We start from the raw sequence: 57,671 nt of genomic DNA, 5'->3' as shown, positions 1-57,671 counted from the left end.
GGTACCGGCCCGAGGGGGCGCTGCGGCGGACCCTGCGCATGATCGAGGCCGCGCACCGCCTCGCGGCCGGGAACGCCGACGCGGTCCGGCTCTGCTACGACGGCGCCGAGGTGGACGCCGCCCTGGACGACGGGAGGATCGCGCTCGTACTCGCCCTGGAGAGCGCGCCGGGCATCGGCGAGGACGTCGAACTCCTGGAGACCCTCTACCGGCTCGGAGTGCGGATCGCGTCCCTCGCGCACTTCGGACGTACGGCGCTCGCCGACGGCAGCGGCGAGGACGCGGCCGGGAGCCGGCTCACCCGCGCGGGCGTCGCCGCGGTCGCCGAGATGGAGCGCGTCGGCATGATGTTCGACATCAGCCATCTCGGGGCCGCCGGTGTCGGGCATGTGCTGGAGCTGGCGACCCGGCCGGTCATCGCCACCCACTCCTCGGCGCGTGCGCTGCGCGACCACCACCGCAATCTCACCGACGAGCAGGTGAAGGCGACCGCCGCGAACGGCGGCGTGGTGTGCGTGAACTTCTTCGCGCCGTTCCTGCACGAGAGCGACCACACCGTCGACCGGCTGGTCGACCATATCGAGCACCTCGCGAACGTCGCCGGTGTCGGTCATGTCGGGCTCGGCCCGGACTTCGTGCAGGAGGTGATGGCCGACACCACCCCGCCCTGCTGCGCGGACGCCCCTATCGAGGGCGTGCCCACGGACCGGTATCTGCCCGGTCTCGAAGGGCCCGCCGGGCTTCCGCTGGTGACCGAGGCGCTGCTGCGGCGCGGCTGGGCCGACGACGACATCGCCCGCGTGCTCGGCGGCAACGTGCTCCGGCTCTTCCGCGACCGCCTCGGCCGCCCGGCGGTCTGACCACCCCTTTGACCACCATCCCTTTGACGGCCACCCCCAGGAGGTACCGCCCGTGACTCCACGCCTGCGCATCGACGACCTGTACGGCCTCGCGATCCCCGAGCAGCCGTCCGTCTCGCCGGACGGCGCCGAGATCGTGTACGTACTGCGCACCGCCGACCGCGACGCCGACCGGGACGTGACGGCGCTGTGGCAGGTGGCCGCCGGCGACGGCGAGCCGCGCCGGCTGACCCGCGGCCCGGCGGACAGCGCGCCCGTCTGGTCGCCCGACGGGACCCGGATCGCCTTCCTGCGCTCCCAGGACGGCGCGCCCGCGCAGGTGTGGCTGCTGCCCGCGGCCGGCGGCGAGGCCGAGCAGGTCACGGCGATGCCGCTCGGCGCGGGCGCACCGGTGTGGAGTCCGGACGGCGGCGCGCTCGCGTTCACCGCGCCGGTGGACCTGGACGCGGCCGGGGGCGAGAGCGACGCGGACCGCGCGCTGCGCGCCAGGCGGCCGGTCGTCACGCGGCGGCTGACCTACAAGGCGGACGGCCCCGGGCTGCTGCGCACGATACGCACCCATCTGCACACGGTCCGCCTGGCCGATCGCGAGGTCCGGCAGATCACGTACGGCGGCTGGCACGCGGGCGCGCCCGCCTGGTCGCCCGACAGCGCCCGGCTGGCCTTCCCGGCGGCCCGCGGGGCCGACTCCGATCTGTCGTCGAGCAGCGCCGCGTACGTCGTCGAGGTGGGGCCGCACCGCGCCGAGCCGGTCCTGGCCGGCTCGGACACCGGCCAGGCGGGGGCCGTGGGCTGGACGGCGGACGGTGCGGCGCTGCTGGTCGTCGGGTCGGCGAGTACGGCGGTCGGGAACGCCCGGCTGCTGCGGGTGCCGGTGGCCGGCGGCGGCAGCGCCGGGCCCGCCGACCTCACCGGCTGCCTGGACCGCAATGTGATGCCCGGCGGGCCGGGCTACCCCGGGGCGCTCCCCCAGCTCGCGGACGACGGCCGCCAGGTGCTCTTCTGCCTGCGGGACCGCGGCTTCACCAACCTCTACGTCACCGGTTTCGACGGCGGCACGCCGCGTCGGGTGGTCGGCGGGGGCACGCTCCAGGTGACCGGCGCGTCCGTCTCGGGCGGCACCGTCGCGATCGTCCTGTCCACCGCCGACTCCTACGGTGAGATCGCCACCGTCGACGTCGCCTCCGGCGCGACCCGGGTACGTACCGCGCACGGCGCGTCCGACGTGGCCCTGTTCACGCGTGAGGAGCGGAAGTTCACCGTGTCGGACGGCACGGTGGTGCACGGCTGGCTGCTGCGCGACCCGGCGCGGACCGGGCCCGCGCCGCTGCTCCTGGACGTGCACGGCGGCCCGCACAACGGGTGGCACGGGGCGGCCGACTCCGCCCACCTCTACCACCAGGTGCTCGCCGAGCGCGGCTGGACGGTGCTGATGCTCAACCCGCGCGGCAGCGACGGCTACGGCGAGAAGTTCCTCACCGCGGTGGTCGGCGGGTGGGGGGTCTCCGACGCCGCGGACCTCACCGAGCCCATCGACCAGCTCGTCGCCGAGGGCGCCGCCGACCCGCGGCGGCTCGCCGTCACCGGCTACAGCTACGGCGGGTTCATGACCTGCTATCTGACCAGTCGCGACGACCGGTTCGCGGCGGCCGTCGGGGGCGGCGTGGTGACCGATCTGACCAGCATGGCCGGAACGACGGACGCCGCGCACCTGCTGGGCCCGGCCGAGTTGGGCGGAGCGCCGTGGGACGCGCGCGAGGAGTACGCGCGGCAGTCGCCCATGAGCCGGGTCGGGGACGTGCGGACGCCGACCCTGATCGTGCAGGGCGGCGAGGACCAGCGCTGCCCCGTCGGCCAGGCCGAGCAGTGGTTCCACGCGCTGCGCGCCCAAGGCGTGCCCACGGAGCTGGTGCTGTATCCGGGCGGTACGCACATGTTCCCGCTGGACGGGCCGCCCTCCCACCGGGTGGATTTCAATCAGCGCGTCGTGGACTGGGTGGAGCGGTACGCCGGGGAGCCGGGGCGGCCGCGCAAGGCGCCCCTCGACGCGGCCCACTGGCAGCGGCGGCTCGTCGAACTCGCCGGAGCGCACCGGGTGCCGGGCGCGGCCCTGGGCATCCTGCGGCTCGGTGCCAACGACGGCGCCTCGGGCGGTACCGCGAGCGCCGCTCCGGCCGATGAGGTGCTCCGGGCCCACCATGGCGTCCTGTCCACCGCCACCGGCGTCGGCGTCACCGACGACTCGGTCTTCCAGATCGGGTCCATCACCAAGGTCTGGACGACGACGGTCGTCATGCAGCTCGTCGACGAGGGCAGGCTGGACCTGGACGCGCCGCTCGTGGACGTACTGCCCGAGCTGCGGCTGGCGGACCCGGTCGCCGCCAAGCAGGTGACGATGCGTCACCTGCTCACCCACACCAGCGGCATCGACGGCGACGTCTTCACCGACACCGGGCGCGGCGACGACTGCCTGGAGCGCTACACCGAACTGCTGGAGGAGGCGGCGCAGAACCATCCCCTCGGCGGGACGTTCTCGTACTGCAACTCGGGCTTCAGCCTGGCCGGCCGGGTCATCGAGAAGCTGACCGGCCTCACCTGGGACCGCGCGCTGCGCGAGCGGCTGTTCACGCCGCTGGGCCTGACGGGCGCGGTGACGCTCCCGGAGGAGGCGCTGCTGCTGCGGGCCGCGGTCGGGCATGTCGCCGAGGGCGGCGCGGACCCCGCGCCCGCCGCGGTGTGGGGGCTGCCCCGCTCGGCCGGGCCCGCGGGGCTGATCACCGCCGCGACCGCCGACGTGCTGGCCTTCGCGCGGCTGCACCTGACGGGGGGCCTGGGCCCGGACGGCGAGCGGGTGCTGAGCGCGGAGAGCGCCGCGGCGATGGCCGCGCATCAGGCCGATCTGCCGGACCGGGACACGCTGGGCGACTCCTGGGGGCTGGGCTGGATACGGTTCGACTGGGACGGGCAGCGGCTGTACGGGCACGACGGCAACACCATCGGCCAGTCGGCGTTCCTGCGCGTACTGCCCGACCAGGGCCTCGCCGTGACCCTGCTGACCAACGGCGGCAACGCGCGCGACCTGTACCAGGAGCTGTTCCGGGAGATCTTCGCCGAGGTCGCGGGCGTGGCCGTGCCCACCCCGCTCGCCCCCGCCGACCGGCCGCCCGCCGTGGACGCCGCCCGGCAGGCCGGTGTGTACGAGCGGGCCGGTGCGCGCGCCGATATCGCCTTTACCAACGGCAAGTTGACGCTGAGTCATACGGTGACGGGGCCGCTCGCCGCGTACGAAACCTCGCCCGCCCGGGAGGCCGAACTCATCCCGGTCGGCGACGGGAAGTTCGTCTTCCTGATGCCCGGCACGCGGACCTGGGTGCCGGTCACCTTCTACACGCTGGAGACCGGCGAGCAGTACGTCCACTACAGCGCCCGCGCCACTCCGAAGGTCGGCTGACATGGCTGTTCACGACTCCCGCACGGACGTCTCCGACGCACGGCCGGCCGTGACCGTGCGCGGCTTCGAAGAGGCGCTGCCGCGCATGCTCGCCGACATCGAGGCGCTGGTGCGCTGCGAGTCGCCGTCCGCCGACCTGGCGGCCGTGGCGCGCAGCGCCGACCTGGTGGCGGAGATGGGGGCCGCGCACTTGGCGGCCGCCCCCGAGCGCATCGTCCTCGACGGGCGCACCCATCTGCGCTGGCGGCTCGGCGACGGGCCGCGCCGCGTCCTGGTCCTCGGCCACCACGACACGGTGTGGCCCATCGGATCGCTGGCCACCCATCCGTTCGGGATCGAGGACGGGCTGCTGCGCGGTCCCGGCTGCTTCGATATGAAGGCCGGTGTGGTGATGGCCTTCCACGCCGTCGCCGCCCTCGGCGCGGCTTCCGGCGGTGCGACTTCCGACGGCGGGGCTTCAGGCGGCACGGCTTCAGGCGGCGGGACTTCCGACGGTCCGACTTCCGGCGGCGGGGCGGACGGCGTCACCGTGCTGATCACCGGCGACGAGGAGCTGGGCTCGCCCTCGTCCCGCGCGCTCGTCGAGGAGGAGGCCCGGGGCTGCGACGCGGCGCTGGTCCTGGAGGCCTCGGCGGACGGCGGGGCGCTCAAGACGGAGCGCAAGGGCGTATCGCTGTACGAGGTGGCGGTGCGGGGCCGGGCGGCGCACGCCGGGCTCGAACCGCACCGCGGGGTGAACGCGAGCATCGAGGCCGCCCACCAGATCCTCGCCGTCGCCGGGCTCGGCGACGGCGCGACCGGCACCACGGTCACGCCGACGCTGCTCACCGCGGGCACCACGTCGAACACCGTCGCCGCCGAGGGGCTGTTCGCGGTCGACGTCCGGGTGCGCGACGCCGACGAACAGGACCGTGTGGACCGCGAGATGCGGGCGCTGCGGCCGGTACTCGACGGCGCGGGCGTCGAGGTGTCGGGCGGGCCCAACCGTCCGCCGCTGCCCGGGGCCGCGTCGCGGGAACTGTTCGCCCGCGTCGCCCGGCTCGCCGGTGAACTCGGGGTCGGGCCGCTCGTCCCGGTCGCCGTCGGCGGCGCGTCGGACGGCAACTTCACCGCGGGCGTCGGCACGCCCACCCTCGACGGCCTCGGGGCGGTCGGCGGCGGTGCGCACGCCGACCACGAACACGTCGAGGTGGCCGAGCTGCCCCGGCGTACCGCCCTGCTCACGGCGCTGCTGCGGGACATCCTGGCGCGCCCTCACGGCAAAGAAGATGACACCTGTGATTGATCTGTCCAGCGATCCGAGCCGCGCCGCCGGTACGGGCGGCGGGTCCGACGAGGCCGTCGCCGCGGCGCGGGCCGCGGCCCGCGCGGCCCGCGTTTCCATCCGCACCCTGTCCAGCCTGGCCGAACTGGAGTCCGTACAGCGGCTCTACGAGCGGATCTGGCGGCCCGACGGCAAGATCCCGCCGATCACGGCCGAGATGCTGCGCGCGCTGTCGAAGGCGGGCAGCTATGTGGCCGGCGCCTTCGACGGGGACGAACTCGTCGGGGCCTGCGCCGGGTTCTTCGCGCCGCCCGCCGAGCGGGCCCTGCACAGCCATATCGCGGGAGTGGCGGGCGAGATGCGCGGGCGCAACGTCGGGTACGCGCTGAAACTGCACCAGCGGGCCTGGGCGCTGCGGTGCGACGTCGCCGAGATCTCCTGGACGTTCGATCCGCTCGTGCGTCGCAACGCCTATTTCAACCTCGGCAAACTGGCCGCCGGGGCCACCGAGTACCTGCCCGACTTCTACGGGTCGATGAACGACGGCATCAACGGTTCCGACGACTCCGACCGGCTCCTCGTCACCTGGCGTCTGGAGGCGCCGGAGACCGTCGCGGCCTGCGCGGGCCGGCCGCCCGCGGTCAGCACGGCGGGCGCCGCCGCCGGCCTCTCGGCCTCCCCGTCGGGCCGTCCCGTCCCCGGCGCTCTCGACGGCCCGACCGTGCTGGTCGCCGTGCCCGAGGACATCGAGACACTGCGCGCCGCCGACCCGGCGTGCGCCGCCTCCTGGCGGTCGGCCCTGCGCGAGGTCCTGGGCGGGCTGCTCGCGGACGGGGCGCGGGTCACCGGCTTCGACCGGGCCGGCGGGTACATCGTCGAAACCATCGAAACCGCTGAAACCGTCGAAACCTTCGAAAACACAGACAACGCTGAAAAAACCGAAACCGCCGAAAACGCCGAGAACACAGAAAACACAGAATCCATCGAGGACGCCGAAACGGAGAGGACGTCATGAAACTGACCGGAGTCGAGATCCGCCGCGTACGGATGCCCCTGGTGGCGCCGTTCCGGACGTCGTTCGGCACCCAGACGGTCCGGGAGGCACTGCTGCTGCGCGCGGTGACGGCCGGGGCGGAGGGCTGGGGCGAGTGCGTCGCGATGAGCGATCCGCTGTACTCCTCCGAGTACGTCGACGGCTGCGCTGACGTGCTCGGCCGCTTCCTCGTGCCAGCGCTCGCGGACCGCCGCGAGGAGCTGGACGCGATCGGCGTCGCGCCCGCGCTCAGCCCCTTCAAGGGCCATCAGATGGCCAAGGCGGCCTTGGAGATGGCGGTGCTGGACGCGGAGCTGCGCGAGCGCGGCGTGCCGCTCTCGCGGGAGCTGGGGGCGGTGCGGGAGCGGGTGCCGTGCGGGGTGTCGGTCGGCATCATGGACTCGGTGCCCGAGCTGCTGGACGCCGTCGCCGGATACCTCGACGCCGGTTACGTACGCATCAAGCTGAAGATCGAGCCGGGCTGGGACATCGCGCCGGTACGGGCCGTGCGGGAGCGCTTCGGCGACGACGTGCTGCTCCAGGTCGACGCCAACACCGCCTACACGCGGGCGGACGCCCGCCTCCTGGCCGGGCTCGACCCGTTCGACCTGCTGCTCATCGAGCAGCCGCTGCCCGAGGACGATCTGCTGGGCCACGCGGAGCTGGCCCGCCGGGTGCGTACGCCGATCTGCCTGGACGAGTCCATCACCTCGGCCCGCGCGGCCGCCGACGCGATCGCGCTCGGCGCCACCAGCATCGTCAACATCAAGCCGGGCCGGGTCGGCGGCTATCTCGAAGCCCGCCGGATCCACGACGTGTGCGCGGCCCACGGGGTGCCGGTCTGGTGCGGGGGCATGCTGGAGACGGGGCTCGGCCGGGCGGCGAACGTCGCGCTGGCGGCGCTGCCGGGCTTCACCGTGCCGGGTGACACCTCCGCCTCCGACCGCTACTACCGCACCGATGTCACCGAGCCGTTCACCTTGGACGAGGGACATCTGCGGGTGCCGACGGGGCCCGGCATCGGCGTGGAACCGCTGGCGGACGCCCTGGAAGAGGTGACCGTCTCCACCCAGTGGATCGCGGTGTGAACCCGACGCCCGGAAGGCGGCCGGGGCCGGGCTCGGGGGCGGGGCTGTCGCGGGCGGCGGGCACCGCATAGGATCACGACCTATACGGCGTACAAGAGGCCGGTCTCCGCCCCTGAGGGAGGAAGCGTGCTCATCCCGGTGACCCCCCGTCCGCGAGCCGGCCTCCGGCGCGTCCTGGAGGATCTCGGCCCCACCCTCCTCGACCTCGTCCTCGGCGACATCGACGCCACCGCCTCCGGTTCCGGCGCCGGCTCAAGCCCCGGCTCCAGCTCAAGCCCCGGCTCCGGCTCCGGCTCCGGTGACATCGGCGGGGTCGTCATCCACGATCCGCACGACGCGCCCGTGCCGCCGCCCCGGGCGCTCGTGCTCGGCGTCGCCGTGTACGAGTCCGCCCAGATCGTCCGGCTGCTCGACACCCTGGGCGAACAGGGCGCCGCCGGGCTCGTCGTCCGCGCGCCGGTCGCCGCCGACGCGGAGGTCGCCGCGGCGGTCCGGCGGTCCGGCGTCGCCCTCCTCGGCCTGGCCCGCGGCGCCTCCTGGGCGCAGCTCGCCGCGATGCTGCGCTCGCTCATCGTCGAGGGCGACGTCGGGGACGCGGGCCCGCAGACCCTGGGCGGGGTGCCGTCCGGGGATCTGTTCGCGCTGGCCAACGCGATCGGGGCGCTCCTCGACGCGCCCGTCACCATCGAGGACCGCAGCTGGCGGGTGCTGGCCTTCTCCGGGCGGCAGGGCGAGGCCGACCCCTCCCGCGTCGAGACCATCCTCGGCCGTCAGGTGCCGGAGCGCTACACCCGGCTCCTGGAGGAACGCGGGGTCTTCCAGGCCATGAACCGCAGCGACCGGCCCGTGTACGTGGCGCCCATCGCGGAGGGCGACGGCGGAGAGTTCAGCCTGCCGCGGGCAGCGCTGACCGTACGCGCCGGCGACGAGATCCTCGGCTCCATCTGGGCTGCCGTGCACGGACCGCTCAGCGCCGAACGCGAACAGGCCCTGTGCGACGCGGCCAAGCTGGTCGCCCTGCACCTGCTGCGGCTGCGCGCCGGCGCCGACGTGGAGCGCAGGCTCCGCTCCGACCTCGTGGCCACGGCCCTGGAGGGCGGGCCGGGCGCCGCCGAGGCCGTCGCCCGGCTGGGGCTGGCCGAGCAGCCGGGCGCGGTGCTCGCCCTCGCGGCCGCGGGCCGCCCCGACGGCGACCAGTCCGCCGCCCGGCACGCCCGCTACGTCGCCGAACGCCAGCGCCTGACCGACGCGTTCGCGATGCACCTGACCGCGGTGCACCCCCGCTCGGCCGCCGCGCTCGTCGGCGACGTCGTCTACGGCATCGTCCCGGTCCTCGCCGGCCGCGCGGACGCCGAGGCCCGGGCGGTCCGCGTCGCGGACGAGTTCCTGGAACGCGTCGGCGAGCGCCAGGAACTGCGCGTGGGAGTCGGCCCGTACGCCCGAAGCAGCACCGAACTCCCCGCCTCCCGCGCCGGGGCCGACCGGGCGCTGCGAGTGCTGCGCGCGGGCTCGGGGGCCCGCTCTGTGGCCCGCATCGCCGACGTGTTCGTCGAGTCGCTCCTGCTCGAACTCACCGACGTGATCGCCGAACGCGGCGACCCCCCGTCCGGCCCGGTGGCCCGCCTCATGGCGTACGACGCGGCACACCACACCTGCCTGGTCCCGACGCTACGGGCATGGCTCGACGCCTTCGGCGACGTGGTCACGGCGTCCGCCGCCGTCCACGTGCACCCCAACACCTTCCGCTACCGCCTGCGCCGGCTCGCCGAGGTGGGCGGCCTCGACCTCACGGACGCCGACGCGCGCTTCGCCGCCATGCTCCAACTGCGGCTGTGGCCGCATGCGCGGCGTCAGTAGAAGTCGCACGGTGCTCGCGAGCGACACGGGCCGCCGACGCCGCCCGGTCTCCATATAGGGTGACAACCCTTCTATTTTTACGGCCAGTTGAACACAATCTGCCTTCGATATGCACATAGGACACCAACGGCGCACAGGACCTTAAGCGACTTGACCCCCGGGTCCTCAGCTGCATGTAGCCCGCATCAAGTTTTGGCCAGCATGCGCGTACATACGGCGGCACCGGCCCCCTGACCCGCGTTCCCTGTTCGAGATGACCATCCGCCCACGTCCAGCGGGCCCGCGCGGCCGCGACGCGGGCGCGGATCGATCGGTCCACGGCTCGGCGCCAACTTTCACCCTTCGACCCCGGAAAGTTAGTTGGACCATACAGAAAACGGCTACAGGCCGCGCGGCCGCAACTTTCGAAGCTGGCTGAAACGTGGGCTGTGTCAACTCCTGTGATACCTGAGAATGAATGGGCGAATACATTTCGTCACGGTGCCACTTCGCCAAGGGGACTCTTTCCAGCCCCCGTGGCCGCGCACCGCTGAATGGGGGATACGTCGTGCGCGACGGAACTGGATTACCATCGGCATTCAGTCACGGGCAAAGCGCCAAAAGCGGACATCGACAGGTGGACCCGGCCCGCAGAACGGCCGCATTCTTCGATGTCGACGAGACGCTCATCACGGCAAAAAGCATGTTTGAATTCCTGCGCTACTGGCTGGCCCGGAACGGGGACGACGGCGCCCTGTTCCAGCGGAAGGCCGACGCGCTACGAGCGATGGCCGGACGGGGGCCCCGCGAAGAGGGCAACCGCGCCTACTACTCGAACTTCGCGGGCGTCCCGGCCGCCGGACTCATGGAAGCCGGCCGGGACTGGTACGCGGCCTACCGAAGCGGGCCGGAGGCGTTCGTCGCGGCGACCGTCCGCGCGCTCGCCCGCCACCAGGCCGCCGGGGACCGTATCGCCCTGGTCTCCGGAGGGTTCGCGGCGTGTCTGAGACCCCTCGCCGATGACTTCGCGGTGGACCTGGTGCTGTGCTCGGATCCGGTGATCGGCGCCGAGGGCGTGCTCACCGGCGAGATCGGAACAGCGATGATCGGCAAGGCCAAGGCCGTCGCCGTAGCCCGGGCGATCGCCGAGTTCGACCTCTCGACAGCCGACTGCTGGGCGTACGGGGACCACTCCAGCGACCTCGGCATGCTGTCCTCGGTGGGGAACCCGGTAGTCATCGGCGACGACCCGGTTCTGCGCGCATACGTCCGCGACCACGGCGGGAGCGCCCTTCCGGCGACCGCCGGCGATCGGGACGGGCTCAGATTGTCAAACGCCTGAGCAGGCCCCCTTCGTAAACGGCGGGGAGGAAAGGCGTTCTGCACGCGAGCCTCACACGACGGCTTATCGGCGGCAGACGGTCTCCCCACCGCTGAACCTCTGACTCCCTGACGGAGACAGGCGAGGTTCCGTGCAGCACCGGCGCCGCGGGAGCGCCCGCACGCCCTTTCCCGAAATTCAATGGCGCACGCCATGCAATGACGCATGAGCGGTGACGTCCACCCAGCCATGTGCAGAATGGAATTCTGGCATGCCAGAAAGCAACACGACCACCTTGTTCATCGTCGGCGACCGTTTCGACGCGTTCGCCGACCAGACATCGGCCGTTACCGTCTCCGAGTTCATCGACCGGCTGCGTACCGGCGTCTACCGGGGCACGGCCGACAGCGGCGCTCTGGTCCTCGCCGAAGGGCAGGGCGTCACCGCGTACGACTGGGACCGCGTCCAGGAGGAGCTGACACGCTGCGGCTCGCCCGAACGCACCGTGATCGAACGGAGCCCACGAGGGCGGCCCGGCAATCACACCGAGACGCACAAGCACCGCGAGAGCAACGTGCTCCTCGCGGGCCTGACCCGGCACTCCGAGAAGGCGTTCCGGGCCTCCCTGCGGCTCCACAACGATCAAGAGATGCAGCTCGATCACCAGGCGAGCCATGTGCAGGGCATGGTCGTGCTGGAAGCCGCGCGGCAGATGTACGTCGCGGTGTGCGAGCGCTACTACACGTGCCGCTGGCCGGAGCACCGCTACAGCCATGTGTTCGACAGGCTGGAGACCAGCTTCCGCAACTTCCTGTTCCCGTTGGAGGCGACGATCGACTGCGAGGTCCTGCAGGCGGACCTGAGCGATCCCGAGTTGCTGGTGTTCGACATCGAGGTCAAGTTCGGCCAGGCCGCCCTGCACGCCGCCACCGTGCGCATGATCGGTACGGCACTGCCCAGCGCGGTGATGGCGCACAAGGAGCGCCGGGGGGCCGCACGCGCCGTGCGACACGCGCTCAAGCGCGTCCCCGCACCGCTTGAGTTCGCGGTCGCCGAGTGAGCCGACGGCCACGACCGTCAACCCATTGCCATGGAAGGGAACGAGTGCGATGACTTCCCCACTGCTTCTGGTGACAGAGGTACCCGTCGAGCGGGACTCCTCCCCGGAGGCGATCGCCGTCTGGCGGGACCGCGTCTCCGCCGCCGACCGCGGCAGCGTGCTCTACGAGAGCACCGAGGCGCCGGCCGTCCTGGAACTGACCCCGTTGGCCGGGCTCGCCGAACTCGCCGCCCTGTCCGGCCGCTGGCACGACCTGCGCAAGGCGCTGGCACCCCTGTCCACGGGGGATGTCCGCCGCCAGGTACTGGAGTTCGTGGGAGCGCCCAAACCCGTCGCCGGTGAGCTGCCGGACACCCCGTACATCCAACTGCGCCACGTCGAAGTCAAGCCTCCGGTGCACGAGGAGTACCTGTCCTGGCGGGAAGGGACCATTTTCGCCGAGGTCCTCAAGTCCGAGCGGATCGAGGCGTTCCTCGCGTACCACTCCTTGCTGAGCACGGAGCCCGGAGTCATGTTCGTCGCCGGGTTCTCCTGCCCGCCGCGGGAATACCTGCCGACGTTCGCCTCGGAGCGCTACGCGGAGATCGCCCGGCAAGCGCACCCCCGGTTCGTCACCGACGAGGGGCTCTATACCCGCGTCTACCGTCGGGTGTCCGGTGGGGAGGGCTCACGATGACGCGTTCCCGGTCGTACGAGCTGAGCATGACGACCCAGGGCCCGCTGTACCCGCCGAGCGAAGTCATGAACAGCGACGGCCACTTCGTGGTGATCGGCGGCATCAACCGGGCCCTCCCCGGAGGCGAGGTGAAGATGGAGTGGGGCAGCGCGCTCGTCGCCGCCGACAGCGTGCTCCCGCCCTTCGGGGAGAACGCGCCGTACCGGATCGTCAGGGAGCTGCCCGCCGAGCTCTCCCCGGCCGACGAGAAGATGGTCCTGTGCACCTTGCCGCTGCCCCTGCCGTGCTCGAACTACACGGCTGTCATGGCTCCCGACCAGCAGCCCGATCCGTTCGCCGTGGTACGTCCGAGCTATCCGTTCCACCAGGTCCCCATCCCGGACCTGCAACCGGAGGACGGGCCCAAGGTGACCGAGCCGGTGACACTGGGGCAGTGGATCAAGGCGCGCGGAAGCCTGACCGTCACGCTGGCCGAGCAGGACACCGCGGCGGACTTCCGCGGCACGTTCCACGGGCTCATCCCGAACAGCCTCTACACCGTCATGGCCATCCGGCGCCGTGACCTCGACCCGGCCGGCCCCTCGCACCCCAGCCCGTTCGGCGTCCCCAACGTCTTCGTGGCCGACGAGGAAGGCAACGGCAGCTACTACGCCAGACTCCCCCACCCCTTCCCCGCGCCCGGCTCCGCGGCCGAAGGAAACCGCGTCGTCAACTTCGTCGTGCTCTGGATGAGCTACCAGATGAACTACGGCGGCGCCGTGGGGCACCACGGCCTGGGCTCGGACATCCACGCTCAACTACGCCTCGCCGGGCCAGGTTTCGGCGAATTCGTCACGCACGCCTGAACGCCGGAACCGCGACTGCCCCGTACGGGTCGCACCGCCTGGCTCCCGGCGCACGGGGCGCGGGGGCACGTCGCCGAAGCTCTACGAACCCGCCGCCCCGGGCGCGGAGCCACCGGTCCCGCGCGGCTGCCCGGGGCTCCGGCGACATGCCACCGCGATCCGCGGCGACGACGCTCACCGCACCGACGCGGAGACGGCGACACGGCCGTCAGCGGGCGGCGCGGCCATCGCGTCGCGCCGGACTTCCCCCTCGGACCTCGCCATGACCGGGGGAAGAGACGGCTCCGCACCGCTTCGCCATCCCAACCCACCGATCGGAGTTCCACCATGTCGCACGGCTTACTGCCGCCAACGAAAAGCACGCTGGATACGGTCCCGGCTCCCCGGCCGTTGAATGCCGCGGCCGGACTCAAACGCCCTGTCGGAATTCGCTCGACCGGCCTCTACGTGCCGCCACGCGTGGTGACCAATGAGGAATTGACCCAGCTGCTCGACACGTCCGACGCCTGGATCACCTCCCGTACCGGGATCAAGGAACGGCGTTTTCTCGAAGAGGGCCTGGCCACGTCGGACATGAGCATCGAGGCGGCCCGGCAGGCGCTGTCCCGCGGCGGCGTCGACCCCACCGAGCTGGACGCCATCATCCTGACGACATTTACCCCGGACCAGCCGCTGCCGTCCACCGCCCTGATGGTCAAACACGCGCTGGGCGCGCACCGGGCGATCCCCCTCGACCTCACCCAGGCGGCCTGCTCCGGCGGGATATACGCCCTGCTCGTCGCCGCCCATCTGCTCCAGAACGACTCCTACTCCAACGTCCTGGTCATCGGCGCCGACGCCGGATCGCGCGCCACGGACCCGCAGGACCGCGGCACCCGCGTCTTCCTCGGCGATGCCGCCGGGGCCGTGCTGCTCGGCCCCGGGGCGCCCGGCTTCGGGCTGCTGTCCTGGGACACCGGCGACGAGCTCTCGTACGACGTGGAGATACCCGCGGGCGGTTCGCGCCTGCCCACCAGCGAGGCGACCGCCGACGGCCGCGGCCAGTACCTGAAGATGCTGGGCAAGGCCGTGTGGAACATGGCCACCGGGCACTTGCCGAACAGCATCAGGCAGACGGCGCTGCGCGCGGGCGTCGAACTCGACGAGGTGCGGTACTTCCTGCTGCACCAGGCGAACCTCAACATCATCAACGAGGCGATGCACAGCCTCGGCGTGCCCGCCGAACGCGCGCCCACGACCGTCGGACGGTTCGGGAACACGGCCGCGGCCAGCATGTTCACGGTGCTGCACGAAACCATGGCGAAGGGGGCGCGGCACGGCGACCACCTGATCATGTCCGGGATCGGCGCCGGCTTCCTGTGGGGTTCGGCCTGCTTCCGGCACGACGGGCGGGGCTGAGCGTGCTCGCCGTGTCGGCCGTACGGACCGACGCCGGCGACCCGCTCGGCTGCCTGGAGGTCGGCGAGCGGAGCGAGCCCGCGGCCGGTGACGGCTGGACGACCGTGGCGGTCCGCGCCTCCGCGCTGAACCGGCACGACCTGTGGACGCTGCGCGGCGTCGGCCCGCCGTTCCAGCGGATTCCGATCATTCTGGGCTCGGACGCGGCCGGAGTGGATGAGGACGGCAACGCCGTCATCGTCCACTCGGTCATCGGGGACCGTGCGGACCGCCGCGGGTACGAGGACCGCGACCCGCGCTGGTCGGTGCTGGGCGAGCGCCACGACGGAACGTTCGCGGAACGGGTGGCCGTGCCCCGCCGCAACCTCGTGCCCAAGCCCCCGGGCATGTCCTTCGAGGACGCCGCCTGTCTTCCCGGGGCCTGGCTGACGGCCTACCGCATGCTCTTCGACCGGGCGTCGCTGGAACCGGGCGACACCGTTCTGGTGCAGGGAGCGGGCGGCGGGGTCTCAACTGCCCTGATCGTCCTGGGGTCGGCCGCCGGGTACCGCGTCTGGGTGACCAGCCGCAGCGAGGTGCGCCGCAAGCAGGCCGAGGGCCTCGGCGCCGAGGCCGCCTTTCCGCCCGGAGCGTGGCTGCCCGACCGGGTCGACGCGGTGATGGAGACGGTGGGCGAGGCCACCTGGGAGCACTCGTTGCGCAGCGTTCGCGACGGCGGGCGCATCGTGGTCAGCGGCGCGACGACCGGTGCGCTGCCGCCCGCGGGGCTGACCCACATCTTCTTCCGCCAATTGACCATCGCCGGCTGCACGCTCGGCACCCAGGACCAGTTGGCGCGGCTCTCCCGTTTCTGCGCGCGGAACCGGCTGGCGCCCGTCATCGACCGTGTGCTGCCGCTCCATCGGGCCCGCGAGGGCTTCCGGGCCATGTCCGACGGCTCGGTCTTCGGAAAGGTCGTCTTCGCGTCGTGAGCCGCCTGGTCGACAGAACCCGCTGAAGGGAGGCCGATTCGCCGGCCGCGCGGAATTCGCGGCACCGTCGCCCGCGTATTCATCGGATACCCGTTTCTCTTCGGGAACGGATTATTCGGCATGCGATAAAGGCCATTCGATGCGCGGCCGACGGGTCTTGACGGTCAATTATTCACCGGTATAGCTTTCACCTCCGGAAGCCATGCCGATCATCGAATTCACATTCAAGGAGCGTGACTTTTCATGGCAGTTCCCTCTCTTACCAAGGAAGCCGTCGAGGGGTTCGTCGTCGATGTGCTGGAGAAGCTCGGCATCGACCGTGAACAGGTGACCCTTGAGGCGTCGTTCGACGACCTGGGGGTGGACTCGCTCCATGTCACAGAGCTGGGACAGGCGGTCAACCGGGAATTCGACATCGAGGTGCACGCCGCGGACCTGGAGGAGACCCAGAACCTCAAGGAGGCCCTGAGTGCCATCTACGCGAAGGCCGGCCTCTGAGGACACGGCGCCCGTGACCGTCACCCTCGCCGGAGCCGGAGCGGCGCTGCCCGAGCGGGTACTGGGCAACAACGACTTCCTCCACCTCGACACCTCCGACGAGTGGATCGTCCAGCGCACCGGCATCCGGGAGCGCCGTCGGCTGGCCGAAGACGCGAGCCTCGCGGAGCTGGCCGCACGCGCCTGCGGCCGGGCGCTGTCGGACGCGGGCATCGCCCCGGGCGATATCCGGCAGGTGGTCGTGGCGACCTCGACAGCGGACCGTATCAGTCCGGGCATGGCCGTCGAGATCGCGACCCGGCTCGGCATCGACCAGCCGGCCGCCTTCGACGTCAGCGCGGGCTGCTCCGGCTTCATGTACGCCCTGGACCACGCGATCGCGGTGATCGAATCCGGGCGGGCCGACCACGTCCTGGTCTGCGGCGCCGAGGCGCTGTCCCGCGTCACCGATCACACCGACCGCAATACCGCGGTACTGCTGGGCGACGGAGCGGGCGCGGTCGTCGTCTCGAAGGCGGACGGCGGCCTGCGCCCGGCCTTCGCGCTCGGCTCCGACGGCACGCGGATCGACCTCCTCTACGTCGGGCAGGACCGGCTCCTGCGCATGCGCGGGCGGGAGATCTTCGAGAGCGCCGTGGACCTGATGGCCGGGCACACGGAGCTGGTCCTCGGACAGTGCGGACTGCGCCCGGAAGACCTCGACCTCTTCGTCGCCCACCAGGCCAACGCTCGTATCGTGCACGCCGTCAGACGCCGGCTCGGCGTCTCCGCCGACCGGGTCTTCCTCAACGTCGACAAGGTCGCCAACACCTCCTCGGCCTCCATCCCGCTGGCCCTCGCGCACGCGAACGAACAACGGCTGCTCGACCCCGGCGCCGTGCTGGGACTCGCGGCGTTCGGGGCGGGGCTCTCCTGGGGCGCCGGGATCATCACCTGGAAGAGCCCGGCCGCCGGGCGCTGAGCGGCCCGTCCCGGCGCCGCCCCGGCGGCGCGCTGTTCAGGAAGGACTCCCCCACCCATGACCGCCTCCGATCGCACCCCCGGACTCCGGGGCCTTCCCGCCGTGCGGGACGGCTGCCCCTTCGACCCGCCCTCCGCATACGGTCGGTTGCGGGAGGAGCGGCCGGTCAGCCGGGTGACGCTGTGGGACGGCTCCCGGCCCTGGCTGCTCACCCGGCACGAGGATGCCCGCACCGTCCTCGGCGACCTGCGTTTCAGCGCCGACAGCAGCAGGCCCGGCTTCCCGTTCCACAGCCCCAGCCGCGAGGCCCTGACGTCCACCGGCCGGTCGCTCACCCGCATGGACGACCCCGAGCACGCCCGGCTGCGACGGTGTCTCACCAAGGAGTTCACCCTCAAGAGGATCGAATCCTTACGGCCGGAGATCCAGCGGATCGCGGACGGCTGCGTCGACACCATGGCGCGGCACAGCCCTCCCGGCGACCTCGTGGCAGAGTTCGCGCTGCCGTTCCCGTCCATGGTGATCTGCCTGCTGCTCGGCGTGCCCTACGACGATCACGCGTTCTTCCAGGAGCTCAGCCGCGTCCTGCTCGACCAGCGGTCGAGCGCCGAGGACGTACGGCGTTCGCGCGACGAACTGACCGACTACCTCGGAGGGTTGACCGCCTCGAAAGCGCGAAGCCCCGACGAGGCCATCATCAGCGGGCTGGTGGCCGCCGGCGAACTGGACCACGAGCAGATCGTCACCCTCGCCCGGCTGATGGTGGTCGCCGGCCATGAGACCTCCGCGAACATGATCGCGTTGGGCACGCTCGCCCTGCTGCGCAACCCCGCGCAGCTCGCCGCGGTACGCGCTGACAGCTCGCTGGTGAGGGGCGCGGTGGAGGAACTGCTGCGCTACCTGACGGTGGTGCAGTACGGAATCCCCCGGCTGGCGCTACAGGACGTGATGGTCGGCGGTCAGCTCATCCGGGCGGGCGAAGGCGTCCTGGTGTCGTTGTCGGCGGCCAATCGGGACGCCTCCGTCTTCGACCGGAGCGATGAGCTGGACGTGCGGCGAAACGCACGGCCGCACCTGGCGTTCAGCTTCGGCGTCCACCAGTGCCTGGGGCATTCGCTGGCCCGGGTCGAACTTCAGGTGGCGTGGGAGACGCTCAACCGCCGGCTGCCCGAACTGCGGCTCGCCACACGGTTCGAGAGCCTCCGCTATTTCCAGGACGCGATCGTGTACGGCATCGCCGAGCTACCTGTCAGTTGGGGCGAGAGGTGAACATCTCGGGCAGTGTCGCGCTCATCACCGGTGGGACCTCCGGTCTCGGCCTGGCCACCGCACAGAGATTCCTCAAGGCCGGCGCCCGCGTCGTCATCGTCAGCCCGACGCGGGCCAAGGGCCGGGCCGCCGCCGAACGGCTGGGCGGCGGAGCCGTCTTCGCCGCCGCCGACGTCAGCTGTGAAGACGACGTCGGCGCCGCGCTGGACGTCGCACAGGAACTCGGGACCCTGCGCACAGTGGTGAACTGCGCCGGAATCAGCAACGCCATCAAGACCGCGGGCAGCCGCGGGGCGTTCCCACTGGCCGACTTCACCGACGTCATCCGGCTCTTCGCGCAGCGCGTCGGCCAGCTCGACGAGATGGACGGCGAACGCGGTGTCGTGGTCAACACCGCCTCCATCGCCGCCTTCGACGGCATGACGGGCCAGGCCGCCTATGCCGCGTCCAAGGGTGGCATCGTCGGCCTGACGCTGCCCGTCGCCCGCGATCTCGCCGCCCTGAAGATCCGCGTGGTCACCATCGCCCCGGGGCTGTTCCGAACCCCGCTGCTCGCTGCCGTCCCGGCGGCGGCCCGCGCCGAGCTCGGTTCGCGGACTCCGCACCCCGCCCGGCTCGGCGACCCGAGCGAGTACGCGGAACTGGCGCTGCACATCGTGGCGAATCCCATGCTGAACGGCGAAACCATCCGTCTCGACGGAGCCGTCCGCATGGCTCCGAGCTGACACGCCACCACGACGACCTGAGAGAGGAACGGTTCCCATATGACCGAGAAAGACGGAATGCTGTCCGGCAAGGTGAGTCTGATCACCGGCTCCAGCAGCGGCATCGGCGCGGCCGCGGCGCGCGTGTTCGCGCGAGAGGGCTCCGCCGTCGTACTGACCGCGCGACGCGAGGACCGGCTGGCGGCTCTGGTCAAGGAGCTGCGGCAGGAGGGAGCGGACGCGGAGTACGTGGTGGCGGACGTGGTGCGGGCCGAGGACATGCGGCGCGTCGTGGAGTTCGCCGTGGAGCGCTTCGGGCGCCTCGACGCGGCGTTCAACAACGCCGGCTACGGGGTCGGCCGTACCCCGCTGCACCTGATGGACGACCAGCTGTACGACCACATCATGGAGACCAACGTCCGGGGCCTCTTCAACTGCCTGCGGCCCCAGATCTCGACCATGCTCCGGAGCGGGAGCGGCGGCGCGATCGTCAACACCAGCAGCGTCGGCGGGATGGTGGCGACGCCGGTCTCCGCACCGTACGTCGCCTCCAAGCACGCGGTCATCGGACTGACCAAGGCCGCCGCCGCGGAGTACGGCGGCCAGGGGATCAGGGTCAACGCCATCGCACCCGGCACCACCCGCAGCGAGTTGGTCGAGGAGTGGTACGCGCAGAACCCCGGGATCGAGGAACTGGTGCACCAGACGACCCCCCAGCCGCGTACGGCGGAGCCCGAGGAGGTCGCCGAGGCGGCCGCTTGGCTGTGCAGCGACCGCAGTTCGTACGTCACCGGCGCGACCGTGCCGGTCGACGGCGGCTTCACCGCGCTGTAGCAAGCCGCGCGCCGTCGTCACACCTGTCGCCGGAAATCCGTCAGAGACTCGTCAGAAACCCTTCAGAAAAAGGAGAACGCCGTGGTTGGTCGCCTCGAAGGAAACGTGGCCGTCGTCACCGGTGCGGGGTCGGGCATCGGCAGAGCGGTCGCCGAGCGGTTCGCCGCGGAGGGGGCGACGGTGGCCGTCTGGGACCTGGTCGAGAAGGACGCCGCCGGCACGGTCGACATGCTGGCGGAACGCGGCGCGAAGTCCGCGGCGTTCGCGGTCGATGTCGCCGACGGGGCATCGGTGGGCGAGGCCGCCGAGCGGACCCTGGCCGAGTTCGGGCGGGTGGACGTCCTCGTCAACAACGCGGGCGTCTTCGACTATTACGCGCCCGTGCTCGACACGACCGAAGAGCAGTGGGACCGCGTCCTGAACATCAACCTCAAGGGGATGTTCCTCGTCACCAAAGCGCTGCTGCCCGCGCTCCTCGACGGCGGCGGCACTGTCGTCAACACCTCGTCGATCTCCGGAGTGGTGGCCGGCGGCGGCGGGATCGCCTACACGTCGTCCAAGCACGGCGTGATCGGGTTCACGAGGCAACTGGCCTCCGACTACGGCGAGCGGGGAGTGCGGGCCAACGCGATTCTGCCCGGAGCCGTGGAGACGCCGATGACGAGGCCGATCCTTGACCAGGGAGACGCGGCCATCCTCGAAACGGTCCGGAGCGTGCCCGCCCAACGGCATGCGCAGCCGGCGGAGATCGCGAACCTGGTGCTGTTCCTCGCCGGCCGCGAATCGTCGTTCGTGCACGGCGCCTGCTACGTCATCGACGGGGGCTGGACCGCCCGTTGACCGTCCTCCGACCGCGATACCGGCCGCCCAGGGAGGGCGCGGTCACCGCCGCACACCACTCCCAATAGACAGGTAACCTGAAGAGATGTACTGTTCAGGTTACCTGTCTAATTGACGAAGCGGTGATGACGGACCAATGGATCTGGCAGCGTTGGCCATGGACCTGGACTTCGCGATACGGCGACTGCGCGGCCGTATCCGGACGGAGTCCGGCGTGGACGCCGAAGGGTTGTCGCGCACCCAACTGACGGCGCTGTACCGGGTGGTGCACGAAGGGCCGATCACCACGAGCGGGCTGGCGGCCATGGAGTACATGCGCCCCCAGTCGATGGCGCAGACGGTGACGGGACTGGAGGAAGCCGGCCTGGTACGGCGCAGCTCCGACCCGGCCGACGGGCGCAGAGTGCTGCTCTCCGGTACCGAGCGCGGCATCGAGCTGGTCACCGAACTGCTGGGCCTGCACGCCCGTTGGCTCAGCGCGGCGATCGCCGAAGAGCTGGCGCCCGAGGAACAGGAGGAGCTGGCGTCGGCCGTGCGGCTCATCGGCCGGCTCGTCGACAGCAAGGTCGGCCCGGTCAGGAGCGCCCGCCACGAGGGCGCCCACGGGGGCGACCGATGAGCAGCGAGTTAACCCACGACACAGCGGCGGCGGTGGGCAGCCTGGTACGGACACCGGGTTGGCGGCTGGTCGCCCCGCTGCTGGTGGGTTCCGCCCTGAACCCGATCAACAGCTCCATCCTGGCTACGGCGCTGGTGCCCATCGCCCGGTCGTTCGGCGTGAACATCGCGGCGACCGCCGTATTGGTGTCGTCGCTGTACCTCGCCAGCGCGATCGCCCAGCCCACGATGGGCAGGCTCGCCGAGCGGTTCGGCCCGCGACGGGTCTTCCTCGCCGGTCTCAGCCTGGTCGCGGCCGCCGGCGTCCTGGGGACCCTGGCCCCGAACCTGCCGACGCTGACCGTGGCCCGGGTGCTGCTCGGCATCGGCACGGCCGGCGGTTACCCCACGGCGATGATGATCGTGCGGCGGTTCGCCGAACGTCATCCGGAGGTGAAGGTCGGTGGCACGCTCGGCGCGCTGTCGGCCGCCGGGCTGGTGACCGCCGCCGTGGGGCTGCCGATCGGCGGCGCGCTGGTGGCGGTGGCCGACTGGCGGGCGACGTTCCTCGTCAACGTGCCGCTGGCGCTGATCGGCATCGTGGCGACCCTCTGCTGGGTCCCCGCCGACACCGGCTCCAGCGCCCGGGCCTCGGCGCCCCTGCTCCGCGAGCTGGACCCCCCGGGCATGGTGCTGTTCGCCTCCACGGTCACCTGCGTGCTGCTGTTCTGCGGCAACCTGACCCGTCCGAACTGGCTGCTGCTCATCGCGACCCTCGCGCTCGCGACCGTGCTCGTACTCTGGGAACGCAGGGCCCGGCTCCCCTTCATCGATGTGCGGATGCTCGCCCGGAACCGACCGCTGAGCATGACCTATCTGCGGGTCGGGGCCACCCTGCTGGTGCCCTACTGCATTCTCTACGGACTGTCCCAGTGGCTGGCGGAGAGCCGAGGGATGTCGGCCATCACGGTCAGCCTCCTGCTGCTGCCCATGTCGTTCCTGGCCTCGGTGGTCACCATCCCCTTCTCGCGGCGGCAGCTCGTGCGCGGCCCGCTGATCGCCGCGGCGGCCGCGGCGCTGATCGGGTCGCTGGCGATGGTGTGGTTCAGCCACGACACCCCCGTGGCCGTGATCGCGGCGGTGACGCTGGTGTTCGGCGTGACCACCGGCCTGGGCTCCGTGGGCAACCAGACCGTGCTGTACGCGCAGTCCCCCGCCGAACAGGTCGGTGTCGCCTCGGGGTTGCTGCGCACCTCCACCAACCTCGGCGCCATCATGTCCGCCAGCCTGGTGAGTCTGGCGCTCGGCAACACCGCCGGCGACTCCGGGCTGCACGTCCTGGGGCTGTCCCTGGCCGTGCTCGCCACGCTGCTGTTGCTGGCGACCGTCCTCGGCAGACTGCCGGCGCACACCCGCTGACCGGGTGCGGGTCACCGCTGGTGGGCCGCACCCGCCCCGCCCGGCGAGCCGCCGGCGCCAGGCCGGTGCCCGATGCACGGGCGCCATTTGCACACCCGTAAGAATGATCGAAAGGAAATACCACGATGACTGACGCCATCATCTTTGATCCGCGCCGCACGGCCCTGCTGTTCATGGACCTCCAGGCGGGCATTCTCGGTCTCCTCTCCGACCCCGCCGAGCTCGTGCAGCGGGCCAAGCAAGTCCGGCAGTCGGCCGCGGCCGCGGGCATCCAGGTCGTATACGTGCAGGTCGCCTTCACCGAAGAGGACTACAAGGGCATCTCGAAGAACAACAAGACCTTCGCCCCCGCGGCCGAAGGCCACCTCTTCGCGGTGGGCTCCCCAGAGACCGTCATCGCTCCCGAGGTCCAGCCCGGGCCGAAGGACAAGGTCTTCACCAAGACCCGTACCGGCGCGTTCAGCACGACGAAGCTCCACGACCACCTGGGCGAGCACGGAATCGACACCGTGGTACTGGCTGGGGTCAGTACCACCGGTGTGATGCTGTCCACCGTCCGCGAAGCGGCCGACCACGACTACCGGGTGGTCGTGCTCTCGGACGTCTGCGCCGACCCCGACCCGGCCGCCCACCGCACGCTGCTCGACGCGGTCTTCCCCTCGCAGGTCGACCTCATCGACAGCAAGTCCTTCGCCGACAGCCTCGTCGCGGGCCACGCGGACGGAGCCTGACCGGCCCAGTGACCGGCCCGCACCCCCGGCCGCGGTAGCGGAACCCGGGCCTCGGCACCGCACGAGGACCGGGCTCCGCTCTCCGCCGCCGCCGAAGGACGCGGCTCGGACCAGTGACGCCGGCCGGTAGCCGCACGCCCCGGCCGACGCCCGCTCGTCGGCTCCGTCGTGCCGCGCCCCTCCCCGCGGCTGTCGCTCTCGCCACCGCCGGCCCGGCAACGGGCCGTGCGGAGGCCGCGCGGAGCACGCGCGGCACGGCCGGCCGGGCAGTGGGCACCCAACTATCGTGGAGGCGCCGGATGGCGATCCGGATCAGGATCGGTGACTACGAACGGGTGACCGACGACGCGCTGGGGCGGCACTCGGTCGGCTACTTCCCCCGGATGACCGAGAGCGAGGCGTGGGAAGCCGGCCGGGGAGTGTGGCGGCTGGACCTGCGGATGGTCAGACGCGAACGGTTCGCCCTCGTCGTGGGCGAGGGCCGGGTGCGGGCGATCGCCGAGATCACCGACGTGACCGCACACGGCACCGACCGCGGCGGGAAGAAGGCGCTGTGGGGGACGCTCCTGACAGCCGGTCACCCGCTCTACGACCAGTACGTCGGCCAGATCGACCCGCTGAACAACGATTCGCGCAACAGCATCGCCTACGGGGACCTGCCGGAGGAAGTACGGCTGCGGGCCCGGCACTGCGCGTGCGGCTGCGGACGGCTCACGCGGCAGAACTTCGTCCCCGGCCACGCGCTGCGTGCCGTCCAAGCACGGATAAGCAAGCACTTCGGCGGCTCGGTGCTCTCCTTCATCGCCTGGCTGGATCATGAGCTCCCGATCGAGGAGCAGCGAGCCGACGCCTTGACCCCTGATCCGGCCAGAACCCGGTAGCGGTCGCCCCCGAACCGGCCCGACATCAGCTTGAACCGGTCCGACACCGCCCCGGACCGGTCCGACATCTGCCCGAACCAGCCCGATTCCGGCCAGCCCGATTCCGGCCAGGACGGTTCCGCGCCAGGGCGCTGGAGCGCCATGGGAACACCGCCGGGGCCACGGCCTCAGGCTGACCAGCGCGCTCGGCCTGGCCCAGGCCACCGGAGCACCGCCGTCCCTCGCCGAAGCGCCCGGCGGCGGGGCCGTCGCCCCGCATCCGTCTCCCGGCGGCGGCACCGTCGCCGTACTCCGCCTCCCGGCGGCCGGCTGACACGCCCCGGAACGCCGCGCCGACAGCAGCCGCGCCCGCGAAGTCGATGAGGCGACGAACCGATGAGCCGACGAAGCTGCGAAGCTGCGAAGCGAAGAGAAGAAGCGAACAGCGGTCGTCGAGGCCGCCCCCGACCCGCCGGACAGCCCCCGGCCCCGCACCGGACTTGTGCCGGGCGATGGATCGCGGCCCCGCGGCTCGTACGGGCGGACGAATCGCCGCGCGGAGCTGCCCACTAACCTCGCTGACAGGTACTCACCCCTCCACCGATCGGGTACCAGCCCCTCCGAGAACAAAGGACTCGCATGTCACAGGCACCGTCGGAATCGCCGTCATCGTCCGGCGCGGGCGCGGACCCGCGGCTCGACGCCCTCCGCACCTGGTTGAACGGGCGTCTGCCGACCCTGCTCGACGAGCACCGGGTACCGGGCGCCGCCGTCGCCGTGAGCGTCGGCGACGCGGTGATCGACGTCGCCGCGGGCGTCCTCAGCAAGCGCACCGGGGTCGAGGCCACGCCCGACTCCGTGTTCCAGATCGGCTCGATCACCAAGGTCTGGACGACGACGCTCGCCATGCAGCTCGTCGACGAGGGGAAGCTGGCCCTCGACGCGCCCGTGCGCGACTACCTGCCCGACTTCGCGCTCGCCGACGGCGCGGCCGCCGCCGCCATCACCGTCCGGCAGCTGATGTGCCACGTCAGCGGGTTCGAGGGCGACATCTTCACCGACACCGGCGTGGGCGACGACTGCCTGGAGAAGTTCGTCGCCACGCTCGGCGACGCGCCGCAGTTGTTCGCGCCGGGCGAGCGGTTCTCGTACAACAACGCCGGCTACTGCGTGCTCGGCCGGATCGTCGAGGTGCTGCGCGAGAAGAGCTACGACGCCTGCCTGCGCGACCACCTCTTCGCCCCGCTCGGACTCGCCCACGCGGCCACCAGTCCGTACGAGGCGATACTGCACCGGGCCGCGGTCGGCCACATCCAGGCCGCCCCGGACGCCGGGTTCGAGCCGGCGCCGGCGTGGGCGCTCCCCCGCTCGAACGCCCCCGCGGGCGCCATGCTCGCCATGCGTCCCCGCGATCTGCTGGCCTTCGCCCGGATGCACCTGGCCGACGGCCTGGGCCCGGACGGGACCCGCGTGCTCGGCGCGGAGAGCGCGCGGGCCATGCGCGAACACCAGACGGACGTCCCGTACCTGGGGCTCATGGGCGACGAGTGGGGCCTGGGCTGGGAGATATTCGACTGGCCCGGCGGCACCGTCGTCGGACACGACGGCGGCACCCTGGGCCAGTCCGCGTTCCTGCGCGCCGTGCCGGGCCAGGACGTCGTCGTGGCGGTGCTGACCAACGGCGGCGAGCCGCTCGGCGTGTACGAGGAGATCGTCGGGCACGTCCTGCGCGAACTCGCGGCCGTGGAGCCGCCCCCGCTGCCGGTGCCGGCCCCCGACGCGCCGCGGATCGACGCCGCGCGGTACGTCGGCACGTACTCCTCAAGCGCCGCCGACACGGTGGTCAGCCAGGACGCCGAGGGCCGGATATGGGCGGAGCGCACCCCGAAGGGGATCTTCGCCCAGTTCGGCCCGCCGGAGCGGATCGAGCTCGCGGCGGCGCGCGAGGACGCCCTGATCGCCGTCGAGCGCCGGCACGGCATGTACCAGATCCACTCCTTCGTCGGCGACGACGGCGACGGGCACGCGCTGTTCCTGCACACCGGGCGCGCCGACCGCAGGGTCGCGCCATAAGACGCACCCGGAAGGCGCACCCGGCGGCAACGGCGTCGACGGTGCGGCCGACGTGAGCGGGCAGCTCGCGGCGGTCTTCTTCGACGAGGCAGGCGCGCGAGGGTTCGCGCGCCTGTGAAGTACGCGGCCGACGGCCCGGGGCGGCGTGCGCCGCCCGCATCCCACCACCCCAGGGAGACACGGATGAGAACCGCGCGGACCGCGGCGGCGGTCGTCATCGCCGCCGCCCTGGGCCTCACCGGCTGCGGCGGGCCGTCGGCCGCGGGCAGCCGGCCGCAGCCGGGCGACACGCCGGCCGAGGGCCGGACCTTCACCATGGCGATGCCGGCCGATCCCGGCACGCTCGATCCGGCGCTGACCGTCCTGTCGGCCGCTCTCCAGGTCGGCCGTTTCCTCTACGACCCGCTGATCCAGGTGACCGCGGACGGCCGCGTCCGCGCGGGCCTCGCCGAGAAGTGGCAGGGGGACGCCACCACGGCCCGTTTCACGCTGCGGCCGGGCCTGACCTGCGCCGACGGCACGCCGCTGACCGCGCGGGACGTGGCCGCGAACATCGCGTTCGTGGCCGACCCGAAGAACAGGTCGCCGCTGACCGGCCTGTACGTGACCCCGGGCGCCACGGCGACGGCCGACGCCGCGAACCGGGAGGTCACCGTCGTCAGCAAGGTCCCCGACGCCTTCCTCCTGCACAACGTCGGCATGGTGCCGATCGTCTGCGGCAAGGGGCTGAAGAACCGCGCGTCGCTCGCCGAGGGCCGCAACGGCACCGGCATGTTCACCCTCACCGAGGCGGTGCCGGGCGACCACTACACCCTCACCCGCCGCAAGGACTACACCTGGGGCCCGGGCGACTGGAAGGCGCGGCAGAAGGGGCTGCCGGACAAGGTGCGTCTACGGATCGTCCCCAACGAGACGACCGCGGCGAACCTGCTGCTGTCCGGCGAGCTGAACGCCGCGAACCTCATCGGCCCCGACCAGCAGCGCCTCTTCGGCCGCGGCCAGTACCACGCCGACTCGACCACCGCGCTCGGCGAGATGTGGTTCAACCAGGCACCAGGACGGCTGGGGCGGGACGAGACGACGCGGCGGGCCCTCGCCCAGGCCGTCGATCTCCCGGTCATCGGCAAGGTGCTGTCCAGCGGCACCGGCAAGCCCTCGGGCGGGTTCTTCAGCATCGAGCCGAAGGCGTGCCCGGACGCCGCGACGGCCGGCGGCCTGCCGCCCCACGACGTGGCCGCCGCCAAGTCCCTGCTGGACGAGGCCGGCTGGAAGGAGGGCTCCGGCGGCGTACGGACCAAGAACGGCAAGCGCCTCGCGCTCACCTTCCTGTACCCCAGCCAGATCGGGCAGCCGGCCGCCTCCGCGGCGGAACTGATCCAGAAGGCGTGGCAGGCCGTCGGCGCCCAGGTGACGCTGCGCGGCGTCGACAACATGGGCATCAACCAGATCGTCGCCGGCAACGCGTCCTGGGACATCGCCGTCATGCCCCTGGGCCTGGGAATCCCGCCGCAGCTGCGGCCATTCGTCTCCGGCCCGACCCCGCCGAACGGCACGAACTTCGCGCGCATCGACAACAAGGCATACGTGTCCCTGGCCGCCGACGCCTCGCGCATGGCGGGGGCCAAGGGGTGTCCGACGTGGAACCGCGCCGCGTCGGCGCTGATCGAGTCGGTGGACGTGCTGCCGTTCGTCGACGCCGTCCAGCCGACGTTCGGCTCGGGGGCGCGGTTCGAGAAGAGCTACGGGAGCATCACGCCGTCGTCGATCCGGATGTACGAGGACTGATCCGCGCGCCGGACGACGCGAGAGCCCGGCCGCCCACGCGAGGCTTCCGCACGGAGCTTCGGCAAGCTCCCGCACGAACCTCAGGAACGGAGCTCCGGCGCGGAGCTCTTCCGTCGAGCCGACGCGGATCTCCGGGCCGGGTGCGTACGGTGAACCCGATGCGATCACCACGACGAGGGAGGTCCGGCCGATGGCGGCGGCGGAGTCGGCACAGTCGGCCTTGTGGCGCAGGGCGGCCGTGGTCGCGGCCCTGATGCTGGCCGCGTTCACCTTCAACACCACCGAGAACCTCCCGATCGGCGTGCTTCCGCTGATCTCGGACGACCTCAAGGTGTCGCTGGCGGCCGTCGGCGGGCTCGTCACCGGTTACGGCGTGACCGTGGCCGTGGTCTCCCTGCCCATAGCGCACGTCACCCGCGCCATGCCCCGCCGCCATGTGCTCACCGTCCTGCTGGGCGCGCTGGCGGTGGCGAACCTCGCCTCGGCGGCGGGCTCCTCCTACTGGCTGCTGCTCGCCGCCCGGGTGGTGACCGCGCTCGCCCAAGCGCTGTTCTGGGCGGTGATGGGGCCCGTGGCCGTCGGGCTGTTCCCCCAGCGGGTGCGCGGCCGGGTGATCGGGGTGCTGTCGGTCGCCGGGTCGCTGGCGCTCGTCCTGGGCATCCCGGCCGGCACCTGGCTGGGCCAGCAGCGCGGCTGGCAGCTCCCACTGGTCGTACTGGCCGGGCTGGGCGCCGTGTCGCTGGCGGTGATCGCGGCGCTGCTGCCCACCTCGCGGCCCGAGGAGGGGCACGCGGCCTACGGGTCCGAGCCCGACGTCCGGCGGTACCGGGCCGTCCTGGCGACCACGGCCCTGTCGGTGACCGGTGCTTTCGCCGGCTACACGTACATCGTGAAGTTCCTGGGCGACGTCAGCGGCTTCTCGGACACGTCGGTGAGCAAGCTGCTGATGGTCTCCGGGGTGGCGGGCGTCCTCGGGGTCACCGCTGCCGGTCCGCTGCTCGACCGCTTTCCCCGGGCCACGCTCGCCGTCCCGGTCGCCGCCCAGGCGCTGGGCATGTTCGGGCTGTACGCGCTGGGCGGGTCGAAGGCGGCGGTGGTGGCGATGCTGGCGCTGCTCGGGGCGTCCCTGGGGCCGGCCTTCATGGCCGCGCAGGCGCGGGTGCTCCAGTCGGCTCCGGGCCGTACGGAGATAGCGCTGGCCGCCAACTCCGGCGCGTACAACGCGGGGGTGGCGCTCGGCGCGCTGCTGGGCGGCGTACTGCTGCCCCTGGTGGGGGTGCGCGGCACGTTCCTGGTGGGCGCGGTGTTCAGCGCGGCGGCGCTGTCGGTGCTGGGGTGGGAGCGGCTGACCGCGTCCGCGCCGGGTGACCGCGCGCGGCCCGCCGGGGCGGAGCGCCGCAGGGCGGATGCCCCCGCCCAAAGCCCCTTGCCGGAATGAGCCCGGAATGGGCAAGAGGTGAGCCGCAAGGGGTGAGCTGTCGGACCGGGTGACGGGCGAGCTGCCGAAATGGGTGAGGGCGAGCGCGCGATGGTCTCCGCATGAGCAGCTGATCGGACAACACACGTACGAGTGGTTTGCCGTTCGGAACGGTGCGGCGATTCCGCGAGGGCTTCTACGGTCGCACACGGCCGTTCGCGTTGGGCTGCCGAGTGCCGGACCGGGGAGGACTTCCGCATGTTCGTGAGCGAAGCCGAGGTACCGGACTCACTCCGCCCAACGCACGGGTGAACGCCGGGAATTCGGCACCGCCCGTTCCCGTCGCCGCACCCATTCCGTCACTCAATGGAGGCCCGCGCACCGTGCAGCCCTTCGAACTTCCCGACTTCTACATGCCGTACCAGGCCCGGCTCAATCCCAGCCTGCCCCGCGCCCAGGCGCACGCCGCGCCGTGGGCCCGGAGCATGGGGATGCTGGAGGGCTCGGGGGTGTGGGACGAGGCGGAGCTGGACGCCCACGGATACCCGCTGATGTGCGCCTACACCCACCCGGACGCCGCTCCCGAGACGCTGGACACCGTCACGGACTGGTACGTGTGGGTGTTCTTCTTCGACGACCACTTCCTGGAGACGTTCAAGCGGACCGGCGACATCGCCCGCGCCAAGGCGTATCTGGACAGGCTGCCGCTGTTCATGCCCCGGGACGGCTCCCCGATGCCGGAGCCGACCAATCCGGTCGAGGCCGGGCTCGCCGATCTGTGGGAGCGGACCGCTCCGCAGATGTCCCCGCAGTGGAGGGAACGATTCTTCGAGTCGACGTTCAACCTCCTCCAGGAATCGATGTGGGAGCTGCACAACATCAACGCGGGCCGGGTGGCCAACCCCGTCGAGTACATCGAGATGCGCCGCAAGGTCGGCGGGGCGCCCTGGTCGGCGGATCTCGTGGAGTTCGCGAACGGCGCCGAGGTGCCCGACGCGGTGGCCCGCAGCCGGCCGCTGCGGGTGCTGAAGGACGCCTTCTCGGACGGGGTGCACCTGCGCAACGACCTCTTCTCGTACCAGCGCGAGGTCACCGAGGAGGGCGAGCTGAGCAACGGCGTGCTCGTAGTGGAACGATTCTTCGGGTATGACCCGCAGCGGGCCGCCGACACGGTCAACGACCTGCTGACCTCCCGGCTGCACCAGTTCGAGCACACGGCCCTCACCGAACTGCCGCCGCTCTTCGAGGAACACGGCCTGGACCCGGACGCCCGCGCGCGGGTGCTGGCGTACGCGCAGGGCCTCACGGACTGGCAGAGCGGCGGCCACGAATGGCACCTGCGCTCCAGCCGGTACATGAACGGCGGCAAGAGCGCCTCCGCCGATACCGCCCCCTGGTCGCCGCCGGGGCCTTCCGGGATCGGCGTCACCCGCGTCGGGGCCGCCGCCGCCCGCGTGTTCAGGGCGCCGTCCCAGGGCGCGAGCACCCGCGCGCGGTCCTTCCGCCTCCCCGCGTACGAGCAGGTCGGCCCGAGCGCCCCTCCGGACCTCCGCATGCCGTACGCGCTGCGGCTCAACCCGCACCTGGAGCTGGCGCGCCGGGACCTGATCGAGTGGGCCCGGCGGACCGGCATCACCGTGCCGGCCCCCGGCGTGCCCGGTGACGGCCGGTGGACCCAGGAGGTGCTGGAGGCCGCCGACTTGGCCCTGTGTTCGGCGGGGCTCGACCCCGGAGCCTGCGCCGAGGACCTGATCACCAGCGCCAGGTGGCTGACCTGGGGCACGTACGCCGACGACTACACCCCGGCCTTCAACGCGGCCCACGACGCGGCGGGGCTGAGGCGGTACATGGAGCAGGCGCGGCAGTGCATGCCGGTGGACGGCTCGCCCGCGCCGCCGCCCGTCGACGCCTCGACCCGGGCGCTGACGGAGCTGTGGACGCGTACGACCGCATCGATGAGCCAGACGGACCGGGAGAAGTTCCGCCGGGCCTGCGACGAGTTCATCGACAGCTGGTGGTGGGAGTTCGCCAACGCCGAGCTGAACCGGGTGCCCGATCCCGTGGACTACATCGAGATGCGGCGCAAGACCTTCGGGTCGGACATGACCGTACTGCTCGCGCAGTTGGGCCGGGGCGGCAAGGTCCCGCCGGAGCTGTTCGGGACCACCACGGTCAAGAATCTGGAGGCCGCGGCCATGGATTACGCGACCCTGCTCAATGACTGCACGTCGTTCCAGAAAGAGATCGAATTCGAGGGCGAGCTGCACAACGGGGTGCTGGTGATCCGGCAGTTCTTCGACTGCACCACGGAACAGGCCCGGGCCATCGTGATCGACCTGATCAACTCCCGAATGCGGCAGTTCGAGCATCTGGTCGCCATGGAACTCCCACTGCTGTGCGCGGATTACGGACCGGAAGTCGGCGCGGAACTGGAACGGTACGTGGACGGGCTCAAGGACTGGATGAGCGGAATCAAGAACTGGCACGAGGAAGTGGACCGCTACAAGGAACCGAGCCTGCGCGAGCGCTACGGGCGGCAGCACGAGGCACCCGGCGTCGGGGCCGTCCCGTCGGCCCTGCCGCTCCCGTTCTCTCCGTCGGCCCCGATCAGGTCGCTCCCGGACGGGGCGCGTTCCGCCGGACCGCTACCGATCGGGCCGCCGCGCGGGCTGGGAACCTCCGCCGCCCGGCTGGCGGAGTCCCTGCCGGCCCGGGTGTGAACAGGTGTGAACAGACGCCGAAACGCCTCCATCGCGCGATGAGGACACGGGACAGTTTCCGGTTTCCCCGCCGAGCGCTGCCGAATACTGCCATGTACTACCGCGTACTGCCGTTCGTAAGCTGCGGCTGCTGACCCGCGGGCGAAGCCGCTGGCCGGGCCTGCGCGGCAGCAGGCCCGGCCGATCGTGCCGGCAGCCGCATTGATCCTGGTCGGCTTCGTGACCAGCGGTTACCGGCCCTCAGCCGATGACGACTTCCTCTTCGGAGATGACGCGTCCAAAGGCGTTCAAATCGATGAAGTTCTCATGATCCGGGTCGACATTCTTCAGGAAGTTCTCGCAGAAGTAGAACGCGTTGAGGTCGTCCATCGTGTCGAACCACGCCTCGACCACCGAGTCGTAGTCCGGCTCGGGATAGTTCGGGGCGGGGACGGGATAAGACACCACGAATCGGCGGATGTACTGCTCCGCCTCCGGGATGGACATGAGCAGCGGCCTGTGAATGTTCCGCTGATAGTGGGTGAACTCGTCATGAGTCATACCCTCGCGACGCTTCAATGTAATGACCATTTTGATCATGACGCAGATCCCTTTCTGGTTGCTGAGGCGCAATTCGTCGGCCCGATATCACTGGCCGGGGGGCGCTGTGCGCGCCGGGACTGGCTGGACGCGCGCCACCGTTAACAGGAGGCCCACGCCGGCGGGTATGGAGATGTGGGTGATCCATGCGTTGTCCATGGCAGCAAGCCTGCGCTCGGCCACGGAGCCGATCCAGGCACCAGCGGTACCAGGGTCGGCTCCGCGGCCGGACGCAGACTGGAGGTATGGACCGACGAGAGCTGGCCGGCTTCCTGCGCGGCAGGCGCGAGCGCATCGCCCCTGCCGACGTGGGCCTGCCCGCCGGGCCGCGCCGCCGCACACCGGGGCTGCGCCGCGAAGAGGTGGCGCAGCTGGCGTTCATCTCGACCGAGTACTACACGCGGCTGGAGCAGGCCCGCGGCCCGCGGCCGTCGCGCGAGGTACTCGCCGGCCTGGCCCGAGCCCTGCGCCTGTCGGACGCGGAGCGCGACCACCTGCACCACCTCGCCGGCGCGCCGCCCGGCCCGCCGACCGGGCCCTCGCGTGAAGTGCCGCGGAGCGTCCTCGACCTGCTGCGGCGGCTGCCGCACACCGCGGCGATCGTGCTCTCCGCGACGTACGAGGTGATCGCCTGGAACGACATGGCCGCCGCCCTCCTGGAGGACTTCTCCCCGCTGTCCCGGCACGAGCGCAACCTCGTGCGCCGTGCCTACCTCGCGCCGCCGTCGCGGGAGCGCCTGCTGTACGACCCGTTCGACGCGGAGGCGTTCGCCCGCGCCGCGGCCCGGCGCCTGCGGGCCACCGCCGCCCGCTATCCCGACGACCCCGAGGTGGCCAAGCTGGTCGGTGACCTCCTCTCCGGCAGCGCGGAGTTCGCCCGGCTGTGGGCCGCCCACGACGTGCGCCCCGAGCCCGCCCTGCGCAAGACCGTCAACCACCCGCTGATCGGCCCCATCGCCCTCAACTGCGACCTCCTCGACATCACCGACCAGGACCAACAGCTCGTGCTCTATACGGTCGAGCCCGGTTCTCCCGCCGAGGAGGCGCTACGGCTGCTTTCCGTGATCGGCACGCAGCGTATGGACGTGCCCGGTTGAGGAGTCCGGCCTCGGGACTGGCGGGAACACGGGTACAGCCGTTGACGCTGAGAACGATCACGGTCCGGCCGGCGCGAGCGTACTGACCCGGTTCTCGTACTCGCGCCCGGCCTCGCACTGGGCCGGGACCCCCGGGACGCCTCCTACGACGAGCTGCCGTGCCCTTCCGGAGGGGCGGCGGCCCGCTATCGGAGGCCGGCCGTTGGGGGCCGGTCCCCCAACCCTCCTCTAGTTTCAATACAGATCTGTACTGTATTGTTTTTGCCGTGAAGCTTGGCGACGACGGCGGGCGCACCGCCGAACCATCAGCACAGTCCACCCGGCCCCCTGGCCGCCCCCGCAGCCGCGAGGCGGACGAGGCGATCCTCGCGGCCGCTCTCGACCTGCTGATCGAGCGCGGCATCGGCTGGGCCAGCATCGAGCAGATCGCCCGCCGCGCCGGGGTCACCCGCGCCACGGTCTACCGGCGCTTCCCGAACCTCACCGAGCTGCTGGTACGGGCGATCGAGTGGGAGTACCGGGAGGCGGACGCCGCGTCGCTGCACTGGCCGGACATCGAGGCGATGGTCACGGACTGGGCCGGCCACCTCAGCCGCCCCCGCGCGCGCCGGCTGATCCGCCGCCTCTACGGTTCGGTGGACGACCTCCCCGAACTGCTGGGCGCTTACCACCGAGCCCATGGACAGCTCCGCGGCCAGGCGGTCCGCGCCACCCTCGAAGAGGCCCGCGCGGCCGGCCTCCTCCCCTCGGACAGCGATCCGGCCATCCTCCAGCACCTGCTCAGCGGCGCGGCGCTGCAGCACCTCGCCGCCTGCCCCGACACCACCAGCGCGGGCGAGGTGAAGGCGTACCTCCTCGCCGTACTCCGACAGGCCGGCCACCGGCCGGACGCCGGCGGAACACCGGCGCAGCACCGGCCCCAGAAGGAGCACGAAGCACATGAGTGAGAGCACGTCGCGACTCGGACAGGACATCCGCCGGGCCCGCAGGCAGGGCATGCCCGCGATCACACGGCGCCAGGAGGACCGGCTGGCCGGCATCGTCGCCCACGCCCGCGCCGCCTCCCCCTACTACCGCGAGCTCTACCGCGACCTGCCCGAGCGCGTGACGGACCCGGCGCTGCTACCGGTCACCGACAAGAAGAAGCTGATGGCGAACTTCGACGACTGGGTGACCGACCGCGGCATCACGCACGAGAGGGTGTCGGCCTTCAGCGACGATCCGGAGCTGATCGGGCAGCGGTTCCTCGGGAAGTACATGGTGGCCACCACCTCGGGCACCAGCGGCCGGCGCGGCCTGTTCATACTCGACGACCGGTACATGGCCGTCACCTCCGCGCTGACCTCCCACTCGCTCACCTCCTGGCTGGGCCCCGTCGGCGCCCTGCGGGCCACCGCCCGCGGCGGGCGCTTCGCCCAACTGGTCGCCACCGGCGGGCACTACGCCGGCTTCGCCGGGTACTCCCGCATGGTCCGCGAAGGCGGCTGGCGCGCCAAGCTGATCAGGGCGTTCTCGGTGCACACCCCGATGGCGGAGCTGGTCGGCCGGCTCAACGCGTACCGCCCGGCCGTCGTCATCGGCTACGCCAGCACGATCATGCTGCTCGCCGCCGAACAGGAGGCGGGGCGGCTGCGCATCGACCCGCTGCTGATCGAGCCCGCGGGCGAGACGATGACCGTCGGCGACACGGACCGCATCGCGGCCGCCTTCGGCACGAAGGTCCGCACGATCTACGGCGCGACCGAGTGCGCGTACCTCAGTTACGGCTGCGCCGAGGGATGGTACCACGTCAACGACGACTGGGCCGTGGTCGAGCCGGTCGACGCCGACCACCGGCCCACGCCGCCCGGGGAGTTCTCGCACACCGTCCTCGTCACCAACCTCGCCAACCGGGTGCAGCCGTTCCTCCGCTACGACCTCGGCGACAGCGTCCTGGTCCGGCCCGAACCCTGCCCCTGCGGCAACCCCCTGCCCGCGATCCGCGTGCAGGGGCGCGCCGGGGACATCCTCACCTTCCCCGACGGCCGCGGCCGGGACGTCAGTCTCGCCCCGCTGGCCTTCGGCACCCTGTTCGACCGGACGCCCGGAGTCGAACGGTTCCAGATCGAGCAGACCGCCCCCACGACGCTACGGGTGCGGCTGCTCCCGGCCGCCGGAGCCGACCCGGACCGCGTGTGGCAGGCCGCCCGCCGCGAGCTGACCCGCCTGCTCGCCGACAACCGGCTGGACGGCATCACTGTCGAACGGGCCGAGGAGCCTCCCCGACAGGCGCCCGGCGGGAAGTACCGTACGGTCATTCCGCTCGCCTGACGCGCTGCTCGGGCTCTGGCCATCTGGCACGCCGCCCGGGCTCTGATCGTCCGACACGCCGCTCGGGCCCTGGTCGCAGTCCGACCGGCTCACGGCTCGGACTGCGACCAGGCCGTCTTACGCACCCCTCGCACTCTGGCGCCAGAGTGCGCCACACCCTCTCTTGCAATGGTGTCATTGTGGTGCCATGATGGCGTCATGGACCTCACGCCGTACGTCGACAACCTCCGGCACGAACTCGCGGTCGCCGCGGACACGGGCGGGGACGAGGCTCGCGAACTCGCCGAGCGCCTCACCACGCCCCTTGAGTCGGCCGTCCGGCTCATGCTGCTGAACGCGCTGTCCAGCGCCATGGGCGAGGTCACCCGTGACCTGGCGCCGGGGTCGGTCGACGTACGGCTGCGCGGACTCGATCCCGAGTTCGTCGTGACACCGCCGCCGGCGCTGGAGGGGTTCGAGGAGGCGGGGGCGCATGAGTATCCGCCCGGCGGCGCGCGGGCGCCCGTGGCACCGGTCCCCTCGGCCTCGGACGGCGACGAAGGCGGTACGGCGCGCGTCAACTTGCGGCTTCCCGCGCACCTCAAGACGCGCGTCGAGGAGGCGGCCGGGCAGGAGGGCCTCTCGGTCAACGCCTGGCTCGTACGGGCCGTCGCCGCCGCCCTGGAACCCACGGAGCGCGGCCGGCCCCCGGGGCGCAGCCGCCATATGGGCCGGCAGGGTTTCACGGGCTGGGTCCGCTGACGGCTCCCCACCGGAGCGGCGTTCGGGCACTACTTCTCCTTCACCCGCACCACCAGCGGGAACGCATACCTGAGCCATGAGGACGGGACAGCCATGCCTACCTTCGACACTCCGGAACCGATCTCCGTCACCCTTGAATTCGACGTCGGTTCCGCCCGGATCGCCGCGACCAAGCGCATCGACACGGTCGTCGAGGTGCTGCCGAGCAACGCGGCCGAGGAAGCCGACGTGCGCGTCGCCCAGCAGACCAAAGTCACGTACGCGGACGGCAAGTTGCTGGTCAAGGGGCCCAAGAAGCGTTCGCTGTTCGGCAAGGCCGGATCGGTCGACGTGAGCGTCGAACTGCCCGCCGGCTCGGATCTCCACGGCACCACTCCCATGGCGGACTTCGTCTGCACCGGCCGCCTCGGCGAGTGCCGGCTCAAGACGTCGCTCGGCGACATCCGGGTCGACGAGGCGGCGGCCTCGTTCCTCAAGACGGGCCACGGGGACATCTACGCGGCCCACCTGGCCGGGGACGCCGATGTAACCGGGGCCGGCCGGATCGAAGTCGGCACGTTCGGGGGCACCGCGAGAATCAAGAACGGCAACGGCGAGACCAAGATCGGCGAGGCCGTCGGCGACCTGCGCGTGAACGCGGCCAACGGCACCGTCTCCGTCGAAATCGCACATGCCGGAGTCGACGCCAAGTCCGCCAACGGCGGCATCCGGGTGGGCGACGTGACGCGCGGCGATATCGCACTCCAGGCCGCCATCGGCGATGTCGAGATCGGCATCCGCGAGTCCACCGCCGCCTGGCTCGATGTGAAGACCGGCATCGGCAGCGTACGCAACTCCCTGAGCACGACGGATGGCCCCGACACAGCAGAGGAGACCGTCGAGGTACGCGCCAGCACCGGAATCGGCGACATCCTGATTCACCGCGCCTGACCGCCGAACTGACGCAACTGACTGATACATCGGACTGACGCACCGGACTGATGCATCGGGTCCGATACGCCGAGGCCGATGCGCCGGATCCCATGCGCCGAGGCTGATGTGCCGGGTTCCATGCGCCGGAACCAGTGGGAGAGCCCATACCCCGGGGCCGATACGCCAGGGCTGGCGCGCCGGGTCCCACGTCCCGGTGCCGCTACGCCAGAACTGATGCACCGAGGGCTGACGCACCGCGTCCGCCCCTCCCTCCAGGCTCGACGCGCCGCGTCCGACCCCGCCGGGCCGCGCGAACCGGGCGCTCCCGCCCTCGACGAGCCGCCGTCGCGGCGGCCGTTGACTCGCACCCCTACCGCTGGATGCTCGGCCCGTGGCGGACACGGCGCCGAGCGGGGAGCCGGCTCGTACGCGCCTGTACGAGCTGCTCCGCACTGCACAGTGCTCCGCGCGCCGCACGTCGTATCACGCACCACGTGTCACATCACGCACCGTGCGTCGCACCGCTCATGGCACGTCACTCTGCACTCTGAACCGGAGGACCCCATGCACCACGCACCACCGACACACACCGAGCCAGTCACGCTGCCGATGAACCGCGCGCAAGGCTGCCCGTTCGACCCGCCCGCCGAGTTGAGGCGGCTGCGCGAAGAGCGGCCGCTCGTCCGGATGCGCTATGCCGACGGGCACTTGGGGTGGCTGGCCACCGGCCACTCCTTGGCCCGGCGGATACTCGCGGACCGGCGCTTCAGCTCGCGCCAGGAACTCCTGCACTCCCCCACTGTGGACATCGGCGAGATCCCCCCGGCGTCGGTCGGCGACCTCACCGGGATCGACGCTCCGGAGCACACCCGCTATCGGCGGCTGCTCATCGGGAGTTTCACCGTACGCCGGATGCGCGCGCTCACCGAGCGGGTCGAGCAGATCACGGCGGAGCACCTCGACGCGATGGAGCGTCAGGGGACGTCGGCCGATCTGGTGGAGGCGTACGCGCGGCCCGTTCCAGCGCTGATGATCTGCGAGCTGCTGGGGGTGCCCTATGCCGACCGGGAATTCTTCCAGGACCACGCGACGACGGTGCTCACCCAGGATGCCGATGAGCAGGAGAAGTACACGGCCCTGACCGCGCTTCAGGAGTATCTGCACCAGCTGGTGCTGGCCAAGCGCACCGAGCCGACCGACGACCTGATCAGCGACCTGACCGCCAGTGATCTCACCGATGAAGAACTCGCGGGCCTCGGGAGCCTGTTGCTGGTCGCGGGCCTGGACACCACCGCCAATATGATCGCCCACGGCGCCTTCGCCCTTCTCAGCAACCCGGATCAGCTCGACGCCCTGCGCTCAGATCCGGACCTCGCGGACCAGGCCGTGGAAGAGCTGATGCGCTATCTGACCGTCGCCGACCCCACGTTGCGGTCGGCGCTGGAAGACATAGAACTGGACGGCCAGTTGATCAAGGCCGGCGAGTGCGTCACCGTCTCGCTCCAGGCCGCCAACCGCGACCCGCTGCGGTTCCCCGATCCCGACGCCCTGGATCTGCGCCGCAAGGCCACCGGCCATCTGGGGTTCGGGCACGGCGTCCACCAGTGCCTGGGCCAGCAACTGGCGCGGGTGGAGATGCGGGTCGCCATTCCGGCCCTGTTCGCCCGCTTCCCGTCACTGCGGCTCACCGTTCCGCCGGAGGAAGTGCCGCTGCGCACTTCCATGAACATCTACGGCGTGGAGCGGCTCCCCGTCGCGTGGGGCGAGGAGTAGGCCGATGGAACTCAGTGTCGACCGGGAGCGCTGCGTCGGTGCCGGGATGTGCGTGCTCAGCGTCCCCGAGGTCTTCGATCAGGACGTCGACGACGGCCGGGTGCTGGTCCTGGACGCCGAACCGCCCTCCGGGCGGGAAGCGTCGGTCCGGCTGGCGGCGGGCGTCTGCCCCGCCGGTGCCATCTCCGTGCTGGAGCGAGGGGGTGCCAGTTCCCCGCCGTCTGGCTAGGCGGGTCTCCTCACAGCGGTGGCGGCGGGAGTTGACGCCGCGTTTGCGCCGGTCAGGAGGCATGTAGTCGATCTGCGGTCTTGACTGGTCCAGACCGCAACGGTTGAGTACCTCATCCCTGCGGTCGTGTCCGGCCGGATCATGCTCGTAGGGATGCACGCTCGTGCGTCGGGTCGTCCGACGCCGACCACATGCGGCCCTTGCCGCACTGAGGAGTGATCAAGTGTTGCTGAGACAGCGCATGGCAGCCATCCTCTCCGCCGCCGCGTTCACCGCCGCACTCGCCGTCGCGGCGCCGTCCGCGACGGCGGCCCCCGCCCCTGACACCGCCTCCGCCACCACTGTCGCGAGTTGCAACTACACCACGTGGACCGCCGGGAAGTCGTACAGGACCGGCGATGTCGTCAAGTACACCAATGGCAACTACTACCGGGCCACGCACGACAACCCGGGATACGACCCGGTGATCAGCACCTGGTTCTGGGAGCCGTACAACTGCGGCCCGACCACGCCCTCGAAGGACTTCGTGGTGAGCGAGGCGCAGTTCAACCAGATGTTCCCGAAGCGGAATTCGTTCTATACGTACAAGGGTCTGACGGCGGCCCTGGGCGCCTACCCCGGCTTCGCGAAGACGGGCAGCGACACCATCAAGAAGCGGGAGGCCGCGGCCTTCCTCGCCAACGTCAGCCACGAGACCGGCGGCCTCGTCTACGTCGTGGAGCAGGACACCAGCAACTACCCGCACTACTGCGACCCCAGCAAGCCGTACGGCTGCCCTGCCGGACAGGCGGCCTACTACGGGCGGGGGCCGATCCAGCTGAGCTGGAACTACAACTACAAGACGGCCGGCGACGCCCTCGGCATCGACCTGCTGCACAACCCGAACCTCGTGCAGACCGATCCGGCCGTGGCCTGGAAGACGGGGCTCTGGTACTGGAACACCCAGCAAGGCCCCGGCACGATGACGCCGCATGACGCGATCGTCAACGACCGCGGCTTCGGCGAGACGATCCGGAGCATCAACGGAAAGGTGGAGTGCAACGGGGGCAACCCGGGCCAGGTCCAGAACCGGATCGACACCTTCCGTAGGTTCACCCAGATACTGGGCACCTCCACCGGCGGCAATCTGAGCTGCTGAGGTCGCGCCGGCCCGCCCTCGCCACTCGATTCCGGACCCGATCGCGGGGCTCGCGCCGCCCCGGCCCCGCGATCGGCCGAAGCGGGCCGGCGCCTTCCGGAGATCATCGCGAAGCCCGCCGCGGCGCCCCTCGGGGCGCTGGACACCCCCGCCAGGTCTGTCGACATCAAGTATCTTGACATCGAGATTAACGCCCGGCAGGCTACCCCTCGATCTTTTGATCTCTTGACGTCGAGGTACATCCGAGGGGGCGGGCAATGCGGCGCGGCGGCATTACTGGCAGGCGGGGCCAGAAGGACAGGCAGGGACTGATCGCCCAACTGCGCGATCCGCCGGGCGGCCGCAATGCGCGGATCATGCTGCTCGCCCTGGCTCTCGACCGGACCGGGTCAGGGCTGTGGGCCTCGTCCTCGGTCCTGTACTTCACCTTCGTGACCCACCTGAGCGCCCAACAAATCGGCGTGCTGCTGGGCACGGCCGGAGTGGCGGGCATCGCCGGCTCCCCGCTGGCCGGGCGGCTGGCGGGCCGCTTCCCGGTGCGCTCTCTACTCATCGGCTCCCATCTGCTCCGCCTCCTGACGCTCAGTCTGCTGCTGGTGTGCACCGAGTTCGCGGCGCTGCTCCCGGTCGTCGCCGTCACCTACCTGGGCGACCGGGCCGCGAAGATGCTGGAGATGCTGTTCGCCACCCGGGCGGCGGGCGAGCGGCGCGTGGCCTATCAGGCGCTGTCGCGCAGCGCGGCCAACGCGGGTTACGCGGTCGGCGCGGGGCTCGCCGCCATCGGCCTGGCGGTGGGGACGGGCGGCGCCTACCGGGTGCTGATCCTGGGCGACGCGCTGTCGTTCGTCGCCGCCGCCGCGCTGGTCTGGCGCGCCCGGGAGCCGCAGGCCACCAGCGTCGAGGTGGCACGGTCCGGCTCCACGAAGAGTACGGCGGCGACCGATGACGCCCCCGGAGTCGCGCCAGAGGCCGCGACCGGGAACGGTCCGGGGAACGGGAACGGGAACGGGGACGGCCTGGGGAGCGGGAACCGTCCGGGGTGCGGGGCGGTCGGCCGTCCGGCGAGTCCGTGGCGGGACCGCGGCTATCTGCGGTTCGCGCTGCTGGACATCGCGATGAATCTCGACGACTCGGTGCTCAGCGTCGGGCTGCCGCTGTGGCTGGTCGACCGGACGTCGGCGCCGCACGCCCTCGTTCCGGCCTTCCTGATCATCAATACCGTGCTGGTCGTGGTGTTGCAGCTGAGCGTGTCGAGGCGGGCCGAGGGGCCGCACCGGGCCACGCGGGCGGTGTTGCTGTACGGGGTGATGATGTTCGCGTGCTGTGCGGCCGTGGCGGCGGCTGCTCAGGTCGGGGCCTGGGCAGCCGGGGCCGCCCTGCTGCTCGGGGCGTTGCTCGTCACGATGGCGGAGCTGATGCGTTCGGTGAGTTCGTGGGAGCTGGCGGTGCTGCTCGCGCCACCGGACGCCCGCGCCGCGTATCTGGGAGTGGCCGGGATGTCCCAGTCCATCCAGAAGTCCGCCGGTCCGCCGCTGCTGACCGGGGTGGTGATGGCGACCGGGCCCGCCGGGTGGCTGGTCCTGGGCGCGGTGGTCGCGGGGCTGTCGGCCGTACAGAAGAGCGCCTGTTCGCGGCGGCTCCAGCTCGCTGCGGCTCCGCACACCTCCTCGCCGTCGGCCGCCTCCCCCGTCCCGGCCGGGCAGGTCAAGGCGTCCCGGAGGATATGGGGCAGGCCGGGCCGGTAGCGGGTGGCTTCACAGCCCCTCGTACAGATATGTCCCACAAGGGCAGCGGTGGGCCGCGCCGTCCAAGCCATCCAAGCCGTCCGACTGTCCATCTCCGTCACGTGTCACCGATCCCGCGACGGAGGCAGCGGCGGAGCCGGAGGCGGGGGCGGCTTCGGTGCGCCGGGCGGGGGTGCGATCCGGTCGTACGGCCGGGCGGTCCCGGCGACTGAAGCCCCACCGGGCGGTGCCGCGTCGCCCGGCAGCGGGCCGTCCTTCGGGAAGTAGGCGTCGCGGCGGGCGCCTGGGTCCCAGCCCCGTTGCACGACCCGTTTCTGCACCAGTACCGCGCCGCCCAGCACGACGGCGCCGACGAGCAGCAGGAGGACGACTCCCCCGGCTCCGCCCGCCTTGGCGGCGTTGCCGGTCAGGGAGCCGAACCAACCGAAGTCGGCGTCCCCGAACGTGGTGTTCTCCTTGCCGAAGGAGCCGAGCACCTCAAGCAGCAGCGCGGGCAGGAAGGTGATCAGCAGGCCGTTGAGGAACGCGCCGACCGCCGCGCCGCGCCTGCCGCCCGTGGCGTTGCCGTAGACGCCCGCCGCGCCGCCGGTGAAGAAGTGCGGTACGAGGCCGGGCAGGACGAGGGAGAGGCCGAAGGCCGGGCCGAGGAGCGCGGACAGCAGGCCGAGGCCGACCAGACCGCCGAGGAAGCTGGAGACGAAGCCGACGAGCACGGCGTTCTGCGCGTACGGGAACACGATCGGCGCGTCCAGCGAGGGAACCGCGCCCGGTACGACCTTGCGGGCGATGCCCTGGAAGGCGGGGACGAGTTCACCCAGGATCGTACGGACGCCGAAGAGGATCACGGCGACGGCGATGCCGAATTGCAGTCCCTGCATGACGGCTTGCATCAGGTAGTCGCCGACTCCGTCGGCCGCCGTGCCGCCCTCGGCGGCGAACGCCTTGAACGCCGCCGCCCGGCCCGCCTTGGCGAGGTAGCCGACGGCCATCAGGACGTAGATCAGCACCATGGACAGCGCGGTGGCCACCATCGAGTCACGCAGGAAGCGCAGCCCTTCCGGCAGCTTCATGTCCTCGGTGCTGCGGCTGCGCCGGCCCACCAGCTGCCCGGCCGCGCCCGCGACGACGTACCCGGCAGTGCCGAAGTGGCCGATGGCGACGGAGTCGTTGCCCGTGATGCGCCGTGTCCATGGGTGCGCGAAGGCCGGCATGGAGACGAGCATGATGCCCAGCAGCACCCCGCCGACGATCACCACGGCCGCCGACGGCAGCCCGGACGTGGCCAGCACCATGGTCAGCAAGGTGGCCATGAACAGCATGTGATGGCCAGTCAGGAACACATAGCGCAGCGGTGTGAACCGGGCCAGCAGCAGGCTGACCCCGAACCCGAGGATCATCAGCCAGGCGACGCGCGCGCCGTACTGGGCCTGGGCGATGCCGACGATCGCCTCGTTGGTCGGGATCACACCGTGCGCACCTGTCGCCCCCTGGATCATCTCCCCCAGCGGCCCCAGGGACTTGACCACGAGCCCCGCGCCCGCGCCGATCAGCAGAAAGCCCAGCGTCGACTTGATCGCCCCGGCTATGACCTGTCCGGCCGGCTTCCGCAGCGCGATCAGGCCGGCGGCCGTGATGAGGCCGATCAGGTAGGCGGGTTGGCTGAGGATCTCGTTCACGAGGAACTTCGCGAGGGATACGAGCCAGTCCATGTCCGTACTGCCTTTCGTCAGAGTTCCCGTCCCGGCCTCAGTCCCGGACCGACCTCAGTCCCGGCCCCGGCTCCAATCCCAGCCCCAGTCCCAGCCCCGGCCCCGGTTCCCTTCTCGGACGCGTCCCGTTCTCACACGTCGTAGGTGTCTCTGAGTACGGCGTCGGCCTCGGCCGCGCTGGTGAAGTCCTCGACCACCTTCACCGGTACGCCCACGTCGCCGAGGGTCCGCGCGATCTCCCCGGAGGTGAGGATGGCGACGGCCTCGGCCGCCTTGCCCTTGGCCGAGACGGTGTCGGTGGCCTCGACCGTGACGTACCGGGACCAGCCCCAGCGATCGAGCACCTGCTCCAGCGTGTTCTTCAGGAACAGGCTCGTGCCCAGGCCGTTGCCGCACACGGTCAGGATCTTGTGCACGGCGGGGCCGGACTCCGCCTGCGGCGGCGGCTCCGCCCCGACGGGTTCCGGCTCCCCGTCCCCCGTCAGTACGGCGTGCAATTCCCGTGGCGTACGGGCCTCGCGCAGCGCCCGTTCGGTGCCGGGATTCGCCAGCAGCCGCGCCAATTCGGCCATCGCTGCCGTATGCGCGCTCGCGTCCCGCGCCGCGAGGCCGGCGACCAGGGTCACCGGATCGTTCGTCTCGTGTCCGAACTCCACGGGCTGCCGGAGTCGCACCCACGACATACCGGTCCGCAGCACGGCGGACGACGGCCGTGCGTGAGCGAACGCGAAGCCGGGCGAGAGCACGATGTACGGCCCGTTCTCGGCCACGTTCCGGATCATTTCCGCCGTGTAGTCGGCGGTGCAGGCGCCCGTGGCGACCATCAGGTCGCCCGCGGCCCGTACCGCTGCCCGCCAGTCCGGCGCCGGGACGTCCAGCCGGACGGCCTCGACGGGGAGGAGCTCGCTCAGTGTCGCCATGCGAGGGATCTTGACATGTACCCCCTGCTCCCGGCACGGGCGCGGCGCGCTTCTCCCCCGCTTCTTCTCTCCCCACTTCTTCTCCGCCGCCCTCCCCCGCCGCCTCCTACGTCAACGGAGTGGCCCTCACCACCGACGGCGGGGTGACGATGATCGACCCACGCCCGCCCGAAGCACCCGCTGCGCGAAAGCGCCTACCCATACCGGTGCGTCCGTGCGCACAACAGCCCCCGCCCGGCGAAAGCATCGCCGGGCGGGGGCTGTCAAGGCATACGTTCCAGCCGGCGGCCGATCAGCCGAACGGGCCGGAGCTGTTGTTGTCGGCGTCAATGCACGCCTGGAGCTGGCGCTGCTTGGCATTCGCCTTGGCGCGCGTCTCCTTGGCCCGCTGCTTGTCGCCCATCTGCGCGTACTTGTTGGCCTTGTCCTTGAGGGCGCTGATCTCCGCGCGCATCTTCTTCACGTTGCACGTGACCTTGCCGCGGGCCGCCATCGTGGCGGTGTCGGCGGCGGGCGCGGCCTGCGCGGGGACAGCCGCGAACAGGAGTCCGCCGGCCAGTACCGCGGACGCGGCGAGCGTGGACGTACGTCGACGCATAGTTCTTCCTTCCCGTCTCCCGGGCCGCACGGACCCGGGCGCATCTGAATAACAGCAGGTCACTGTAGCCGAAGCGGTCCAGACCTCCAGTAGCGCTCCGGCCGTCGAGGCAGCGGGACCGCCGCGCCCGGCGGCCGTCCGGTCGGGCACGGGACCGGCCGCCTTCGCCACAGGCCGATTCTGGACGCATATGCGGGACGGCCGCCGCGCTCGGTCCGCGCATCGCCGACCGGGCGCGGCTCGGGGCCGTGGGGCCGCACACGTGGTCATGGAACTTTTTGCCCATGAATCGTTCATCCCTACACGAATTTGCAGGAGCATCGACCCGCATATTTCAAGCCTGTTGCAGAAAAATGACGTCTTGTGGACACGAGGTGACAAGAAGACCATCGGGCATCGTTCCGTGCGCGGTTTTTGGCCTGCCATCCGGACCGCGCACTGCCTATGAGGGGGTTTCCATGAACGACCGATTGAGTCTCAGTCCCCAGGCCGCACGGCAGCTGGCCACCGCCACCAAGACCACCCCGCAGATGCGGGCGATCACGCCGCGGTATCTGCTGCGCGCGCTGCCCTGGGTCGACGTCGAGTCCGGCGTCTACCGCGTCAACCGCCGCCGGACATTCGTCGTCGGCGACGACCGGATCAGCTGCTACGACGAGAACGACGCGCACCACATCGTCGCCGAAGACCTGCGGGAGGTCCCGTATCTGCGCGACGCCGACCAGGGATTGCTCAACGAACTGGCCGAGGCGTTCACCGAAGTCAACTTCGAGGCAGGGCAGTTACTGGCGCAGGAGGGCGACTCCGCCGACCGGCTGTGGGTGCTCGTCCGGGGCCGGGCCGAGAAGCGGGTGACCGGGCGGTACGGACAGGACGCGCTGCTCGAAGTGGTCTGCGACGGCCAGTTCTTCGACCTCGACGCGTGGGCCCGCGCCTGCCCCATGCCCTACCGGGTCCGGGCCCTCACCGCCGGGGTGGCGCTCTGCGCCGACCACAGCGCGCTGGCCTCACTGGCCGAGCGCGACCAGGCCGTACGTACCGCGATCGACTCGTACGTCGCCGGGGAGATGCCCGAGCCCGGCTCCGAAGTGCCGGTGGATCTCACCGCCGGACACGTCGGGGAACCGATGCTTCCGGGTACGTACGTCGACTACGAGGACTCACCCCGCGAGTACCACATGAGCCTCGCGCAGACCGTGCTGCGCGTGCACAGCCGGGTCGCCGACCTGTACAACGAGCCGATGGACCAGACCCGTTCGCAGGCCAACCTGACCATCCAGGCGCTGCGCGAGCGCCAGGAGGCGATGCTCCTGAACCACCCCGAGTTCGGGTTGTTCAACAATGTCGCCCCGGGCCAGCGCGTACAGACGCGCACGGGTTCGCCGACCCCCGACGACCTGGACGACCTGCTCGCCAAGGTCTGGAAGCAGCCGGGCTACTTCGTCGCCCACCCCAAGGCCATCGCCGCGTTCGGCCGCGAATGTACCCGCCGGGGTGTGCCCCCGGTCACCGACAGCCGGTTCGGCAGTCCGCTGCTGACCTGGCGCGGCGTCCCGTTGCTGCCCTCCGACAAGGTGCGGTTCGCGGGATCGGAGTGCGCCGGCACCACCGAGATCCTGCTGATGCGGGTGGGCGAGGCCGAGCAGGGCGTCGTGGGCCTGCGCCCGGCCGGCATCCCGGACGAGGTCGAACCGGGTCTGTCCATGCGCAACATGGGCACCGACCAGAAGGGCATCACCTCGCATCTGATGACGGCGTACTTCAACACCGCGGTCCTGGTGGAGGACGCCAGCGCCGTGCTCCAGAACGTCGAGGTGTCGAACTACCATGACTACTCCTGACGTCAGGACGGGCGTTCCCGGGAGCGAGAGCCTGTCCGAGGCCGCGCGCCTGCTCGCCGGCCTGTCGACGGCGGGAGCGGCGGGCGTGCCGCCGACCGGAACGGGCGGCGTGCCGTCAGCCGGGCCCAACGGGGCGCCCACAGCCGGAGCGACACCCACGGCAGCGGCCGGCGGGGCGCCTCCGGCCGGAACATCGCCCGCCGCCGGAACGAACTGGCTGCCCGCGACCGGAACCGGAGCAGCGCCCACGACCGGAGCCTTCGGCGCACCCGCGGCCGCGGCGCCCGCCGCGACAACCGCGACCACGCCCGCCGCCGTCCCCTCCGCCGCGCCCGAAGCCGCCCCCGGCGTCATGGCCGGGAGCCCGCCCCCCGCCACGCTGCCCGCGGGCGCGTCCGAAGGCGCGCTCCTCGGCTCGGCGCAGGGCCTCGGCGCGGAGACCGGTATGCCCCGCTATCCGACAACGAGCGCGGCCGGCGCGCCCGGCGCCGCCGGTGCCCGGCGCGGCGGCTTCTCCCCCGAGGCGGCCCGGCAGGACATCCCGATCCTGCACCGCACCGTGAACGGGCACCCCCTCGTCTGGCTGGACAACGGGGCCACCACGCAGAAGCCCCGCCAGGTGATCGAGGCGCTCGCCGCCTTCTACGGCGCCGCCAACTCCAACATCCACCGCGGCGCGCACACGATGGCCCGTGAGGCGACGGAGGCGTACGAGGCGGGCCGCGCGGCGGTCGCCGACTTCCTGGGGGCCGCCGCGCCCGAGGACATCGTCTTCACCCGCGGCACCACGGAGGCGGTCAACCTCGTCGCCCAGAGCTGGGGCCGGGCCAATCTCGGCCCCGGGGACGACATCCTCGTCCCGGTGCTGGAGCACCACTCCAACATCGTGCCCTGGCAGCTGATCGCCAAGGAGCGGCGGGCCCGGGTGGTGCCGGTGCCGCTCACGCCGGAAGGGGAGATCGACCAGGACGCGTACGCCGATCTGCTCTCGTCGCGGACGCAACTGGTCGCCCTCAGCCACGCCTCGAACGTGCTCGGGACCGTTCCGCCCGTCGCGCAGATGACGGCGCTGGCACACCGGTACGGGGCGAAGGTGCTGGTGGACGGCGCGCAGGCAGTCGCCCACCTGCCCGTGGACGTCCAGGCGCTGGACGCGGACTTCTACGCGTTCTCGGGTCACAAGCTGTTCGCCCCTACGGGCATCGGCGCCCTGTACGCGAAGCCGGAGGTCCTGGCGGCCATGCCGGTGTGGCAGGGCGGCGGCAACATGATCGAGTCGGTCGACTTCGGCGAGACGACGTTCGCGGCGGTACCGCACCGGCTGGAGGCGGGCACCGGGAACATCGGCGGCGTGGTCGGGCTGCTGTCCGCCCTTCAGTGGCTGACCTCCTTCGACCGGGACGCCGTCGCCGCGTACGAGACGGCGCTGACCGGCTACGCGCAGCAGGCACTGGCCACCGTGCCGGGCCTGGAGATCCTGGGCGCCGCGGCGGACCGGATCGCCGTGCTGACGTTCACGCTCGCGGGTCAGGACCCGGCGGCGATCGCCGACTGCCTGGACCGGGACGGGATCGCCGTACGGGCCGGTCACCACTGCGCGCAGCCCGCCCTGCGCCACTACGGGCTGGAGAGCGCGGTCCGTGCGTCGTTCGCGCTCTACAACACCTCGCAGGAGGTGGACGCGCTGGTGGGCTCCCTGCACCGCATGCAGCAGAGTCCGTGATCACGGGCCCCTGCCCGGCGACCGCCGCCGGGCAGGGGACGCGCCGCCGGGGCCGGCGGTATCGTCGGCCGCATGCTGCTGTGGATCAACGGCCCTTTCGGGGGCGGCAAGACTCAGACCGCGTTCGAGCTGCGCCGGCGGATCGCGGGCAGCGTCGTGTGCGACCCCGAGCACGCCGGGTTCGGGCTGCACCGCATGCTGCCGCCGGCCCTGCGCAGCGACTTCCAGGACTTTCCGGCCTGGCGGCGGAGCGTGTACGACATGCTCGACCTGACCCTGCGCGAGCACGCCGGCCCGGTCATCGTCCCGATGACGCTCGTCGATCCCGGCTACTTCGCCGAGATCGTCGGCAGACTCCGCGACGGCGGCCACGAGGTGCACCACTTCTCTCTGCTCGCCGAGCGCGCCACGGTGCTGCGACGGCTGAGGCAGCGGGGGTTCGGGTTCGGCCTGAAGACGGAGAGCTTCGCCGTGGCCCGGCTCGACGACTGCCTGAAGCGGCTGCGGGAACCGGAGTTCGCCGAGCATCTCCACACCGACCGCACGCCGGTCGTACGCCTCGCCGAGCACATCGCGCGCTCGGCCGGACTGCCGATCGCGGCGAACACCGACGGCCCGCTGCGTACACGGCTGCGCCAGTACGCGACGAGCGCCCGCCACATCCGTATCGGCTGAATCCCACGATGCCCCGGACCACAGTGCCCCGAACCACGGCATTCCGGACCGCGATGTCCCGGACCACGACGTCCCGAAACGCGGTGGAACGCTATATCCCGGAAGACGGCTCGCAACGTCCCTGCAACGGGAGCCCTGCTCTCCTGACAGGGAACCGGTTCCCGGCGAAGACCCCGGAGGAGACCTCCATGACCCTCGCGTCACGCATCGCGCTGACCCCGGCCGCCGCCCGGCTGCTGTGTCAACTGCGCGCCGAGCACGGCCCGTTGATGTTCCATCAGTCCGGCGGCTGCTGCGACGGCAGCTCACCCATGTGCTTCCCGGCCGGTGAGTTCCGTACGGGCTCCTCCGACGTCCTGCTCGCCTCGCTGGACGTCGACGGGGTGGCCGAACCGATCGGCTTCTGGATGTCGGCCGACCAGTTCGAGCGCTGGCACCACACCCACCTGACGGTGGATGTGGTGCCGGGGCGCGGCGGGGGCTTCTCGCTCGAAGCCCCCGAGGGGGTGCGTTTCCTGATCCGTTCGCGGCTGCTCACGGACGAGGAGCGCGACCAGCTCGACGACCCGCGACGCCCTCCCGTAGGCCCGTAGCCCCGCAAGCCCACAGGCCCACAGCCGCATGAGCCCACGACGCTCACGGATTCGCGCCGCCTACGACGCCGCGTCCACGAGCGAGAGCGTGTGCAGGCGCTCGGGCGGCCCGGGGCGTGCGTAGTACCAGCCCTGGGCGGTGTCGCAGCCCAGTACGCGCAGGCACTCGGCCTGGCTCCCCGTCTCCACTCCCTCGACCGTCACCGAGAGGTCGAGCGTGTGGGCGAGCGAGACGATTCCCTCGACGATCTTCACATCGACGGGGTCGGCGGGCGAGCACTGCATGCCGCGCGTGAAAGAGCGGTCGAGCTTGAGCGTGGAGACCGGCAGTCTGCGCAGGTAGGAGAGGTTGGAGTAGCCGGTTCCGAAGTCGTCCAGGGCGATGTCCACGCCGAGGTCGGCGAGTTGGCGCAGCGGTCGCAGGGCGTCCTCGTCCGCGCCGATCAGGGCGTTCTCGGTGACTTCCAGGCACAGGGCGGCGGGGTCGAGCCCCGCGTCGGCGAGCACTTCGACCGTCTCGGCGACCAGCCCCGGGTAGCAGAGCTGGGCGGGTGACAGGTTGACGTTGACGCGCAGCGGCGCGGCGTCCGGCCCGTCCCCCTCGGCGTGCCGCCAGGCGCGGGCCTGCCGGGCCGCCTCCTGGAGGACCCAGCGGCCGAGCGGCACGATCAGCCCGGTGGACTCGGCGAGCGGGATGAACTGGTCGGGGCCGAGGACCCCGTGCACCGGGTGCAGCCACCGTACGAGCGCCTCGGCGCCGCGTACGACGCCGTCGCCGAGCCGTACCAGCGGCTGGTACTCGATGAAGAACTCGCCGTTGTCCAGGGCCGCGGGCAGGCAGTTGGTGAGGGAGTGCCGGGCGATGGCGCGGGCGTCGCAGGCCGCGTCGGCGAGTTCGTAGCGGTTGCCGCCGGCGGCCTTGGCGCGGTACATCGTGATGTCGGCGCTGCGCAGCACCTCAGCGGCGCCCCGGGTGCCCGCCGTGCCGGCCTTGCCCTCGACGACGCCGATGCTGGCCCGTACGGACAGCTCGCGCCCTTCGAGGTGCACGGGCTCGGCGAGGGCGCGCAGCATCCGGCGGGCGAGCGCGGTGACGTCGGCGTTCGCGGACGCGCCGGTGACGAGGCCGACGAATTCGTCGCCGCCGAGGCGTGCCACGAGTTCGCCGGGGGCGGTGGCGCAGGCGCGCAGCCGTTCCGCGACGGCGACCAGCAGTTCGTCGCCGACGGCGTGGCCGAGGCTGTCGTTGACGGCCTTGAAGCCGTCGATGTCCAGGTAGCACACGCCGACGCGGTCGCCGCCCGCGCCGTCGGGGCCGCTCGCGAGGGCACGGTCGAGGTGTTCGAAGAACATGGTGCGGTTGGGCAGGCCGGTGAGGGCGTCATGGCGGGCCTCGTAGCACAGCCGTTCGTGCAGCCGCCGCCGCTCGGTGATGTCCTCCATCAGCGCGATCTGGTACTTGGGCTCGCCGTCGGCGTCCCGCAGGAGGGAGACCGTGAGCGTGGTCCACAGGACGCTGCCGTCGCCGCGGGCGTAGGGCTTCTCGATGCGGTAGTGGTCGCGGTCGCCGCGGACGAGTTCGCGGTACAGGCCCCAGACCTCGGGCGAGTCCTCGGGGTGTCCCCAGTCGGTGGCCCGGCCGCCGCTGGCGAGGTGCTCCATGCCGCCGAACATCCGGGCCAGCGCGTCGTTGACCTCCAGGACCGTGCCGTCGACGTCGGCGATCCCGATGCCGACGGCCGCGGCCTCGAACACCGCGCGGAACCGGGCCTCGCTGACGTGCAGCGCCTGTTCGGTCTCGGCCCGCGCGCCCAGCGCCGCCCGGGTGATGGCCTCCTGCTCGGTGCGGGTGCGCTCGCGCAGGGCGCGGGCGAAGCCGGCGGCGACGCCGTGCTGGAGGCGGGCGCAGCGGGAGCGGCTCTCCTCGGCGGGCAGTTCATCGCCGGGCGGGCAGTAGAGCACCAGGTAGGCGTCGATGACGCTGAGGATCAGGGGCAGCGCCTCGGGGTCGGTGCAGTGGGCGTCGACGAGGGCCGCCCCGATGCCGGCGGCGGGTGCGGCGTCGAAGGGCTGGGCGCGCAGCGCGTCGCTGAGCCGGCCCGCCAGCGGTACGAGGTAGCCCTCGAACTCGGCGCGCGTCATGGAGGTGGTGGTGGCCGGGTAGATGGCGCGGCTCCAGATGGCGGCGAACCGCTGGAGCCGGTCCTCGTCGGCTGTGCTCCGTGCCAGCTGTCTGCCGCCCCGGCCGCCCCGTGCGACGTTCACTGCTTACGCCCCACGCCGGCGAATCCGCTGAAGACCACGGGGTCCTCGTCGGAGCCCTCGGGAGTGTCGGCGGCGTCCGGCCGCCAGTACGGCATCGACACCAGACCGGGGTCGAGGATCTCGAACCCGTCGAAGAACCGGGCCACGTCCTCCCGCGAGCGCATCAGCAGCGGCGCGCCGGCCTTGCGGTACACGTCCTGCACTCCTTCACCTTCCTCCGGCTTCCGCGGCCCGCCCTCAAGGGAGGCGTGCGTCAGGACCAGCAGACTGCCCGGGGCCAGCGCGTCGCGCAGCCGGGCGACCGCCTTCCAGGGGTCGTCCTTGTCCTCCATGAAGTGGAGCACGGCCACGAGCAGGAGCGCGACCGGGCGATCGAGGTCGAGCAGCCGGCCGGCCTCGGGGCTCCCCAGGATCTCGTGGGGGGCGCGGAGATCGGCGGAGACGATGGCGGCCTGCTCTTCGCCGTCGAGCACGGCCCGGCTGTGGGCGACGGCCACCGGGTCGTGGTCGACGTAGACCACCCGGGCGGCGGGGTCCGCCGCTCGGGCTATCTCGTGGACGTTGCCGAAGGTGGGGATGCCGGAGCCGATGTCCAGGAACTGGTTCACACCCTCGCCGATGGCGTGGCGCACGGCGCGCCGCATGAAGGCGCGGTTGGCCTGCATGACCTTCGGCAGTCCGGGAAATGCCTCGATCGCCCTGCGGCCGGCCTCGCGGTCGGCCTCGAAGTTGTACGAGCCGCCCAGGTAGTAGTCGTAGATCCGGGACACGCTCGGCACAGACAGGTCGATTCCCTGGGGGGCCCAGGTAGGACGCTCCATCAGTCAGTCGCTCCAGCTCATCGCGGGTGTGTTGAGCCGAGGCTACTGATCGTCCGTTCGAATGGAACCCCGAAGCGGAAAACTACGGTCCGCATTCGGCCATGGAGGGGCGCATGTGACACGGCGTGAGCCCGTCAATCGTAAGGTCTCCGACCCCTGTAGCGCACGCCGCGCGAGGGTGCCGCACAGCACATTCTCCTTCGAACGCGCGCCCCGGGCGCACGCCCTGAGCGTCCGTCCCGGACTTCCGGCATGAACGTCCGCTCCCGGCATCCCCTCGTCCTGAACATACGTCCTGAACGAATGTTCAAACCTGGGGTACGGTGTGCCGCATGCCGCAGCCCTTCACCCATCTGCATGTCCACACCCAGTACTCGCTGCTGGACGGCGCCGCCCGACTGCGGGACATGTTCAACGCGTGCAATGAGATGGGCATGACGCACATCGCGATGACCGACCACGGCAACCTGCACGGCGCGTACGACTTCTTCCACTCCGCCCGGCGGGCGGGGGTGACGCCGATCATCGGTATCGAGGCGTACGTCGCTCCGGGGTCCCGCCGCGACAAGCGCAAGGTGCGGTGGGGCCAGCCGCATCAGAAGCGCGATGACGTGTCCGGTTCGGGCGGCTACACGCACAAGACGATCTGGGCGGCCGACAGCACAGGGCTGCACAACCTGTTCAAGCTCTCCTCGGACGCGTACGCCGAGGGCTGGCTCCAGAAGTGGCCGCGCATGGACAGGGAGACCGTCGCGCGGTGGTCCGAGGGGCTGATCGCCTCCACCGGCTGCCCCTCCGGCGAGGTCCAGACGCGGCTGCGGCTCGGTCAGTTCACCGAGGCGATGCGCGCCGCGTCCGACTACAAGGACATCTTCGGCGAGGGCCGGTATTTCCTGGAGCTGATGGACCACGGCATCGAGATCGAGCGCCGGGTCCGGGACGGGCTGCTGGAGATCGGCCGGAAGCTGGGAATTCCGCCGCTGGTGACCAATGACTCGCATTACACGTACGCGCACGAGTCGTCCGCGCACGACGCGCTGCTGTGCATCCAGACCGGCAAGAACCTCTCCGACCCGGACCGCTTCCGCTTCGACGGCACCGGCTACTACCTGAAGTCCTCGGACGAGATGTACGCCATCGACTCCTCCGACGCCTGGCAGCAGGGGTGCGCCAATACATCGCTGGTCGCCGAGCAGATCGATACGGCCGGCATGTTCGAGAAACGCGACCTGATGCCCAAGTTCGAGGTGCCCGAGGGGTACACCGAGGTCACCTGGTTCCGGGAGGAAGTGGCCAGGGGAATGCGGCGGCGGTTCCCCGGCGGCTGGGAAGCGGGCTATCAGCGGCAGGCGGAGTACGAGATGGACATCGTCGTCCAGATGGGGTTTCCGGGTTACTTCCTCGTGGTCGCCGACTTCATCATGTGGGCCAAGAACAACGGCATCGCGGTCGGCCCCGGCCGGGGCTCGGCGGCGGGTTCACTGGTGTCGTACGCGATGGGCATCACCGACCTGGACCCGATCGAACACGGGCTGATCTTCGAGCGGTTCCTCAACCCCGAGCGCGTCTCCATGCCCGATGTCGATATCGACTTCGACGAGCGCAGGCGCGGTGAGGTGATCCGGTATGCGACCGAGAAATACGGCGCCGACAAGGTCGCCATGATCGGCACGTACGGAAAGATCAAGGCGAAGAACGCCATCAAGGACTCCGCGCGCGTCCTCGGATATCCGTACGCGATGGGCGACCGGCTCACCAAGGCCATGCCCGCCGACGTCGGCGGAAAGGGCATCGAGCTCAGCGGAATCACCGATCCCGAACACCCCCGTTACAGCGAGGCGGGCGAGATCCGGGGGATGTACGAGAGCGAGCCGGACGTCAAGAAGGTCATCGACACCGCCAAGGGCGTCGAGGGCCTGGTCCGGCAGATGGGCGTGCACGCGGCCGGCGTGATCATGTCCAGCGAGCCGGTCACCGATCATGTGCCGGTCTGGGTACGGCACACCGACGGGGTGACGATCACGCAGTGGGACTACCCCCAGTGCGAGTCGCTCGGCCTGCTCAAGATGGACTTCCTGGGCCTGCGCAACCTCACGATCATGGACGACGCCGTCAAGCTCATCCGGCAGAACAGGGGCATCGGCCTCGAACTCCTGGACCTGCCGCTCGACGACGCCGCGACCTTCGGCCTGCTGGGGCGCGGCGACACCCTCGGCGTCTTCCAATTCGACGGGAACGCCATGCGTTCGCTGTTCCGGCTGATGAAACCCGACCACTTCGAGGACATCACCGCGGTCACCGCGCTGTACCGGCCGGGCCCGATGGGCATGAACTCGCACACCAATTACGCGCTCCGCAAGAACGAGCAGCAGAAGATCACCCCGATCCACCCCGAGGTGGCGGAGCCGCTGCGGGACGTACTCGGAATCACCTACGGCCTGGTCGTCTATCAGGAGCAGGTGCAGAAGGCGGCGCAGATCCTCGCGGGGTATTCGCTGGGCCAGGCCGATCTGCTGCGCCGCGCGATGGGCAAGAAGAAGAAGGAAGTGCTCGACAAGGAGTTCGTGCCGTTCCGGGCGGGCTGCCGGGAGCGGGGCTATTCCGACGAGGCCGTGCAGGCGGTGTGGGACGTCCTGGTCCCGTTCGCCGGGTACGCCTTCAACAAGGCGCACGCCGCCGCGTACGCGCTCGTCTCGTACTGGACGGCCTACCTGAAGGCCAATTACCCGGCCGAGTACATGTCGGGCGTGCTGACGTCGGTGCGTGACGACAAGGACAAGATGGCGCTCTATCTCAATGAGTGCCGGAAGATGGGCATCCGGGTCTTTCCGCCCGACGTGAACGAGTCCGACGCGAACTTCACGCCGAGGGGCGACGATCAGATCCGGTTCGGACTGACGGCTGTCCGCAACGTCGGGCAGAGCGTGGTGGATTCGGTGATCCGCTCGCGCGGCTCGCAGGGGAGGTTCCGCTCCTTTCCGGACTACCTCGACAAGGTCGACGCCGCCGCCTGCAACAAGCGCACCACGGAATCCCTGATCAAGTCGGGCGCTTTCGACGGCATGGGCCATACCCGCAAAGGGCTCATGGAGCGTTACGAGTCGATGATCGACCATGTCGTGACGGTCAAACGCAGAGAAGCCGAGGGGCAGTTCGACCTCTTCGGGGAGGCCGGGGACAACGGCGGGGCGACGGAGCCGTCCGCCCCCGGATTCGGGCTGGACGTGGAGTTCTCGGACATCGAGTGGGACCGCGCGCACCTCCTGGCCGACGAGCGCGACATGCTGGGCCTCTACGTCTCCTCGCATCCGCTCGACGGGCTCGGGCAGTTGCTGGGCGAGCGGTCGGACGCGGCCATCGCCGCTCTGACCGGCGGGGACCTTCCGGACGGCGCGGTCGTCACCATCGGCGGCATCATCTCCGGCCTCCAGCGCAAGATGACCAAGCAGGGCAACGCCTGGGCGATCGCCACCGTCGAGGACCTCGCCGGC

At 71.3% G+C, this 57,671-nt stretch carries 46 protein-coding genes (1 of these 46 running past the window's edge); 40 read left to right on the top strand and 6 right to left on the bottom strand.

Going from position 1 to position 57,671, the window contains the following annotated elements; translation table 11 throughout:
- The 26 genes from AB0I22_RS29560 to AB0I22_RS29435 form a co-directional block, all read left to right on the top strand.
- On the top strand, positions 1-860 hold the 3' portion of the coding sequence (locus AB0I22_RS29560; protein ID WP_363134009.1) for a dipeptidase. The gene continues 193 nt to the left of window position 1, outside the view; the window shows 860 of its 1,053 coding nt (coding positions 194-1,053); its start codon lies beyond the left edge, outside the window; its stop codon occupies positions 858-860.
- A gap of 52 nt (positions 861-912) precedes the next feature.
- On the top strand, positions 913-4,311 hold the full coding sequence (locus AB0I22_RS29555) for a serine hydrolase (protein ID WP_363134008.1): 3,399 nt from the start codon (positions 913-915) through the stop codon (positions 4,309-4,311).
- 85 nt (positions 4,312-4,396) lie between these two features.
- Entirely contained in the window at positions 4,397-5,596 is a 1,200-nt protein-coding gene (locus tag AB0I22_RS29550) for a M20 family metallopeptidase (protein ID WP_363134059.1), read from the top strand.
- Positions 5,589-6,590 carry a GNAT family N-acetyltransferase gene (locus AB0I22_RS29545; RefSeq protein WP_363134007.1) on the top strand — a complete coding sequence of 334 codons (1,002 nt, stop codon included), beginning with the start codon at positions 5,589-5,591 and terminating at the stop codon, positions 6,588-6,590. The genes AB0I22_RS29550 and AB0I22_RS29545 overlap by 8 nt, the downstream gene beginning before the upstream one ends.
- Positions 6,587-7,696 carry an o-succinylbenzoate synthase gene (menC, locus tag AB0I22_RS29540; protein ID WP_363134006.1) on the top strand — a complete coding sequence of 370 codons (1,110 nt, stop codon included), beginning with the start codon at positions 6,587-6,589 and terminating at the stop codon, positions 7,694-7,696. Before AB0I22_RS29545 ends, menC begins: the two co-directional genes overlap by 4 nt.
- Positions 7,697-7,822: 126 nt before the next feature.
- The gene (locus tag AB0I22_RS29535) at positions 7,823-9,553 is read left to right on the top strand and encodes a helix-turn-helix domain-containing protein (protein ID WP_363134005.1); all 1,731 of its coding nucleotides are present in this window, start codon (positions 7,823-7,825) and stop codon (positions 9,551-9,553) included.
- A gap of 457 nt (positions 9,554-10,010) precedes the next feature.
- Complete coding sequence (locus AB0I22_RS29530) at positions 10,011-10,874, top strand: HAD-IB family hydrolase (protein ID WP_363134004.1); 864 nt, start codon at positions 10,011-10,013, stop codon at positions 10,872-10,874.
- A 250-nt stretch (positions 10,875-11,124) separates the two neighbouring features.
- Positions 11,125-11,913 carry an AfsA-related hotdog domain-containing protein gene (locus AB0I22_RS29525; RefSeq protein ID WP_363134003.1) on the top strand — a complete coding sequence of 263 codons (789 nt, stop codon included), beginning with the start codon at positions 11,125-11,127 and terminating at the stop codon, positions 11,911-11,913.
- Between the two features lie 70 nt (positions 11,914-11,983).
- Positions 11,984-12,589, top strand: a complete 606-nt coding sequence (locus tag AB0I22_RS29520) for a hypothetical protein (RefSeq protein ID WP_363134002.1) — start codon at positions 11,984-11,986, stop codon at positions 12,587-12,589.
- Positions 12,586-13,434, top strand: a complete 849-nt coding sequence (locus AB0I22_RS29515; protein WP_363134001.1) for a hypothetical protein — start codon at positions 12,586-12,588, stop codon at positions 13,432-13,434. The genes AB0I22_RS29520 and AB0I22_RS29515 overlap by 4 nt, the downstream gene beginning before the upstream one ends.
- A gap of 327 nt (positions 13,435-13,761) precedes the next feature.
- Positions 13,762-14,832: a beta-ketoacyl-ACP synthase 3 gene (locus tag AB0I22_RS29510; protein WP_363134000.1), complete on the top strand. Its 1,071-nt coding sequence runs from the start codon at positions 13,762-13,764 to the stop codon at positions 14,830-14,832.
- Between the two features lie 2 nt (positions 14,833-14,834).
- Positions 14,835-15,803, top strand: coding sequence for a zinc-binding dehydrogenase (locus tag AB0I22_RS29505; protein WP_363133999.1), 969 nt, complete (start codon positions 14,835-14,837; stop codon positions 15,801-15,803).
- Between the two features lie 243 nt (positions 15,804-16,046).
- Positions 16,047-16,301: a phosphopantetheine-binding protein gene (locus tag AB0I22_RS29500; RefSeq protein ID WP_363133998.1), complete on the top strand. Its 255-nt coding sequence runs from the start codon at positions 16,047-16,049 to the stop codon at positions 16,299-16,301.
- 13 nt (positions 16,302-16,314) lie between these two features.
- Positions 16,315-17,262: a beta-ketoacyl-ACP synthase III gene (locus AB0I22_RS29495; protein ID WP_363133997.1), complete on the top strand. Its 948-nt coding sequence runs from the start codon at positions 16,315-16,317 to the stop codon at positions 17,260-17,262.
- Positions 17,263-17,319: 57 nt separating this feature from the next.
- Complete coding sequence (locus AB0I22_RS29490; RefSeq protein ID WP_363133996.1) at positions 17,320-18,531, top strand: cytochrome P450; 1,212 nt, start codon at positions 17,320-17,322, stop codon at positions 18,529-18,531.
- Positions 18,528-19,256 carry an SDR family NAD(P)-dependent oxidoreductase gene (locus AB0I22_RS29485; RefSeq protein WP_363133995.1) on the top strand — a complete coding sequence of 243 codons (729 nt, stop codon included), beginning with the start codon at positions 18,528-18,530 and terminating at the stop codon, positions 19,254-19,256. The genes AB0I22_RS29490 and AB0I22_RS29485 overlap by 4 nt, the downstream gene beginning before the upstream one ends.
- Before the next feature lie 39 nt (positions 19,257-19,295).
- Positions 19,296-20,069, top strand: a complete 774-nt coding sequence (locus AB0I22_RS29480) for a glucose 1-dehydrogenase (protein WP_363133994.1) — start codon at positions 19,296-19,298, stop codon at positions 20,067-20,069.
- Between the two features lie 81 nt (positions 20,070-20,150).
- Positions 20,151-20,909 carry an SDR family NAD(P)-dependent oxidoreductase gene (locus tag AB0I22_RS29475; RefSeq protein ID WP_363133993.1) on the top strand — a complete coding sequence of 253 codons (759 nt, stop codon included), beginning with the start codon at positions 20,151-20,153 and terminating at the stop codon, positions 20,907-20,909.
- A 136-nt stretch (positions 20,910-21,045) separates the two neighbouring features.
- The gene (locus AB0I22_RS29470; protein ID WP_363133992.1) at positions 21,046-21,528 is read left to right on the top strand and encodes a MarR family transcriptional regulator; all 483 of its coding nucleotides are present in this window, start codon (positions 21,046-21,048) and stop codon (positions 21,526-21,528) included.
- Positions 21,525-22,925 carry an MFS transporter gene (locus AB0I22_RS29465; protein WP_363133991.1) on the top strand — a complete coding sequence of 467 codons (1,401 nt, stop codon included), beginning with the start codon at positions 21,525-21,527 and terminating at the stop codon, positions 22,923-22,925. The genes AB0I22_RS29470 and AB0I22_RS29465 overlap by 4 nt, the downstream gene beginning before the upstream one ends.
- Positions 22,926-23,050: 125 nt before the next feature.
- The gene (locus AB0I22_RS29460; RefSeq protein WP_363133990.1) at positions 23,051-23,656 is read left to right on the top strand and encodes a cysteine hydrolase; all 606 of its coding nucleotides are present in this window, start codon (positions 23,051-23,053) and stop codon (positions 23,654-23,656) included.
- 299 nt (positions 23,657-23,955) lie between these two features.
- On the top strand, positions 23,956-24,537 hold the full coding sequence (locus AB0I22_RS29455; protein ID WP_363133989.1) for a hypothetical protein: 582 nt from the start codon (positions 23,956-23,958) through the stop codon (positions 24,535-24,537).
- Between the two features lie 618 nt (positions 24,538-25,155).
- A complete protein-coding gene (locus AB0I22_RS29450) occupies positions 25,156-26,589 on the top strand; it encodes a serine hydrolase domain-containing protein (RefSeq protein ID WP_363133988.1) in 1,434 nt (477 codons plus the stop codon).
- Positions 26,590-26,772: 183 nt separating this feature from the next.
- On the top strand, positions 26,773-28,374 hold the full coding sequence (locus tag AB0I22_RS29445; RefSeq protein WP_363133987.1) for an ABC transporter substrate-binding protein: 1,602 nt from the start codon (positions 26,773-26,775) through the stop codon (positions 28,372-28,374).
- 190 nt (positions 28,375-28,564) lie between these two features.
- Complete coding sequence (locus AB0I22_RS29440; protein ID WP_363133986.1) at positions 28,565-29,812, top strand: MFS transporter; 1,248 nt, start codon at positions 28,565-28,567, stop codon at positions 29,810-29,812.
- Positions 29,813-30,174: 362 nt separating this feature from the next.
- The gene (locus tag AB0I22_RS29435; protein ID WP_363133985.1) at positions 30,175-32,511 is read left to right on the top strand and encodes a germacradienol/geosmin synthase; all 2,337 of its coding nucleotides are present in this window, start codon (positions 30,175-30,177) and stop codon (positions 32,509-32,511) included.
- Positions 32,512-32,751: 240 nt separating this feature from the next.
- Here AB0I22_RS29435 and AB0I22_RS29430 read toward each other — a convergent pair whose 3' ends face one another.
- Positions 32,752-33,090 carry an EthD domain-containing protein gene (locus AB0I22_RS29430; RefSeq protein WP_363133984.1) on the bottom strand — a complete coding sequence of 113 codons (339 nt, stop codon included), beginning with the start codon at positions 33,088-33,090 and terminating at the stop codon, positions 32,752-32,754.
- Between the two features lie 245 nt (positions 33,091-33,335).
- On the opposite strand from AB0I22_RS29430, the gene AB0I22_RS29425 reads away from it, so the two are divergent.
- The 9 genes from AB0I22_RS29425 (at position 33,336) to AB0I22_RS29385 (ending at position 43,035) form a co-directional block, all read left to right on the top strand.
- A complete protein-coding gene (locus AB0I22_RS29425; RefSeq protein ID WP_363133983.1) occupies positions 33,336-34,187 on the top strand; it encodes a helix-turn-helix transcriptional regulator in 852 nt (283 codons plus the stop codon).
- Positions 34,188-34,453: 266 nt separating this feature from the next.
- Complete coding sequence (locus tag AB0I22_RS29420; RefSeq protein WP_363133982.1) at positions 34,454-35,134, top strand: TetR/AcrR family transcriptional regulator; 681 nt, start codon at positions 34,454-34,456, stop codon at positions 35,132-35,134.
- Positions 35,127-36,497: a phenylacetate--CoA ligase family protein gene (locus AB0I22_RS29415; RefSeq protein ID WP_363133981.1), complete on the top strand. Its 1,371-nt coding sequence runs from the start codon at positions 35,127-35,129 to the stop codon at positions 36,495-36,497. The genes AB0I22_RS29420 and AB0I22_RS29415 overlap by 8 nt, the downstream gene beginning before the upstream one ends.
- A 198-nt stretch (positions 36,498-36,695) precedes the next feature.
- Entirely contained in the window at positions 36,696-37,238 is a 543-nt protein-coding gene (locus tag AB0I22_RS29410; protein WP_363133980.1) for a hypothetical protein, read from the top strand.
- Between the two features lie 93 nt (positions 37,239-37,331).
- Entirely contained in the window at positions 37,332-38,168 is an 837-nt protein-coding gene (locus tag AB0I22_RS29405; protein WP_363133979.1) for a DUF4097 family beta strand repeat-containing protein, read from the top strand.
- Positions 38,169-38,759: 591 nt separating this feature from the next.
- Entirely contained in the window at positions 38,760-39,923 is a 1,164-nt protein-coding gene (locus AB0I22_RS29400) for a cytochrome P450 (protein ID WP_363133978.1), read from the top strand.
- A 4-nt stretch (positions 39,924-39,927) separates the two neighbouring features.
- Positions 39,928-40,152 (top strand): ferredoxin, encoded by a 225-nt coding sequence (locus AB0I22_RS29395; protein ID WP_363133977.1) that lies wholly within the window; start codon positions 39,928-39,930, stop codon positions 40,150-40,152.
- Positions 40,153-40,378: 226 nt separating this feature from the next.
- Positions 40,379-41,290, top strand: a complete 912-nt coding sequence (locus AB0I22_RS29390) for a glycoside hydrolase family 19 protein (protein ID WP_363134058.1) — start codon at positions 40,379-40,381, stop codon at positions 41,288-41,290.
- Positions 41,291-41,547: 257 nt separating this feature from the next.
- Positions 41,548-43,035, top strand: a complete 1,488-nt coding sequence (locus AB0I22_RS29385) for an MFS transporter (protein ID WP_363133976.1) — start codon at positions 41,548-41,550, stop codon at positions 43,033-43,035.
- 104 nt (positions 43,036-43,139) lie between these two features.
- On the opposite strand, the gene AB0I22_RS29380 is transcribed toward AB0I22_RS29385, so the two are convergent.
- From AB0I22_RS29380 to AB0I22_RS29370, 3 genes are all read right to left on the bottom strand, one after another.
- Complete coding sequence (locus AB0I22_RS29380) at positions 43,140-44,744, bottom strand: PTS ascorbate transporter subunit IIC (RefSeq protein ID WP_363133975.1); 1,605 nt, start codon at positions 44,742-44,744, stop codon at positions 43,140-43,142.
- A 131-nt stretch (positions 44,745-44,875) separates the two neighbouring features.
- Positions 44,876-45,664 carry a PTS sugar transporter subunit IIA gene (locus tag AB0I22_RS29375; RefSeq protein WP_363133974.1) on the bottom strand — a complete coding sequence of 263 codons (789 nt, stop codon included), beginning with the start codon at positions 45,662-45,664 and terminating at the stop codon, positions 44,876-44,878.
- Between the two features lie 292 nt (positions 45,665-45,956).
- Positions 45,957-46,262, bottom strand: coding sequence for a hypothetical protein (locus AB0I22_RS29370; protein WP_363133973.1), 306 nt, complete (start codon positions 46,260-46,262; stop codon positions 45,957-45,959).
- Positions 46,263-46,720: 458 nt separating this feature from the next.
- Here AB0I22_RS29370 and AB0I22_RS29365 point away from each other — a divergent pair, with 458 nt between their 5' ends.
- The 4 genes from AB0I22_RS29365 to AB0I22_RS29350 all read left to right on the top strand — a co-directional run bounded on the left by AB0I22_RS29365 (position 46,721) and on the right by AB0I22_RS29350 (position 51,094).
- Entirely contained in the window at positions 46,721-48,103 is a 1,383-nt protein-coding gene (locus AB0I22_RS29365; protein ID WP_363133972.1) for a family 2B encapsulin nanocompartment shell protein, read from the top strand.
- Positions 48,090-49,826 carry a cysteine desulfurase gene (locus tag AB0I22_RS29360; RefSeq protein ID WP_363133971.1) on the top strand — a complete coding sequence of 579 codons (1,737 nt, stop codon included), beginning with the start codon at positions 48,090-48,092 and terminating at the stop codon, positions 49,824-49,826. Before AB0I22_RS29365 ends, AB0I22_RS29360 begins: the two co-directional genes overlap by 14 nt.
- Positions 49,827-49,898: 72 nt before the next feature.
- The gene (locus AB0I22_RS29355) at positions 49,899-50,501 is read left to right on the top strand and encodes an AAA family ATPase (RefSeq protein WP_363133970.1); all 603 of its coding nucleotides are present in this window, start codon (positions 49,899-49,901) and stop codon (positions 50,499-50,501) included.
- Between the two features lie 188 nt (positions 50,502-50,689).
- Positions 50,690-51,094 (top strand): DUF779 domain-containing protein, encoded by a 405-nt coding sequence (locus tag AB0I22_RS29350; RefSeq protein ID WP_363133969.1) that lies wholly within the window; start codon positions 50,690-50,692, stop codon positions 51,092-51,094.
- A gap of 60 nt (positions 51,095-51,154) precedes the next feature.
- Here AB0I22_RS29350 and AB0I22_RS29345 read toward each other — a convergent pair whose 3' ends face one another.
- Positions 51,155-53,359: an EAL domain-containing protein gene (locus AB0I22_RS29345; RefSeq protein ID WP_363133968.1), complete on the bottom strand. Its 2,205-nt coding sequence runs from the start codon at positions 53,357-53,359 to the stop codon at positions 51,155-51,157.
- Complete coding sequence (locus AB0I22_RS29340) at positions 53,356-54,180, bottom strand: SAM-dependent methyltransferase (protein ID WP_363133967.1); 825 nt, start codon at positions 54,178-54,180, stop codon at positions 53,356-53,358. The genes AB0I22_RS29345 and AB0I22_RS29340 overlap by 4 nt, the downstream gene beginning before the upstream one ends.
- 332 nt (positions 54,181-54,512) lie before the next feature.
- On the opposite strand from AB0I22_RS29340, the gene dnaE reads away from it, so the two are divergent.
- On the top strand, positions 54,513-57,671 hold a 3,159-nt coding region (gene dnaE, locus AB0I22_RS29335), incomplete at its 3' end, for a DNA polymerase III subunit alpha (RefSeq protein WP_363133966.1).

Origin of the sequence: Streptomyces sp. NPDC050610, assembly GCF_040654875.1 — a bacterium.
Taxonomy (GTDB): domain Bacteria; phylum Actinomycetota; class Actinomycetes; order Streptomycetales; family Streptomycetaceae; genus Streptomyces.
The sequence above is the reverse complement of the archived record's forward strand: the minus strand, read 5'-3'. Positions and strand labels throughout refer to the sequence as shown.

Coding starts and splice junctions, on each gene's coding strand:
- AB0I22_RS29430 (WP_363133984.1), bottom strand. CDS start 33,090: ATGATCAAAATGGTCATTACATTGAAGCGTCGCGAGGGTATGACTCAT.
- AB0I22_RS29385 (WP_363133976.1), top strand. CDS start 41,548: ATGCGGCGCGGCGGCATTACTGGCAGGCGGGGCCAGAAGGACAGGCAG.
- AB0I22_RS29400 (WP_363133978.1), top strand. CDS start 38,760: ATGAACCGCGCGCAAGGCTGCCCGTTCGACCCGCCCGCCGAGTTGAGG.
- AB0I22_RS29500 (WP_363133998.1), top strand. CDS start 16,047: ATGGCAGTTCCCTCTCTTACCAAGGAAGCCGTCGAGGGGTTCGTCGTC.
- AB0I22_RS29340 (WP_363133967.1), bottom strand. CDS start 54,180: ATGGAGCGTCCTACCTGGGCCCCCCAGGGAATCGACCTGTCTGTGCCG.
- AB0I22_RS29380 (WP_363133975.1), bottom strand. CDS start 44,744: ATGGACTGGCTCGTATCCCTCGCGAAGTTCCTCGTGAACGAGATCCTC.
- AB0I22_RS29525 (WP_363134003.1), top strand. CDS start 11,125: ATGCCAGAAAGCAACACGACCACCTTGTTCATCGTCGGCGACCGTTTC.
- AB0I22_RS29375 (WP_363133974.1), bottom strand. CDS start 45,664: ATGGCGACACTGAGCGAGCTCCTCCCCGTCGAGGCCGTCCGGCTGGAC.
- AB0I22_RS29395 (WP_363133977.1), top strand. CDS start 39,928: ATGGAACTCAGTGTCGACCGGGAGCGCTGCGTCGGTGCCGGGATGTGC.
- AB0I22_RS29470 (WP_363133992.1), top strand. CDS start 21,046: ATGGATCTGGCAGCGTTGGCCATGGACCTGGACTTCGCGATACGGCGA.
- AB0I22_RS29405 (WP_363133979.1), top strand. CDS start 37,332: ATGCCTACCTTCGACACTCCGGAACCGATCTCCGTCACCCTTGAATTC.
- AB0I22_RS29440 (WP_363133986.1), top strand. CDS start 28,565: ATGGCGGCGGCGGAGTCGGCACAGTCGGCCTTGTGGCGCAGGGCGGCC.
- AB0I22_RS29415 (WP_363133981.1), top strand. CDS start 35,127: ATGAGTGAGAGCACGTCGCGACTCGGACAGGACATCCGCCGGGCCCGC.
- AB0I22_RS29350 (WP_363133969.1), top strand. CDS start 50,690: ATGACCCTCGCGTCACGCATCGCGCTGACCCCGGCCGCCGCCCGGCTG.
- AB0I22_RS29355 (WP_363133970.1), top strand. CDS start 49,899: ATGCTGCTGTGGATCAACGGCCCTTTCGGGGGCGGCAAGACTCAGACC.
- AB0I22_RS29460 (WP_363133990.1), top strand. CDS start 23,051: ATGACTGACGCCATCATCTTTGATCCGCGCCGCACGGCCCTGCTGTTC.
- AB0I22_RS29530 (WP_363134004.1), top strand. CDS start 10,011: ATGGGCGAATACATTTCGTCACGGTGCCACTTCGCCAAGGGGACTCTT.
- AB0I22_RS29510 (WP_363134000.1), top strand. CDS start 13,762: ATGTCGCACGGCTTACTGCCGCCAACGAAAAGCACGCTGGATACGGTC.
- AB0I22_RS29550 (WP_363134059.1), top strand. CDS start 4,397: ATGCTCGCCGACATCGAGGCGCTGGTGCGCTGCGAGTCGCCGTCCGCC.
- AB0I22_RS29365 (WP_363133972.1), top strand. CDS start 46,721: ATGAACGACCGATTGAGTCTCAGTCCCCAGGCCGCACGGCAGCTGGCC.
- AB0I22_RS29425 (WP_363133983.1), top strand. CDS start 33,336: ATGGACCGACGAGAGCTGGCCGGCTTCCTGCGCGGCAGGCGCGAGCGC.
- AB0I22_RS29370 (WP_363133973.1), bottom strand. CDS start 46,262: ATGCGTCGACGTACGTCCACGCTCGCCGCGTCCGCGGTACTGGCCGGC.
- AB0I22_RS29455 (WP_363133989.1), top strand. CDS start 23,956: ATGGCGATCCGGATCAGGATCGGTGACTACGAACGGGTGACCGACGAC.
- AB0I22_RS29450 (WP_363133988.1), top strand. CDS start 25,156: ATGTCACAGGCACCGTCGGAATCGCCGTCATCGTCCGGCGCGGGCGCG.
- AB0I22_RS29465 (WP_363133991.1), top strand. CDS start 21,525: ATGAGCAGCGAGTTAACCCACGACACAGCGGCGGCGGTGGGCAGCCTG.
- AB0I22_RS29515 (WP_363134001.1), top strand. CDS start 12,586: ATGACGCGTTCCCGGTCGTACGAGCTGAGCATGACGACCCAGGGCCCG.
- menC (WP_363134006.1), top strand. CDS start 6,587: ATGAAACTGACCGGAGTCGAGATCCGCCGCGTACGGATGCCCCTGGTG.
- AB0I22_RS29360 (WP_363133971.1), top strand. CDS start 48,090: ATGACTACTCCTGACGTCAGGACGGGCGTTCCCGGGAGCGAGAGCCTG.
- AB0I22_RS29445 (WP_363133987.1), top strand. CDS start 26,773: ATGAGAACCGCGCGGACCGCGGCGGCGGTCGTCATCGCCGCCGCCCTG.
- AB0I22_RS29410 (WP_363133980.1), top strand. CDS start 36,696: ATGGACCTCACGCCGTACGTCGACAACCTCCGGCACGAACTCGCGGTC.
- AB0I22_RS29480 (WP_363133994.1), top strand. CDS start 19,296: ATGACCGAGAAAGACGGAATGCTGTCCGGCAAGGTGAGTCTGATCACC.
- AB0I22_RS29490 (WP_363133996.1), top strand. CDS start 17,320: ATGACCGCCTCCGATCGCACCCCCGGACTCCGGGGCCTTCCCGCCGTG.